Source organism: Ramlibacter agri (assembly GCF_012927085.1).
GTDB classification, from domain to species: Bacteria; Pseudomonadota; Gammaproteobacteria; order Burkholderiales; family Burkholderiaceae_C; genus Ramlibacter; species Ramlibacter agri.
The window spans coordinates 2,881,856-2,937,024 of sequence record NZ_JABBFX010000001.1 but is presented as its reverse complement, the minus strand read 5'-3'; the positions used below and the strand labels follow the sequence as shown (position 1 = coordinate 2,937,024).

The following is a 55,169-nucleotide window of genomic DNA, read 5'->3' as shown; positions in this document are numbered from 1 at the left end:
AACAGCACCAGGCTCACGCCATAGGACAGCAGGCCCAGCACGCCGGCGGCCAGCACGAAGTTCGGCGCGGGCCAGTGCGCGCCCAGCGCCAAGGCCAGCGCGAGATTGGTGACGCCGGCAGCGAGGCCCTTGACCATCGCGATCCAGGACGCATCGGCCAGCGCCACCTTGCGCGTCAGGTTGTTGTCGATCGCCCAGGCCGCGCAGGCGCCGACCACCAGCAGCATCGGGCCCCAGGCCACCGCGCCGGCGCCCTGCGCCGGCCAGGCCAGGGCCAGGCCGCCGGCGACGATGCAGGCCATGCCCAGCGCCACCCGGCGGTCGACGTTCTCGCGGAAGACGAACCAGGCCAGCAGCGCCGTCAGCACGCCTTCGGCATTGAGCAGCAGCGAGGCCTGGGCAGCGGGCAGGTGCGCCAGTCCGAGCATCAGCAGCACCGGCCCGGCGACGCCACCGGCCGCGATGGCGCCGGCCAGCCAGGGCCATTCGCCGGGCGCCAGCCGCACGCGCTCGCCCGCTTGCAGCCGGCGCAGCAGCGCCAGGCCGAGGCCGGATCCGAGGTAAAGCAGGCCGGCCAGCAGCCAGGGACCGATGGTCTGCAGCAGCAGCTTGGCCAGCGGCGCGGCGGCGCCGAACAGCAGGGCGGCCGCCAGGGCCGCGGCCACGCCGGGGGGCGGAGTCGATCGCATGCGGCGATCCTAAACGGGACTGCCGGGCGCGGGCCCGGCAGTTCACGGGGTGCGGGCGGGCCCGCGCGCTTCAGCGGAAGATCTTCGCCAGCACGAAGCCGGCGGCGAAGGCGATGCCCAGCGCAGCCAGCGGGTTGGCGCGCACCTGCTCGCGGGCCATGTCGCCGTATTCCTGCTGCAGGCTCATCATCTTGTCGCTGCTGGTGCCCAGCTTCTGCTCCAGGGTGTCCACGGCTTCGTGCAGGGTCTGGGCCATCTTGCGCACGCGATTGACGTCGCCGTTCAGGCCGGACGCGCCGGAGCTGCTGCCGCCTTGGGTGGTGTCGGCACTGGTGGGAAACGGGTTGCTGGCGGTTTCGGCGTTCATGGGCGTGTCCTCTCTCGAGCTCCGTGGGGGTGATGCCGGCGCGGCCGGCGGAAGCCTCCACTGTAGGAAGCCCAGCCTTGGCGGCGTGTCGGAGAAGGCGCCGCACGGGCTGTAGGAAATGTCCTGCGCCGAAGCCGGCCTTGGCGTAAGCGATTGCAATCGCGCGGGCTCGACAAGGACTCGCGTTCGTAGACTGGCCCTATGCCATCGCACGAGAAATACGAGGAATACCAGGCCTGCGCGGACGAATGCGGCCAGCACGACATGGACCATTGCCAGCAGTGCGCCGAAAGCTTGCCGGCTCTGCGCCAGCGAGTGCCGCGAGATGGTGGCGGCCGCCTAGTTCCAGTACGCTTCCGCCGCGTAGCGCCGCAGCATGCGGTGGCTGTTGAAGTACGAGCCGTTGCGCGCGATCGCCGACTTCATGATGTGCGCCCAGCGGCCGTCCGCCGCATGCCAGGCGGGCAGCACCGCGGTTTCGAGCTTGTCGTAGAGCGAGGCCGCGTGCCGCCCGGCGTCCTGGTCGCCGTCGGCGCCGATCGCCCAGCCCGTGACGCCCTCTTCCCAGCCTTCCAGCCACCAGCCATCGAGCACGCTCAGGCTCGGCACGCCATTGAGGGCCGCCTTCATGCCGCTGGTGCCCGAGGCTTCCAGCGGCGGCAGCGGCGTGTTGAGCCAGACATCGACGCCGGCCACCAGCTGCCGCGCGAGGCTCACGCCGTAATCGGGCAGGAAGACCACCGGTACCTCGCCTTCCAGCTGCCGCGCCCACTCCAGCAACTTTGCGATGTGGCGCTTGCCGGGTTCGTCGTGCGGATGCGCCTTGCCCGCCACCAGCACCTGCAGCGGCCAGCGCCTGGCCAGTGCACGCAGCCTTTCGAGGTCGGAGAACAGCAGGCCGGGACGCTTGTAATCGGTCATGCGGCGCGCGAAACCGAGCGTCATGCGCTGCGGCTGCAAGGCCGCACCCCCGGGGTAGCGCGCCGCGGTGTGCAGCAGCCGCTGGCGCGATTGCGCGTGGGCCGCGACCACCTCCGCATCGGGCACGGACAGCACGCGCACCAGCAGCTCGGGCTCGTGGCACCACTTGGGGATGTGATGGTCGAAAACGAGCTGCATGGGCAGCGACGTCCACGTGAGCGCATGCACGCCATTGGTGACGGCATGCACGTCGTAGCCGGGGAACAGCGCGCGTGAGGTCTCGGCGTGGCGATCGGCCACGCCGTTGACCCAGCCGCACAGGGCCAGCGCCAGCCGCGTCAGGTTGAAGCGTGCGCCGCCGCCTAACTGGCGCAGCAGCGTCGCGACGACCAGGCCCCCGAGCTGTTCTTCCACCAGTTGGTGCTCGTACTGGTCGTGGCCCGCTTCCACCGGCGTGTGCGTGGTGAACACGCACTGCACCCGCACCGCCTCCACCGCGAGCTCCAGGGCCCGGCCGCTGGCCGCGGCGGCGCCGCGTTCGCGCAGCAGCTCCAGCGCCAGCAGCGCGGAGTGGCCTTCGTTCAGGTGGTACTTGTGGACCGGGATGCCCAGCGCGTGCAGCATGCGCACGCCGCCCACGCCCAGCACGATCTCCTGCCGCAAGCGGTAGCTGGCGTCCTGGCCGTACAGGAAGTGCGTGAGCGCGCGGTCCTCCTCGCGGTTCTCCGGCAGGTCGGTATCCAGCAGGATCACGGGCACGCTCGCGGTCTGGCGGCACGAGGTGCTGACCTCGTATTCCCAGCCGCCGACCCACACTTCGCGCGTGCCGATGGTCACCACCACCTTGCAGGCCAGCCGCCGCGCGCGCTGCGCGGGCTCCCAGGAGGCGGGGTGTTCCACCTGGTGGCCGTCGACGATCTCCTGGCGGAAGTAACCGGCGCGGCTGGCGAGCGTGACGCCCACCATGCGCACGCCCAGGTCGGCGGCGCTGCGCATCATGTCGCCGGCCAGCACGCCCAGGCCGCCGCTGTACGTGGGCACGTCGTCCTCGAGGGCGATCTCCATCGAGAAGTAGGCGATGCGTGGCAGCGCCGCGGACGGGTCATCCATCACGCCATCATGGCATGGGCACCTCGCCCAGGGAAGAAGCCCCTTGCGCCGCATCCCATAATGGCGCGCATGGAGTCCAGCATCACCCGCGTGGCCGGCATCGAGGTCGGCCACTTCACCGACACCCGCCGGCCCACCGGCTGCACCGTGGTGCTCGCCCGCGCCGGCGCGGTGGCCGGCGTCGACGTGCGCGGCGCCGCCCCCGGCACACGCGAGACCGACCTGCTGCATCCGTCCAACGTGGTGGAACGCGTGCACGGCATCCTGCTGTCCGGTGGCAGCGCCTGGGGCCTCGACGCCGCTTCGGGCGTGATGCGCTGGCTGGACGAACAGGGCGCGGGCATGACCGTGGGCCCGGCGCGCCTGCCCATCGTCCCCGGCGCCGTGCTGTTCGACCTGCCGCTCGGCGACCAGCGCATCCGGCCCGACGCGGCTGCCGGCTATGCGGCCTGCCAGGCGGCGTCGACGGCAGCTCCGGCCGAAGGCTGCGTGGGCGCCGGCGCCGGCGCCGTGGTCGGCAAGATCTTCGGCTTCCCCCGCGCGATGAAAGGCGGCATCGGCCATGCCGCGATCACCGTCGACGGCGTGACGGTCGGCGCGATCATCGCCTGCAACGCGCTGGGCGACGTGGTGGACCCCGACACCGGCCGCGTGATCGCCGGCGCCCGCACTGCGGACGGCCTGCAGTTGCTCGATTCGCGCCGCGCCCTGCTGCGTGGCGACGCGCCCAAGCCTATCCTGGCGGGCAGCAACACCACCATCGGCGTGATCGCGACCGACGCGGTGCTCACCAAGATCCAGGCCGGCCGCCTGGCGACCGTGGGCCACGACGGCCTGGCCCGCGCGATCAACCCGGTGCATACGCTGTCCGACGGCGACACGCTGTTCGCGCTGGCCACCGGCGCCAGCAACAAGACACTGGGCATGATGACCTTGATCACCATGGCGGCCGAGGCCTGCGCGCTGGCGACGGTGCGTGCCGTGCGGGCCGCGCAAGGCCTGCGCCTGGGCGACCTGCACCTGCCGGCCGCCGGCGACGTCCAATGAAGAAGGCAACGAAGAGAGCCACGCAGGCCGTGCGCAGCACCATCCTGTCCGTGCGCGACTTGCTGGTGTCGGCCGGGCCGATCGCCGTGCTCGCCATCGCGCTGCTGGCCCTGGCGTACTGGTGGCTCGACCCCAACCCGCCCAAGCGGGTGCGGCTGGCCACCGGCCCGGCGCAGAGCGCCTACGAGGAATTCGGCAAGCGCTACCAGAAGGCGCTGGCGAAGTACGGCATCGCGGTGGAGCTGGTGCCCAGCGACGGCTCGCCCGCCAACCTGAAGCTGCTGCGCTCCGGCGCGGTGGACCTGGGCTTCGTGCAGGGCGGCAGCGGCGACCGCGAAGCCAACGAGGACAGCGGCATCGTCTCGCTGGGCAGCCTGTTCCTGGAACCGGTGTGGCTGTTCTACCGCGAGGACGCGGCGAAGAAGGCGCCCGGCGGCACGCTGGCCTCGCTGACGCAGCTGCAGGACCTGCGCGTGAACGTCGGCGGCCGCGGCAGCGGTTCGCCCTTCCTGATGCGGCGGCTGCTCGAGGCGAACAGCCTGGACCCGAAGCAGATGAAGCTGTCGCGCCTGGACCAGACCGCGGCGACGGTGGCTTTCCTCAATGGCGAGATCGACGCGCTGGTGTTCGCGTCGGCGCCGGAATCGCTGATGGTGCAGATGCTGCTGGCCACGCCCGGCGTGAAGCTGATGGACTTCCACCAGAGCGAGGCCTATTCGCGGCGCCTGCCCTTCCTCACGCCCGTGGTGCTGCCGCGCGGCGTGGTGGACCTGGCCAAGGACAACCCGCCGCAGGACGTGCGCCTGGTGGCGACCACCACTTCGCTGCTCGCGCGGGAAGGAACGCACCCGGCGCTCGTGCAGCTGTTCGCGCAGGCCGCGCGCGAGATCCATGGCCGTGCCAGCTGGTTCAACCGGGCGGGCAGCTTCCCCAGCACGGAGCACTCCGAATACCCGGTGTCGCCCGAGGCGGACCGCGCCATCCGCGGCGGCAAGCCTTTCCTGCAACGCTGGCTGCCGTTCTGGGGCGCCAACCTCGTGGAGCGCATGTGGCTGGCGCTGGGCATCATCCTCGCGGTGCTGCTGCCGCTGTCACGCATCGTGCCACCGCTGTACCAGTTCCGCATCCGTTCGCGCGTGTTCCGCTGGTATGCGCAGCTGCGCGAGCTGGAGATCCGGCTGCAGCAGGAGCCGGGAGAAGCGAAGGAAGTGGTCCAGGCGCTGGAAGCGCTGGACGAACGCGTGGGCCGCATCCACGTTCCGCTGTCGTACGCCGACGAGCTCTACGACCTGCGCAACAACATCGACCGCGTGCGCACCAAGGCGCAGCAGCTGGCGCCGGCCTGAAGCGCGCTCAGCGCGCCGCGGTGATGGTGCCGCTGCCCTTCATGCGGGCCTTGAGCTCGGTGAGCTGCTGTTCCAGTTCCGCCGCTTCCTCGGCGCCGTCGCGCGCATTGGCGATGTGGCGGCGCGTCTCGAAGGGCAGCTTGGCCGTGTTGCGGCCGTTCCAGATGCTGCGGCCCTTGGACGACAGGTTGTAGTAGATCGACACGCCCTCGCGCAGCTTGCGCGCGCGCTCGGTGGCGCTGAGCTTCAGGCCCGAGATGCGGTGCGCGCTCCAGATCGCAGCTTCGCGCATGTGCATGGCCGCGGCATGCACCGCCTGCACCGGGTCGGCAGGGTTGGTGAGGCCGACGGCGCGCGCGGTTGCCGGCTCGAACTGCGCGATGCCGAGGTTGGGCGTGCCGTCCTTGCTGGAGCCCAGGCGCGGGATCCAGCTGGTCTCGGCGTTGATGATGCCGTAGACGTCCTTGTAGCTCAGCCCCACGTCCGCGAGGTCGGCGTGCCTGGCGGCCGATTGCGCCAGCAGGATGCGCGACTGCGCATCGGGCGTCTTCAGCATGTCGTCGCCCAGTTTCACGGGCAGCCAGCGCAGCCTGGTGCGCAGCTGGCGGAACGGGTCGAAGCTTTGCGCGGCGGCCTGGGCGACGACCACGGGTGCCGGCGCGGCCTGCTGCGCGACCGCCGTGATGGCGGCCACCGCGGCCTGCGCCGTCTGGGTCCGCACGGGCGCGGCCAGCCCGGCGTGCTCCCGCTGAGCCAGCGTGTCGGAAGTGGTGGGGGTCACGCCCATCGAGCCGGTCAGGCCTGCGCCCAGCAGGCCCGCCAGCGCGAGGAGATGGGCCCTCGTCACTTGCTTGCGCTCTTTCATTCCTGAGTCCCCTCTGTCCGGAAGTTGCGGCAAAGACCTGTTGAGGGACTCGTGTCGGAGAAGGTTCCGGCTCGTTACAAGGCTTTGTCCTACATCGCGGGATCGCTCGCCGTTTTCATGAATATTCACGCAATATCGGGTGCGGACGAAGCGCTGGCGGGGGAACAAAAAGCGCCTGGCGCATACCGAAGACCGCTCGTCGGCAGAGCCTTCCGGCACTTTGTATACGTGTATAAATTGCGCCGGATGCCTGCCTCATCCATTGCCCAGACGCACTCTTCGGCCGTCATCCAGCTGCTGAGGCAGTCGCTCGATCGCGGCCGCTGGCCGCCCGGCGAACCGCTGAGGCAGGAGGAAATCGCCGCGGAACTGGGCGTCAGCCGCGTGCCGGTGCGCGAGGCCTTCTTCCAGCTGCAGGCCGAGGGCCTGGTGCAGGTGGTGCCGAACAAGGGCGTGTACGTGCGCAGCCTCAGCGCCGACAACCTGCAGGAACTGTTCCGCCTGCGCATGCTGCTCGAGTCCGACCTGCTGGAGACCGCGGTGCCTTTGCACGACGCGGCCAGCATCAACCGGCTGGAGACGGTGCAGGCGGCGCTGGACAAGGCAAGCGCGGTGGCTGACTGGGTGGCCGGCGACCGCGAGTTCCACGAGGCGCTCTATGCGCCCGCGAACCGGCCCGAGACGATGGCCATCGTCCGCCGCCTGCGCCTGATCGTCGACCGCTTCTACTTCGCACGCATGAAGCCAAGCACGCGCGCGCAGGGCTGGCACGAGGAACACCACGCACTGATCCGCGCGGTCCGGCGGCGCGATGCCGCGTCGGCGTGCCGCCAGCTCAAGGCCCATCTTGCCGCGACGGAGCGCAGCGCGCTGGCGGCCCTCGCCAAGACCTGAAAGGAGCACGGCATGGCCAACTACGGCTGCACCATCGAATGGTCCCGCGAAGGCGCCGCGTTCACCGACCTCCAATACAAGCGCGCGCACCAATGGCGCTTCGACGGCGGCGCGGTGGTGCCCGGCTCCAGCTCGCCGCACTCGGTGCGCCTGCCCTTCTCCGACCCCGCGGCGGTGGACCCGGAGGAAGCGCTGGTCGCCTCGGTCGCGAGCTGCCACATGCTGTGGTTCCTGTCGCTCGCGGCCGAACAGGGCTTCGTGGTGGACAGCTACACCGATTCCGCCGAAGCGCACATGGGTCCCGTCGGCTTCGGCCGGCAGGCCATCACCGACATCGTGCTGCGGCCGCAGGTGAGCTTCTCGGGTCCGCATCTGCCCGACCAGGCCGCTTACGACGCGCTGCATCACGTCGCCCACGAGCGCTGCTACATCGCCAACTCGCTGCGCAGCGCCGTGCGCGTCGAAGGCAGCTGGCGTGCGGCGTGACCCGCAGCACTACCACGTGTACGTGGTGGAGCTCGACGACCGCGTGTGGAGCAACGCGCGCTTCCGCCGCTGCAACCCCGATTACCGGCTCGGCATGCCCTTCGTGTACGTGGGCATGACGGGGCTGGACCCGGACGTCCGCTTCGACAAGCACAAGGCCGGCATCCAGGCGAACAGCTACGTGCGCGAGTTCGGCCTGCGGCTGCGGCCGGACCTGTACGCGGTCTACAACCCGATGCCTTACCAGGCGGCTTGCGAGATGGAAGTGGAGCTTGGGATCGCCCTGCGCGAGCAGGGCTACGGGGTCTGGCAGGCCTAGCCGCCCCAGACGCTGTTGCGCCACGCCGCGCGCGCCACGGCATCGAGCGCGCCATCGACCACCGCGTGCTGCGACACCACGCGCATGCTGCCGTCGGCCAGCATCTGCTGCACGCGCCGGCGCGTCATCGAACGCGTGGCGCCGCCCGACTGCGTGAACAGGAACAGCAGCCCGTGCGGGCTGGACCAGGTGAGCTGCAGGCGGTCGCCGCCTTCGGCGGGCAGCTCCACCCAGGCACCCGGATGCAGCTCCGGTTGCGGCAGGCTTTCCGGCCCGGCGGTCTCGCTCTCGCGTTCCGCGCGGCCCGGCTCCGGCACGAAGCCCGAATCCTGCATCTCCGGCGGCGCCAGCCAGGTGCCCGGCGTCGCCGGCAGCGGCACCGGCTCGGAGATGTGCGGCTCGGCGCCGGCGGCGGCGTACTGCGCGAGCACGCGCTGCTGGCGCAGCAGGGCCTGCCAGCGCTGCGTCTCGGCCGGCGGGTGCTCGATGCTTTCCAGGCCGGCCTCGATGCGCGCGATGAGGTGCGCGTGCTGGTGCGCGGCGCGCGCGACCAGCGTCGGCTGCACGCTCCACAGCAGCGTTTGCACCAGCGCGCCGTAGCCACCCGGGTCGTCATAGCCGCTGTCGTCGGACAGGCGCGCCTGCGCCATCACCTGGGCCCAGGGGCCGGTCAGGAAGGCCAGGGCTTCGGCGGGCGCGCCCAGCGCGTCGGGCCGGGCGCGGATCTGGTCCGCGATGCGCTCGGCCAGCAGGTTGCGCTGTTCGGCGCGCAGCAGCGCGCGCACCGCGCGCTCGCGGCCGCGGCGGCCGCGCGGCTGCGCCTCGGCCCAGGCATCGCGCAAGGCACCCAGGGCGATCTCGAAAGGCTCGGTGCCGGCAGCGCGCGCTTCCAGCAGCACCTCCACCGCCTGCTGCAGGCCGTCGAGGAATTCGCGGAATCCGGGCGCATCGACGCTGGTCCAGGCCAGGCTGCGCTGCGTCACCTGCTCCAGCATCCGGCGCGCCGGGTGCCCGCGGTCGCTGAAGAAGCGCGGGTCGGCCAGGGCCAGCCGCAGCAGCGCCGGCTCCAGGTCGCGCACGGCGTCCTGCACCGGCGGCAGCAGCCGCGGGTCGTCGGCCAGGTTCTCCACCATCACGTGCACCACTTCCAGGCCCAGCGCCTGGGCCGGCGTGCGCGTCTGGCCATGCAGGGCGCGGCGGAAGTCCTCGCGGCTGCCGGCGGCGCTCTCGGGCATCGCGGCCTGGCGCTGGCGCAGCTGCAGCAGCAGCTGGTCCACCTTGCGCAGGTCCTGCAGGGCCTGGAAAGCCGCCGGAACGGTGTGCGTGAAGTCGGGGGGCGGCGGCTCGGCGACCGTCGGATCGAGCACCGCCAGGGGCGGCGGCTCGCCCGCCAGCAGCTGCTTCAGCTCGCGGATGGTCAGCTGGGTGGCGCGGTCGGCGCTGGGATCGGTAGCCGAGGGAGCGGCAGCGGGCGCCGGCGGCGGCGCCACCACGCCCTGCCCCTCCAGCGTGCCGGCCAGCGCCACGTAGGTGGCGGCCAGTTCCGGCGCCATCGCCAGGGGCAGGTAGCGCAGCCAGCGGCGCCGCACGGTGGCGGCCACCGGGCTCTGGCGGGCGAGCCGGTACAGGGCCCGCACATAGACTTCCGGACGCAGCGGATGGCGCTGCGCGTCGCCGGCGGGCGCCAGCTGCGCCGCGGCCAGCAGCGCCTCGAAGGCCGCCAGTTCGGCCTGCACGGCCTCCTGCAGCGCCTGCGCCGCCCGCACCACGTGCACGTTGTCCTGCACCTGGTCGTCGGCCAGCAGCGGCAGCGATTCGAAGCTGAGGGAGGATGCGCGGTCGCCGGCGATGGCGCTGGCCACCTCGGCGAGCAGCGCCTGCGGGAAGGCTTCGGCCAGCACCTGCTGCTGCTCGCGGGCCACGGCCAGCGCTTCGAGCAGCAGGTTGCGCTCCACGACGTCGCTGATGGCTTCGGCCTGGGCCGGCAACTCCGCCAGCCCACGCCTGAGCGTCGCCTGCATCAGGGCGGCGCCCTGCCCCGCGGCCTGCTTGATGCAGGCGCGGTAGACAGCCTGGTACTGCGGTGGAGTCGCCGCGCCGACCATCAAGCTCCCTTGCCGGCCTGCTCGGCCGTGATTTACTTCAGCGCTTTATAGCGCACCCGGTGCGGACGCGCACCTTCCTCGCCCAGGCGCTTCTTCTTGTCCGCCTCGTACTCCTGGTAGTTGCCGTCGAAGAAGACCCACTTGCCTTCGTCTTCGGCCGCCAGGATGTGCGTGGCGATCCGGTCCAGGAACCAGCGGTCATGGCTGATCACCATGACGCTGCCCGCGTATTCCAGCAGGGCGTCTTCCAGGGCGCGCAGCGTTTCGACGTCCAGGTCGTTCGACGGTTCGTCCAGCAGCAGCACGTTGGCGCCCTGCATCAGCGTCTTGGCCAGGTGCAGGCGGCCGCGTTCACCGCCGGACAGCATGCCGACCTTCTTCTGCTGGTCGCTGCCGTTGAAGTTGAAGCGGCCGCAATAGGCGCGGCTGGCCATCTGGAACTTGCCGACGTTGATCATGTCCAGGCCGCCGGAGACGTCCTCCCACACGGTCTTGTCGTTGCCCAGGGCGTCGCGGCTCTGGTCCACGAAGGCCAGCTTGACGGTCTTGCCGATCTTCACCGTGCCCGCATCCGGCTGCTCGCGGCCGGCGACCATCTTGAACAGCGTCGACTTGCCGGCGCCGTTGGGGCCGATGATGCCGACGATGGCGCCCGCGGGCACCTTGAAGCTCAGGTCGTCGATCAGGACCTTGTCGCCGAAGGCCTTGGACACGCCTTCGAACTCGATCACCTCGTTGCCCAGGCGCTCGGCCACCGGGATGAAGATCTCGTTGGTCTCGTTGCGCTTCTGGTATTCGACGTCGGACAGTTCCTCGAAGCGGGCCAGGCGGGCCTTGCTCTTGGACTGGCGGCCCTTGGCGTTCTTGCGCACCCATTCCAGTTCGCGCTTCATCGCCTTGGCGTGGGCTTCCTCGCCCTTCTGTTCCTGCTCCAGGCGGGCTTCCTTCTGCTCCAGCCAGGTGGAGTAGTTGCCCTTCCAGGGGATGCCGTAGCCGCGGTCCAGTTCCAGGATCCACTCGGCCGCGTTGTCCAGGAAGTAGCGGTCGTGGGTGATGCCCACCACGGTGCCCGGGAAGCGCGCCAGGAACTGCTCCAGCCATTCCACCGACTCGGCGTCCAGGTGGTTGGTGGGTTCGTCCAGCAGCAGCATGTCCGGCTTGGACAGCAGCAGGCGGCACAGGGCCACGCGGCGCTTCTCGCCGCCGGACAGGTTCTTGATGACGGCATCCCAGGGCGGCAGGCGCAGCGCGTCGGCCGCGATTTCCAGCTGGTGGTCGCCGGCGTCGCCCTGCGCCGCGATGACGGCTTCCAGGCGGCCCTGCTCCTCCGACAGCTTGTCGAAGTCGGCGTCCGGCTCGGCGTAGGCGGCGTAGATTTCCTCCAGGCGCGCCTTGGCGTTGATCACCTCGCCCATGCCGCCTTCGACGGCCTCGCGCACGGTCTCCTCGGGGTCCAGCTGCGGCTCCTGCGGCAGGTAGCCGATACGCAGGCCCGCCATCGGCGTGGCCTCGCCCTCGATCTCCTTGTCGATGCCCGCCATGATCTTCAGCAGCGTGGACTTGCCCGAACCGTTGAGCCCCAGCACGCCGATCTTGGCGCCGGGGAAGAAGCTGAGCGAGATGTCCTTCAAGATCTGCCGCTTGGGCGGCACGATCTTGCTGACGCGATTCATTGTGTAGACGTACTGGGCCATTGCGGTGTCCTGCGGGAAACCGCGCATTATCCCGGATGACGAAAAACCGGGAGCCCGGCCGTCTACTTTTGCGATTTCACCAGTTGAAGAATGCCGGTGTCGGTGGCCTGCTTCAGGAAGGTTTCCTGGTCCGACTTCCACTTGGCGCCGAAGGCTTCCGGCCCGGCGTAGGTGATCGCCAGCCCCGCCTTCGTGGCCGAGGCAACGAATTCCGGCTCGGCGGCAATGGCCCGGAAGCCGTCGACCAGGTGCTTGCGGATGGCCGGCGGCAGGCCTTTGGGCGCGGCCACGCCGTTCCAGCTGAGGGAATCGATGGGCCAGCCCTTCTCCGCGAAGGTGGGGATATCGCGGAACAGCGGGGCGTCGAAGCGCTTCTCGTCGAACACGGCCAGCACGCGGATCTTGCCGGCCGCCAGGTGCGAGGAAAATTCCACCGGTGTGGCCACGGTGGCGTCGATCTGGCCACCGAGCAGCGCGCTGAGCACCTGCGAGCCGCTGTTGTAGGGCACCGGCAACCACTTCACGCCGGCCTTCAGCGCCAGCGCCTCCATCGCCACGTGGCTGCTGTTGCCGACGCCGCTGTGGCCGTAGGTGAACTTGCCCGGGTTGTCGCGGGCATAGCGCACCAGGTCGTCGATGGTCTTCCAGGGCGCTTCAGCGCGCACCGCCAGCACCTGCGGAATGGTGCTGACCCAGGCGATCGGCTCCAGCGCCGTGATGTAGTTGAAGCGCGTGTCGCCATACACCGGCCGGATGGCCGCACTGGAGGTCACGGCGCCCAGCGTGTAGCCGTCCGGGGCCGCCGTCACCACATCGTTCCAGCCCAGCGTGGCGCCGGCGCCCGGCTTGTTGAAGACGACGATATCCTGGCCCAGGTGCCTGGTGGCGTACTGGCGCATCAGCCGCGCCAGCAGGTCGGTGCTGCCACCGGGGGCGAAGGGCACGATCAGGTTGATCGGACGGCTGGGGTAGCGGTCCTGCGCGAACACAGGCGCGGCCACGAGCGGCAGCGCGCTGGCGAGCAGCGCCCGGCGGGAAATGCGAGTCATGCCTTGTCTCCTGCTTGTCCTTGCCGCACCAGGTCGCCATGCAGCGCCAGCAGCCGGTCGGGGTCCAGCAGCGTGTAGATGCGGTGGTTGAGGTCCGTCTCCTGCGCATAGGCCCGGAATTCACCGGCCAGCCGCAGCAGGTCTTCCATGCGTTCGCGCAGCACCGCGTCGAACTCGCCTTGCGGCCCGTGGACGCTGCGCCGGCGCGCCAGCAGCACGGCCTGCGCCACCACGCGGAAGGCCTGCACGTAGCGCTCGAAGGCATCGAAGGCCTCGCACAGTTCGCGCCTGGCGTCGGCGGTGAGTCCAGGATGCCCTGCCGCCGCCTGCGCCTGCAGCACCCGCACGCGCGCCAGCGCCTCGTCCTTTTCGGCCAGCAGCTGGCGCAGGTTCGCTTCGCCGGTGTCCAGCGCGTTCGCCTTCTCCGCAATCCAGTCCTTCAGGCTGTTCTTCTTCTCCGCCAGCCAGAAGGCGTGTTCCACGCTCACCGGCAGCTGGCTCGAGTCCGAGAACACGCAATCGTTCACGTAGCAGGTGCGGCGCACCACGTCCCAGGTGGGTTGCAGCAGCGCGTGCACCCAGGCCACTGCGCCGTCCGCGTCGGGGGCCGGCGCGAGCCAGCCGCGGTCCTGCAGCCAGTCGCGCGCCATGCGCTGGCCATCCGCCTGCAGGTCGTTGGCCAGGGCGGAGAAGGCGTACAGGTTGAACGCGTTCAGGGTCTGGAAGGCCGAATGGCCGTCCAGGCTCTCCCAGTCCGTGCGGATGACGACGCCGCTCACGCCGCGCTCCTGCGCATGCGCGAGGCGCCGGCGGTAGTCGTCTTCCATCGCGCTCACGCCTATGCCCCAGCCGTAGTACTGGCCCATGGCGTCGTATTCCACCCATTGCTGGTGGCCGGGCACCGCGCCGATGCGCGGGTTGTCGGGGAAGGTGGGATAGAAGTCGTGCGGCGTGTTCTTCAGCGAGAACGCGATGTCGGCGGGCAGTTGCTCCATCGCCGCGGCGATCTCGGCGTGCGTCTTCGCATCGAACACGAAGTCGCGGATCACCAGCTGGCGGCCGGCCGCGCTGATCGGCTTGTGCATGGCATGCGCCAGGCGCTTGAACCAGTCCTGCTTCGTCGTGCCGCGGCACAGCGCGCAGGTGCAGCGGTTGGAGCTGATCGACACCTTGCTCTCGCCAGTGGCCGGGGCGACGATGATGCCGGCGACCTCCGGGAACTCCTCGAAGAACTCGCGGTACTTCACCTCCGTGAATTCCCACCAGAAGGGCTCGCAGGCGCAGATGTGGCCGTCCTTCACCAGCTCCGGGTGGAACTCCAGCAGGATTTCGGGAAAGTACAGCTCCTTGTTCTCGATCCAGACCTGCACGCCGGCGCGGCTGGCCATTTCCAGCACGCGCTTGAGGTAGGCGCGGCGCTGGTAAGGGCCGCTGCGCCGGGTGGGCGTGTAGCGATAGAGCTGCTGGTAGATGTCCTGGTAGCGCTCGAAGATCGAGGCGTAGTGCTCGCGCTTCGCGCCGAAGTACTGGCCGGGGTAGACCACCAGGTCCACCAGGTCGTTGCGGTGCAGGACCAGCGTGTTCAGGCCGCGCTGCTGCATGAAGCGCAGCGCCCGCGCCACCCACTCGTAATCCCAGGCGTACTGGCTGTGGATCTCCAGCGCCCGTACTGCGAAGGCGCTCACTGGCTCTTCTTGTCCAGGCTGTTCTTCAAGGCGGCCTGCGCGACCTGGTCCAGCGCCTCGTCCACCACCGGACGGTCGGCGACGACGCGCAGGCTGTCGCTGTTGCGCAGCCGGTCCAGCGTGCGGCGCGACATGGAGTGCGCCGTGCCGCCGATCGAGGTGAACATGAAGAGAGTGGCGTGCGGGCTGCACCACGTGAGCTGCGCGCGCACCCACTCGCCCTTGATCCGGATCTCGGCCCAGGTGCCGATGCGCAGTTCCTCGCGCGGGGCGTCGGGCCGGGGGTCCGCGTCGAGGGCACCCGGCTCGCTGTCTTCCGCTTCGGCGACTTCGGCCGCGGCTGCCGCCAGGGCGGCAGCGGCCTGCCGCGCGCGAGCTTCTTCCAGTGCAGCGTGCTCCGCTTCCTGGTGCGCCGCCTCCGGCGAGGCGACGTGCTCCGGGTCCAGGTCGGGACCGGAATCGACATAGCCGGATTCCTGCGCCTCGTTCTGGTCCAGCCACATCTGGATCTCGTCCTGCGCGCTGTCGCTGAACTGCGAAGGCTCGGACCAGGCCTCCTCGGCGGCATGCTGCGCCGCCTCGGCGACGGCGGCATCGCGCCCGTCCTGAACGGCAGCGCGGTGCAGCGTGATCAGGTGGTCGAAGAAGCGCTGCGTCAGCTCCGGCGGATAGCCGATGCGGCCCAGGCCTTCGCGCACGCGCTGCAGCAGCTCCGGAATCATCTGCACCAGGCGGCGCGCGCGCCCCCGCTGGGCAGTGCTCTTCTGCACGCTCCAGATCAGGTCTTCCACCAGCTGGCGGTAGCCGTAGGGGTCGGAGCTGCCGTCTTCGCAACTGAGCTGCGCCTCGGCCACGACCTGGGCCCAGGCGTTCTTGAGGAAATCGCCGATGAAGTCGGCCACTTCCAGGCCTTCCAGCATCTGCGCGAATTCGCTGGCGAGCTTCTGCGCCAGCAGGTTGCGCTGCTCGGCGTGCAGCAGGGCGCGGGCGGCCTCCTCGCGCTTCTGCTTGGCGCCGGCGTCCTGGCCGGTCCATGCCCGTTCCAGCTCGTCGAGCATTTCGCCGAAGATGTCGGCGTCGATGACCTTGCTGGTGAGCCAGTGGCAAGCCTTGTCCAGCTGCGCCTCGAACTTGGCCCAGGCCGGATCCTGCTCGGAGCTGAAGGCCAGGCTGCGCTGCGTGACGCGATCGAGCAGCAGGCGCGCCGGGTGCGTGCGGTCGCTGAAGAAGCGCGAGTCCTGCTCGGTCAGGCGGTGGATCGCGGGCTCGAACTTCTTCAGCTGCTTCTTCAGACCGGGCAGCAGCCGGCGGTCATCCGTGAGGTTGTCGAACATCAGCCGGACGACTTCCTCGCCCAGCTGCTGGCCGATGCGCGGCGTCTCCTTGGGCGGCGCGCCCACGTCCGCCAGCATGTCCACCGGCTCGGCGGGCGCCGGCGAGGGCTTGGGCCGCTTTTCCAGCCGCTTGACCAGTTCGTCGGTCTTCTTCAGGTCCTGCAGCATCGCCATCGAGGCGGGCACGGTATGCAGGAAGTCGGCCTTCTTGGGCTGGTCGAAATCGCCGGTCAGCAGCTTGCGCAGGCGATCCAGCGTCAGCAGCGTCTTGGCCGCGGCGTCGGTGACGGGTGCGCCGCTCGCGCCCGTGCCCTTGTTGATGCGCCCGCCCAGCGGCACCGCCGCCTCGATGCCGGTGGACCGCAGCCAGTCGGTGAGTTCGCGGTACAGGCGCCGGAGGTTGACGCCCAGCAGGCCGGCCGCCGGCACCGTCAGCACCTCGCGCACGCTGGCTTGCGGCACATGCTCGGCCAGTGCCACCTGCATCGCGCGCACGAAGACTTCGGGGCGGATCGGGTTCAGGCCGGGCTGGATGGTGCGCCAGCCGAGCATGGTGCTGACCAGCGCGTCCAGCGGCGGCAACGCATCGTCCACGGTCAGCGCCACTTCCTGCTGGGCGCGCGCGACTTCGATGCTCTGGTCCAGCTGTTCGTCCTCGAACAGCTGCAAGTCCTGGAAACGCAGCGTCTCGACCGGCTTCTCGTCCTTGCCGCCGCCTTCGTAGACGAGGCGCGTGAGTTCCCGGACGAAGCTCTTCGTGACCGGCTCCGGCTTGCCGACCAGGTCCAGGATGGCGCCCTTGACGACCGCGTTCTGGAAAGCGGGAACCCGGCGGGGGCCACTGGCCATGGCGCCCTGCTCCAGGCCCTGCAGCAGTTGCACGAACAAGGGTTCGGCTTGCTGCAGCATCGCCGCCAGGCAGTCGTTCAGCGACGGCTGCAGCGCGGTGGGATCGTCCGAGACGCCCATCCGGAGCTTCATCTTCGAGGTGGCCATGGGTCCTGCGTTTAGGAGGCCATTATGGTTCCGCCCCGCTGGCCCAGCCATTTTTCGCCGCCCTGCGGCTTGCAAGGGCGGGTAAGCGGTGCATCGACGCAACGGGATGACGGATTCCGGCAGGGATCCGCCATCCATGCGACAATAGCGCTTCTCGTGGCACGCCAGTACGGCTGCGAGCTCAGCGTTTCCGCTGGGGACGAAGCGGTCCCTGACCATTCCGGCAGGCCCCCGCTGGCTCCCGCCTTCAGTAAAACCTCATCTGCCTTGACTGGATCCGGCTCCCTTTTGCCCGGAACGGCCGATGCCCCAGCGCCCGGGAAGGCGCTTATTTCCTTGCATGACCTTTGAAGAACTGAATCTCGCCCCGGCCATCCTGAAAGCCGTCCGCGAGCAAGGCTACGAAACCCCCACCCCCATCCAGGCCCAGGCCATCCCGGCCGTCCTCGAGGGACACGACCTCCTCGCCGGTGCGCAGACCGGCACCGGCAAGACCGCCGCCTTCACGCTGCCCCTGCTGCACAAGCTCACCAAGGGCCAGAGCAAGACCAACAAGTTCGGCAAGGACGGCGTTGCCGCCCTGGTGCTCACGCCCACGCGTGAACTCGCCGCGCAGGTGGAAGAGTCCATCCGCGCCTACGGCAAGCACCTGCCGCTGACGTCCACCGTCATTTTCGGCGGCGTCGGCATGAACCCGCAGATCGACCGGATCAAGCGCGGCGTCGACATCCTGGTCGCCACGCCGGGCCGCCTGCTGGACCTGCACCAGCAAGGCAACCTGGACCTGTCGACCGTCGAGATCCTCGTGCTCGACGAAGCCGACCGCATGCTGGACATGGGCTTCATCCACGACGTGAAGAAGGTGCTGGCCCTGGTGCCGAAGCAGAAGCAGAGCCTGCTGTTCTCGGCCACCTTCAGCGACGAGATCGTGGAGTTGGCCAACGGCCTGCTGCGCGATCCGCAGCGCATCCAGGTGACCCCGCGCAACACCACGGTGCAGCGCATCACCCAGGTGGTCCACCCGGTTGGCCGCAACAGGAAGAAAGAGCTGCTGGCGCATGTGATCCAGGAGCACAACTGGTCGCAGGTGCTGGTGTTCACCCGCACCAAGTTCGGCGCCAACCACGTTGCCGAATACCTGAACAAGCACGGCATCACCGCGATGGCCCTGCACGGCAACAAGAGCCAGACCGCGCGCACGCAGGCGCTGGCCGGCTTCAAGAGCGGCGACATCCGCGCGCTGGTGGCGACCGACATCGCCGCCCGCGGCATCGACATCGACGAACTGCCGCACGTGGTGAACTACGAGATCCCCAACGTGCCGGAAGACTACGTGCACCGCATCGGCCGCACCGGCCGCGCGGGCAACAGCGGCGAGGCCGTGAGCCTGGTCTGCCTGGACGAAGAAGGCTTCATGCAGGAGATCGAGCGCTTCACCAAGCAGCAGATCGCCGTGCAGGTGGTCGAGGGCTTCGGCCCCGAGGCCGGCGAACAGGGCGAGCCCATTGCCATGGGCCGCCAGGTGCTGTGGGGCGGCAAGGGCAAGCCGCCGTCGCGCGAAGTCATGAACGCCGCGGCCAAGGCGGCGCGCGGTGAGATGATGCAGCGCATCCGCGAGAACAAGGACAAGCAGGGCGGCAACGGCAATGGCCAGCGCCGCAATGCGTCCGGCGGCAATGGCAACGGCCAGCCGCGCCAGCCGCAGCCGCAAGGCGGCCAGCAGGCGCGCGGACCCAAGCCGGCCAACGGCGGCGCGCGCAACGGCAATGGCAATGGCGCCCGTAACGGCGCCCGCAGCGGCGGCCACAACGGCCAGCAGCCGCAGCCGCAGCAGCGTCCGCCGCGCGAGGACGTCGAGCGCCAGCCGCGCGAAGGCGCGCACCACAACAAGAGCCCCTTCGTCGTGCGCGATGCCGCCGCGCAGCGGCAAAGCGACGGCCAGCCCGACCCGCTGCGCACCAGCGTGGACAGCATGTCCCGCGGCGGCCGCCGCGGTGGTGGTGGCGGCGGCGGCGGTGGCCGCGGCGGCAACCGCAATGCGGGCGGCGGCTACGGCGGCGGCGCGCGCGGCTTCAGCCGCTAAGCGCCTGGAGCCCTGGCTCCGATAGGTAGTGCGGGCGTTTGCAGCGCCCGCATTTTCCCGCTTAGGATGGTTGACCTTGGAGGGGATGCTTGCCAATGAACGGGGGCGACAAGAACAACCGCCGCGTGCTGCTCGCGGGCGCGACCGGACTGGTCGGGCGCGAACTGCTGCACGGGCTGCTGGCTGACGGCACCGTCGCCGGCGTGCAAGCCATCGGGCGCCGGCCGCTGCCGCAGCGCCATGCCAAGCTGTCCTTCCGCCAGGTCGATTTCGGCGCCATCCCGGCGCTGCCGCCACTGGACGAGGTCTACATCGCCCTGGGCACCACCATCAAGACGGCCGGCAGCCAGGAAGCTTTCCGCGCCGTCGATTTCGATGCCAGCCTGGCCGTGGCCCGTGCGGCCCGCGCCGCCGGCGCGCGCCATGCGGGCGTGGTGAGCGCGATGGGCGCCGATGCGCGCTCCGCGCTGTTCTACAACCGCGTGAAAGGCGAGCTGGAAGAAGCGCTGGCCGGCCTCGGCTTCGACGGGCTGGTGATCGCGCGGCCTTCCTTCCTGGCCGGCAACCGCGAACAGCTCGGGCAACCCGAGCGCGGCGGCGAGAAACTGGCGCTGCGCGTGAGCCACTGGCTGCGGCCGCTGATCCCCGCGAACTACCGTTCCATCGAGGCCGCCAAGGTGGCCCGCTCGCTGCTGCGGCACGTGCCGAACACGCGCGGGCGGCTGGTGCTGATGTCGGGAACGATGCAGCGCGGGGCCTGAGCGCCTCTACGAAAGGCGGCGGTCCCGCACCGCGCTCGCCATCGGGCGGTCTTCGCGCAGGCGGCGCATGCCGCGCCGCACCTGGGCCGACACCAGGTTCAGGTGCAGCAGGCGCGCGAGCGGCCGATGCTCCGACTTGTAGGCGTTCGACTGCACGAACTGCAGCGGGTCATGCCAGGCGCCGAGGTCGTCGACCACCATCGGGTCCTGCTCGATCGGCATGCTGCCCACGAACGCGTCCTCGCGGCCGTCCCACAGCATGGCGCCGGCGACGTTGATGTAGTAGCCCCACTGGTTGCCTTCGTCCTTCAGGCGCTGGCGCGCCGCCGCCATGTAGGAGGCGTCGAAGATGTAGGTGTCGGTGCGCACCCAGCGGCCTTGCAGCCACACTTCCAGCAGCGGCCGGATCGGATGGCGCAGCCGCGTGGTGAGCCCGTGCATGATCTCGCCGCGCATGCGCAGGTAGCGGATGCGCGCCGGCAGCCCCGCCGCGCGCAGCATGGCCACCAGCAGCGTGGCCTTGTCCAGCGAGTCGCCGCGCCCGGCGTCCAGCACCTGGCGTGCGCTGCGCAGGCGCAGCTTGAACGGCGTCACCAGGGGCATGCGCTTGACGAATCCGTAGATCACCAATGCCTTCTCCCGCTCGCCCTTGCAAAGTTGCGTGAGCGAGCGCACCCGCAGCCGCAGCTTCGGGTCTTCGAGGTCCAGCAAGGAGGTGCCGCCCAGCCAGTGGGACGGTTCGTCAGCGTGCAGGGGGGATGGGGGCGTGCCGGCAGCGGGCGCCACTTGTTACGTCTTCCTCTTCCAACGACTACTCTGGCGCCTGGGTTCTCCCGGCGCCTTATGGCTCTATTGTAGGGTTGAAGTGTTACCGCGCTGCAGGGAGTCGCCTACGCCCCCTAGGCAAAATCAGTAGGAACGCAACATCCGCACCGGTTCGCTGAGCCTCGGCAGGCGCCGGCGGCTCGTCAGCACCGCTTCGATGTCCGCCCGCGCGCCGTCGATCAGCTGCAGGATGGCCTTCTCGGCCCGGCCGGGGTTGTGCGCGATCACCGCGTCGAGCACGGCGCGGTGCATGGGCAGCGAATTGCGCGGCCCGTCCTTGCGCGTGGTGGAGATCTCGAAGCTGGTGCGCAGCAGGGCGCTGAGCGCCTTGCTCATTTGCACGATCATGCGGTTGCGGCAGGCCTTCAGCAGGCCCTGGTGGAAGCGCAGGTCGTAGGTGACGTAGTCACCGCCCTCCTCCACCGCGCGCCGCATGCCCTCGAAGGCGGCTTCCATTTCGGCGATGTCTTCCGGCGTGGCGCGCTCGGCCGCCATGCGCACGGCGGCCGGCTCCATGATGCGGCGCAGGTCCTGCAGGTCGCGCAGGAACTCCGGGGTCAGGCCGATCTTGGACTGCCACAGGATCACGTCGGGGTCGAACCAGTTCCACTGGTCCGCCGGCTGCACGCGCGTGCCCACCTTGGGCCCGCTGGTGACGAGGCCCTTGGCGATGAGCGACTTGACCGCTTCGCGCACCACGGTGCGGCTCACGCCCAGTTCCTCGCACAGCATGGGCTCGGGCGGGATCGCCTGGCCCGGCGGGTACTTGCCGCCCAGGATGGCCTGGCCGAGGTGGTCGACCGTGTTGCCGTGAACGTTCTTGATCATGGAACGATGCGCTCAGGCGCGCACGAACAGGGTCTGCAGCGGCTGGTCGCCGGCCTGCGCGCTCCAGTGCCCGTGCAGCTGGGGATCGAAGGTGGCGCCCGCGGGCAGCAGGTCGGCCGAATAGAAATGCTGGCCGGGGCCGAAGCTGCGCGTGCTGCCGTCCAGCAGGCCGATCACCATCGTGCCCTGCAGGATGAACACCCACTGCGCGGTCGTCGTGACGTGGACCTGGCTGCGGAAGCCCACCGGGCTCTCGCGCAGCTGCATGCCGCCCGAGGGAGCGAGCCTGGAAAACATGGATTGGGGCGTGCCCTCGTCGAGCGGCACGCTTTCCTCGCGGAAACGGGCGCGCCCGTCGGTATCGGTGAAGAGGACGACCTTGGTGAATTCAGCTGTCATTGGAGCGTGGCGTTGATCTGGTCCAGGCGCTGCCCGCCGGCCGCGTCGAACACGTGCGTCCTCCCGGCATCGACCGTGAGGAACACCGTGTCGTCCGGGCGCGCCGGCGTGCGGCCATGCATGACCACCACCAGGCTGGCGTCGCCCACGCGCACCAGCAGCTCGGTCTCGGCGCCGGTCGGCTCCACCACGATCACCTTCGCGGGGATCCCCTCGCCGCTGGTCGCGACGCGGATGTCGGTGGGCCGCACCCCGTACTGTACCGCCTGGCCGTCGCTGCCCTGGGCCTGCGCCTGCGCGGGCCAGGCCTGGCCCTGCGCTTCCACGAACTGCTTGCCGTCCTGGCTGCGCAAGGTGCCGGCCAGCACGTTCATGGCCGGCGAGCCGATGAACTGGGCGACGAACAGGTTGCCGGGGCGGTCGAACAGCTCCAGCGGCGTGCCGATCTGCTCCACGATGCCGTCGTGCATGACGACGATGCGGTCGGCCATGGTCATGGCCTCGATCTGGTCGTGCGTGACGTACACCGTGGTCGTCTTCAGGCGCTGGTGCAGCGCCTTGATCTCGGCGCGCATCGCCACGCGCAGCTTGGCGTCCAGGTTGGACAGCGGCTCGTCGAACAGGAAGACCTTGGGGTCGCGCACGATCGCGCGGCCCATGGCGACGCGCTGGCGCTGCCCACCGGAGAGCTCGCGCGGGTAGCGATCGAGCAGCTGCGTGAGGTTGAGGATGCGCGCCGCGTCGTCCACGCGCTTGTTCGTCAGCGTGCCGTCGGCCTTGCGCAGCTTGAGGCTGAAGCCCATGTTGTCGCGCACCGTCATGTGCGGATACAGCGCGTAGCTCTGGAACACCATCGCGATGTCGCGGTCCTTCGAGTCGAGGTCGTTCACCACGCGGGAGTCGATGTCGATCTGGCCACCGGTGATCGGCTCCAGGCCGGCCAGCATGCGCAGCAAGGTGGACTTGCCGCAGCCCGAAGGGCCGACCAGCACCACGAACTCGCCGTCGGCGATGTCGAAGCTGATGCCGTGGATGACCTTGAAGCGGCCGAAGGACTTCTCGATGCCGCGGAAGGATACGGAGGCCATGCGGTGCGTTCTCCCTAACTCTTGACGGCGCCGGCGGTGAGGCCCGACACCATGTAGCGCTTGAAGGCGTAGTAGATCGCCGCCGGCGGCAGCGCGTAGATGAGGCCGGTCGCCATCAGCAGTTCCCAGGGCGAGTCGTCGGCCGACAGGAAGCTGCCCAGCGCGACGCCCAAGGTCGTGCTGCGGTCGTCGGACAGCAGCAGGAAGGCATAGAGGTATTCGTTCCACGCCAGCAGCAGCGAATAGGTGCCTACCGCCACCAGCGAGGGCACCATCAGCGGCAGGTAGACCAGGCGGAACAGCTGCAGCGGCGTGGCGCCGTCCATGCGGGCGGCTTCGTCCAGCTCGAAAGGCAGCTTGTCCGACGCCTGCTTCAGCACCCAGATGCAGTAGGGCGAGGCGATGGTCACCATCGCCAGGATCAGCGCCCACTGGTTGTTCAACAGGCCGTAGGCGCCCATGGCCTTGTACATGGGCACGGCGAGGAAGGCCGCGGGGATGAAGTAGGTGAAGAGCGCCAGGTTCATCACCGTGCGGCCGCCCGGCACCTTCAGGCGCGAGATCGCGAAGGCGGCGCAGGTGGCGATGAAGAGCGTCAGCGCGCCGACCGACACCGCGATCAGCACCGAGTTCCACATCTGCAGCCAGAAGTGGTTGAGGTAGTGGTGCTGCTCCATGAAGACGATGCGGAAGTTCTGCAAGGTCGGCTCCTTCGGCCACAGGCGCCCGGACGTGGCCGAGTCCTTGGTGGAGATGGAGAACAGGAACAGGTGGTAGATCGGGATCATGGTCCACAGGAAGACCGGGATCCCGATCAGCAGCAGCTTCGCCTCGGTGGCGATGGCGCGCGGGGTGAGCTTCACTTGGACAGCCTCTTCATCATGAAGTACACCAGGGGCAGCACAAGAGGCAGTGCCACCACGATCGAAGCCATCGCCAGATCCACCTGGTCCAGCCGCAGGTAGCGGATGCCCAGGGTGGCCAGCACGTGCGTGAGGTCGGCCGGGCCGCCGCCGGTGAGCAGGTAGACGCTGTTGAAGTCGCCCAGCGTCCAGATCATCGACAGGATGGTGGACGTGAGGTACAGCGTGCGCATCGACGGCCAGGTGATGTAGCGGAACTTCTGCCAGCTGCTGGCGCCGTCCACCGCCGCGGCCTCGTACTGCTCCGAAGGAATCGCCATCCGGCCCGCGACCAGGATCAGCGTCCAGAAGGGCAAGGACTTCCAGACGTGCATCACCATCGACAGCGACAGCGCCAGGGCCGGCTCGTTGAGCCAGTTGGGCCCGTCACGCGTGGTCAGCTGGAAGATGATCTGGTTGATGACGCCCCACTCCGGGTTCAGCATGAAGCGGACCGAGAGGATGGTCGGGATCGAAGGCACCGCCCAGGGCAGGATGAACAGCACCGACAGCGCCTTGATCCACCAGCGGGCCTGGATGAAGAAGCCCGAGAGCACCAGCGCGATCACCATCTTGATGTTGATGGCGACCACCAGGAAGATCACCGTGTTGATCGCGGTGCGGAAGAAGATGGGGTCGGCGAACAGGTGCTCGTAGCTGGCCGGGTGCCGCGCCAGCCAGAGGCCGTAGCCCACCGGGTACAGCACGAACACCAGGAACACCAGCAGGTAGGGCAGCACCAGCACCCGGCCCCAGGTTTCCCAGGGGCTGGCGCGGCGGCGCACCGCCGGCGCGGCGGCCGCCGGTACTTCCTCCACAGCGACGATGGTGGTCGTATTCATACCGGCGGACTCGCGAAGGGCTTACTGGGGTCCCGGGCCGGCGACCTGCTTGATGCGGGCGATCATCTCGTCGACCGCCTTGTCCACCGGCACCTTCTCGTTGACCACGCGGTTCATCGCCTTGGCCCACACGTTCTCGTTGTTCAGGATCGTGAACTTGTAGTTCTTGGTGAACTCGAACGTCGTCGTGCCGCTCATGAACTGGTTGTAGACGGCCTGGCGGTGCTGGTCACCCTTCCAGAACGGGCTGGCCTGGCCGGCCTTGGTGACCGGGAACCAGCGGCCCAGGGAACCCTCGACGTAAGGCGTGAGGTTCTCGTCCTGCAGCAGGAAGGACACGAACTCCTTGGCGCGCGTCTTGTTCTTGGCGGCGGAGAAGATGACGCCCGTCTTCACGGCGGAGCGGTACTTCATCTTGCTGCCGTCCGGCTTGTTCGGGAAGCCGGCGGTGGCGATCAGCTCGGTGTAGTTCTTCTTCGCCTCGGCGCGCTGCGCTTCGGTCAGCGCCGTGTTGTTGGCGTCATCCAGCCACTTGGCCGCGATCGAGATCGTGGCGTTGTGCGTCATCACCGTCGTCTTGTTGTGGAAGGCGACGTTGTTGTCCGGGTCCTTCCAGCTGGTGGACGAAGGCGGCGTGCAGCCCTTGGTGTACGGCATGGTGTAGTCGGTCAGCGCCTTGATCAGGCCCTGCTTCACCGCGGGGTCGTCCACGAGCAGCTTGCCGGAGTCGTTGACCAGCTGCACGTTGTACGCGTCCATGAAGGTCAGGAACGAGTAGAACGAGTCGCTCGAATCCACGCCCATGGGCTGGCCGATGCCGAAGTTGCGCTTGCCGGACTTCTGGCGGCTGGCGGGCTGCACCTTGTCGCACCAGAAGTTCCAGTAGGCGTTCCACTCCTTGGGGATGTCGCTTTCCTTGAAGCCCGCCTCGGCCAGCATGTCCTTCCAGTACTGGATGTGCATGGTCTGCTGCTTCAGCGGGAAGGCGTAGTAGGCGCGCTTCTTCGACGCGTCGTTGTACAGGAAGGTCGTGGACAGCGCGACCGGCTCGAACTTGTTGACCATCGGGTTGATGACGCTGGAGATGTCCTCCAGCTTGCCGTCGAACGCCCACTTGGCCGTCACCTGGAAGTCGTAGACGTCCGCGTAGGCCACGTCGGGCGGGCTGCCGGAATCGAGCGCCGCCACCGTCTTGGGAATCATGTCCTGGATCGGGTACTGCGACAGCTCGACCTTCACGCCCTTGTGCTTGGCCTCGTACTTTTTGATCGCCTCGAACAGCGCGTCGTCTTCCGCCTTGTAGAAACCCTTGACCCACCAGACGGTGAGCTTCTCCTGCGCCATCGCGGGCGCATTGGCAAGCAGGCCCGCGGCGACCATCGCTGCGGCGAGAACTGTCCTCAGTTTCATTGCCTTGTCTCCAGGTGTCGTTGGTGAATGGGAAATCGTATGACCATTGGCGCGGGCCGCCGTCCCCGGACAAACCCTTGGCGCTAGCGGCACTCGGGCACGGGTGACAGCAGGCGCTCGCCGGCGAAATGGGCACGCAGGTTGGCGAGCGCCAGGTCCGCCATCGCCTGGCGCGTCTCGCGCGTGGCGCTGGCCATGTGCGGAGTGAGCACCACGTTGTCCAGCGCGCGCAGCGCCGGCGGCACTTGCGGCTCGTTCTCGAACACGTCGAGCGCCGCGCCGGCGATCACGCCCTGCTGCAGCGCTTGCACCAGCGCCTGTTCGTCGACGACGCTGCCGCGCGCCACGTTGACCAGGAAGCCCTTGGGGCCCAGCGCCTGCAGCACCGACGCATCGATCAGGTGCCGCGTTCCGGCGCCACCGGGCGTGATGACCACCAGGAAGTCGACGTTCGCGGCGAGCTCGCGCGGCGTCGCGAAATAGGGATGGGCCGCCTCGGGCTGCTGCGAGCGGCCGGTGTAGGCGATGCTCATGCCGAAAGCCGCGGCGCGCTGCGCGATGGCCTTGCCGATGCGGCCGAGGCCCACGATGCCCAGGCGCGCGCCCGACATCTTGCGCGCCAGCGGCATGTTGCCCTGCTCCGCCCACAGGCCTGCCTTCGTATAGCGATCGGCCTGCGGGATGCGGCGCGCGACCGACAGCATGAGGCCCAGCGCGAGGTCGGCCACTTCGTCGTTCAGCACGTCGGGCGTGTGGGTTACCGGAATGCCGCGATCCACCGCAGTGCGCACGTCCACCCTGTCGTAGCCCACGCCCATGATGGAGACGATTTCCAGCGCGGGCAGCTGGTCCATCAGCGCGCGCGGGACGTTCGATTCGCCGCCGCCGGTGATGGCGCGGATGCCAGGCGCGATGCGCGCGAAGGCTTCGGGGTCGGCCTCGTGCAGGCGCTCGTGCACGGTGAAATGCTGCCGCAGCGGCTCCAGGTAGAACGGCGGCAGGTTCACGACCGTGAGCACGGCGGGGCGTGGTGAATTCTGGCTCATGGTTTGTCCCGAGAGGGCGGCGCAATCGTATGACGATAAGATGATTGCAACTCCCGGACTAACCCTATGGACACGAAGAAGAAACCCTCGGAACTGCGCAGCCAGCAGTGGTTCGGACGCCAGGACCGCGACGGCTTCGCGTACCGCAGCTGGTTGAAGGGCAAGGGCATTCCGCACGACCAGTTCGACGGCCGTCCCGTCATCGGCATCTGCAACACCTTCAGCGAACTCACGCCCTGCAACTCGCACTTCCGCACGCTGGCGGAGCAGGTGAAGATCGGCGTCTACGAGGCCGGCGGCTTTCCGCTGGAGTTCCCCGTGATGTCGCTCGGCGAAACCATGCTGCGGCCCACCGCCATGCTGTATCGCAACCTCGCGAGCATGGACGTCGAGGAATCGATCCGCGGCAATCCCATCGACGGCGTCGTGCTCCTCATGGGCTGCGACAAGACCACGCCCTCGCTGCTGATGGGCGCGTCCAGCGTGGACCTGCCCACCATCGGCGTGTCCGGCGGCCCCATGCTCAATGGCAAGTGGCGCGGGCAGGAGCTGGGCTCCGGCACCGGCGTATGGAGCATGAGCGAGCAGGTGCGCGCCGGCACGCTGAAGCTGCAGGACTTCTTCGAGGCCGAGAGCTGCATGCACCGCAGCCACGGCCACTGCATGACCATGGGCACCGCGTCGACGATGGCCAGCATGGTCGAAGCGCTGGGCGTGGGCCTGCCGGGCAACGCGGCCTATCCCGCCGTCGACGGCCGCCGCAACGTGCTGGCGCGCATGGCGGGCCGGCGCATCGTGGAGATGGTGCACAGCGACACCTTGCTGTCGCAGATCCTCACGCGCCATGCCTTCGAGAACGCGATCAAGACGCTGGCCGCCATCGGCGGTTCCACCAACGCGGTCATCCACCTGATCGCCATCGCGCGCCGCATCGGCGTCGAACTGGCGATGGAAGACTTCGACCGCCTGGGCAGCGAACTGCCCTGCCTGGTGAACCTGCAGCCCTCGGGCAAGCACCTGATGGAGGACTTCTGCTACGCCGGCGGCCTGCCGGTGGTGATGAAGGAGATCCGGGCGGAGCTGCACCTGGACGCCCTCACCTCCAGCGGCAAGACCCTGGGCGAGAACATCGCCGACGCGCAGAACTACAACCAGGAAGTGATCCAGCCGCTGGCCACGCCCTTCAAGGAGAAGGCCGGCATCGCGGTGCTGCGCGGCAACCTCGCGCCGCGCGGGGCAGTGATCAAGCCGAGCGCGGCCACGCCGGAACTGATGGTGCATCGCGGCCGCGCCGTGGTGTTCGAGGACATCGAGGACTTCCATGCGCGCATCGACGACGAAAACCTCGACGTCGACGAGACCTGCGTGCTGGTGCTGAAGAACTGCGGGCCCAAGGGCTACCCGGGCATGGCGGAGGTTGGGAACATGCCGCTGCCGCCCAAGATCCTGCGCAAGGGCATCACGGACATGGTGCGCATCAGCGACGCGCGCATGAGCGGCACGGCCTACGGCACCGTGGTGCTGCACACCGCGCCCGAAGCGGCTGCCGGCGGGCCGCTGGCCCTCGTGCAGAACGGCGACATCATCGAGCTCGATGTGCCCCGGCGCCGCCTGCACCTGGAAGTGAGCGACGCGGAGCTCGCCCGCCGCCAGGCCGCCTGGCAGGCGCCGAAACCGCCGCTCTCCTCCGGCTACTGGAAGCTGTACGTCGACCACGTGCTGCAGGCCGACGAAGGCGTCGACCTCGACTTCCTGGTGGGCAAGCGCGGCGCGTTCGTGCCGCGGGACAACCACTGAACCCGCCCGCGGAGGCGCGAGTACCATGGTCGCATGAACACGTCCTCCGCCATCAACTACGGCCTCGCCGGCCGCGTCTGCATCGTCACCGGCGCCGCGCAGGGCATCGGCGAGGCTTGCGCCCGCCGGTTTGCGCGCGAAGGCGCGAAGGTGGTGCTGGCCGACATCGCCGATGAACGCGGCCAGCAGCTGGCGCAGGAGCTGCAGGGCCTCTACGTGCCCTGCGACGTGGGCGACAAGGCGCAGGTCGACACGCTGGTGGCCAAGACGATGCTGACCCACGGCCGCATCGACGTGCTGGTGAACAACGCCGGCATCTTCAAGGCCGCCGATTTCCTGGACGTCAGCGAAGCCGACTTCGACGCGGTGCTGCGCGTCAACCTCAAAGGTTCCTTCCTCGTCGGCCAGGCCGTGGCCCGCGAGATGGCGAAGGTGGGCCGCGGCACGATCGTGAACATGAGTTCGGTCAACGGCATCATGGCCATCCCCAGCATCGCCAGCTACAACGTCAGCAAGGGCGGCATCAACCAGCTCACGCGCGTGATGGCGCTGGCGCTGGCCGAGAAGGGCATCCGCGTGAACGCGGTGGCGCCGGGCACGATCGCCACCGAGCTGGCGGCCAAGGCGGTGCTCACCAGCGAAGAGGCGAAGCAGCGCATCATGATGCGCACGCCGCTGAAGCGCCTGGGCGAGCCGGCGGAAGTGGCGGACGTGGTGGCCTGGCTCGCGAGCGATGCCGCGAGCTACGTCACCGGCGAGATCGTCTACGTGGACGGCGGCCGGATGACCCTGAACTACACGATGCCGGCCTGAACTAGCGCGACCTGCGCGCAGGCGCGGGCGCGGCCTTGCGCGGCGCCGCGCGCTTCGGCGCGGGCGCAGGTGGAGCTTCACGCTCCATGTAGTCGCGGATGAGGCGCCGCACCACTTGCGATGGCGTCATGTCCTGGTCGCGGCACACTTCTTCGAAGGCTTGTTTCTTCCCGGGATCGATCAGGATGGTCAGCCGGGCGGTCTTGAGCTCCATGGGCAAACGGGTTCTCTGATGTTAATCAGAGTGTAATGAGTTTCCGCCTGCCCGGGGGCTCGCTAGGGCGAGGCATCGGGATGATGGGGCCCGTGACCGGCCCCGTGCCGGGCCAGGTATTCCCGGATCAGTTGCCGCACCACCTGCGATGCGGTGATGTCCTGGGATGCGCACAGTGCCTCGAATGCTTTCTTCTTCTCCGCGTCGATGAGGACCGTGAGGCGAGCAGGTTTCTGTTCCATGCGTTCGTCAGAGTTTCCACACAGCCATGACTCTGCCGCGGGACCAGGGACCGGCCGGTAGTACTGCGGCTTGAGACTTCTTGCGACAAACCGCGATGGCAGGCATCGGCGCTTGGCTCAGCGGCTTGTAGGCCGCGGCCAACGCTGAGCCAGACGCGTCCTTCAAGCGGCCGCGGGGCGCCCCAGCGGCGCGACCGGCGCTTCGCGAATGGGCAGGTGGACGAGCGCTGCGCCCACGGCCAGCACGATGTCGATGTACCAGACCCAGTCGTAGCCGCCGGTCCATTCGAACACCTTGCCTCCCAGCCAGGTGCCGGCAAAGGCGCCGACCTGGTGGACCAGCATCACCAGGCCGAACAGCGTGGCCATGTGCGCGGAGCCGAAGAACTTGGCCACCAGGCCGGCGGTCGGCGGCACGGTCGCGAGATAGGTCAGGCCCATGACGGCCGCGAACAGCAGCACCACGGGCCCGGTCTTGGGCGCGAACAGGAAGGCCAGCACGAACACGGCGCGCGCCGCATAGAGCAGCGCCAGCAGCGACTTCATGCGCCAGCGCTGCGTCGCCCAGCCGATGGCCAGGCTGCCCACGATGTTGAACAGCCCCAGCATGGCCAGCGCCCAGCCGCCCCATTGCGGCGGCAGGCCGCAGGCCGCCACCATGCCGGGCAGGTGGATCACCAGCAGCGCCACGTGGAAACCGCAGACGAAGAAGCCGGCGGTGAGCAACAGGTAGCCGGGGTGGCGGCAAGCCGCGGCCACCGCCGCCTTCGTCCCCTGCGGCTTGGCGGCGCTGGCCGCCGCCGGCGCGGACGCGTCGCCGGTCCGGCGCAGCACCCAGGCCGCGGGCAGCGCCAGCAGCACGATCAGGCCGACCGCCTGCATGGCCGTCACCCAGCCGAGGCTGGCGATCCAGAAGCCGGCCAGCGGCGCCACGGCGAACTGCCCGAGCGAGCCGCACGCATTGACGACGCCGGTGGCCATGCCGCGCTGGTTGTCGTCGATCCGGCGCATGGTCGCCGCGACCAGCACCGCGGGCCCGGCCAGGCCGGAGCCGCCGGCGGCCAGCACGCCGATGGCGAAGATCAGCCCCAGCGTGGTCGTCATGTAGGGCGCGATGAAGCTGCCCAGCGCGGCGAGCAAGGTGCCGGCAACGAGCACGCGCCCCGGGCCCCAGCGGTCGGCGATGGCGCCGGCAATCGGCTGCGTGAGGCCCCACCACAACTGGCCGAAGGCGAAGGCCAGGCTGATGGCGGCCACGCCCAGGTGCGTGCTGGTGTTCAGGTACGACAGGAACAGCCCCATGCTCTGGCGCGAACCCATGCTGAGGGCAAAGGTCCCCCCGGCGGCCAGCAGCACCAGCCACATCGCCTGGCGGCGCGGAGCGGCAAGGTCGGTCATCGCAATCTCCTTCCCGTCGCCAGTGTTCACACAAGCGGCGCCGGCTGCAAGCGGCGCGTCGCGCCGGCGCGTCGACTTTCATCACGCATGCGTGTAGCCTCGGCCCGATGACCAACGTGAACCAGCTCGAAGCCTGGCTTGCCCAGGAGCAGGAGATCCATGCCCGCGTGAACGCGGCCGCCGGCGTGGGCGTGGCCCGTCCCGAGCAGGTGGCCGGGCGCAGCGGCCTGGACCTGATGCAGGCCATGCTGCGCGGCGAACTGCCCTACCCGCCGATCGCGCGCACGCTCAGCTTCCAGCTGATGGAGGTGTCCGAAGGCCGCGCCGTGTTCCAGGGCGCGCCCGGCCCCGACCACTTCAACCCGATGGGCGGCATCCATGGCGGCTGGTATGCGACCCTGCTCGATTCGGCCCTGGGCTGCGCGGTGCACACGATGATGCCCGCCGGCCGCGGCTACACCACCGCGGAACTGGGCATCAACCTGGTGAAGGCAATCGGCCCCAAGGTGCAGCGCGTGCGCGCCGAAGGCAAGGTCCTGCATTGCGGCCGCCAGCTGGCGACGGCCGAAGCGCGCCTGGTCGGGCCGGACGGCACCTTGTACGCACACGGCACCACCACCTGCCTCGTGTTCGAGATGAATCGTTAACGGGTCTTCCGCCCGCCGTCGAAGTAGAAGGTGAAGATCAGGTCCAGCCCCGCCCGCTCGCCCGCCTCCGCGCGCACCGTCAGCCGCCGCGAGACGTCGTAGAACAGGTACAGCGTGCCGGTGGCGCTGGACAGGCTGCGCTCGTAAGAGGCATAGAAGTTGTCCGCGAAGCGCTTGCCCACGGCGACGATGTTGCCGCCGCTGCCGCCGGAATCCTGCCGCAGCGAAACCTCGTCCAGCCCGAAGGCGCCGGCCAGGCCGCGCGTGTTGCCGGTGCGGCCGGCCAGCAGCGCCGCCGCGGCGCTTTGCAGCAGCGCCGTCTCCGCGCCGCCGCCGGCGGAAGAGCGTCCCAGCACCAGCCAGGACAGGGTCTCCGCCTCCGTCAGCTGCGGGTTCGAATAGAGCTGCACCCGCGGTGACTGCGCGCGCCCCGTCACCTGCACGCCCGCCTGCTGGCCGCCCGAGAGGTTGGGCCGCAGCGCCAGGACGTCCAGCGCCGGGTTGTCCACCGGCCCGGTGAAGCGGATCTCGCCATGGTCGATGCGCAGGTGCTGGCCATAGGCATCGAAGGTCCCGCCGACCGTGCGGATGGCGCCGTGCAGTTCCGGCTGGCTGGCGCCCTGCGCCGTCACCTGCACTTGGCCGGCCAGCTCCGTGTCGATGCCGCGGCCCTTCACGTGGAAATCCTTGCCCAGGTCGAAGCTGATCGCCAGCGTCAGCGTGCGGCCCGCATCGGTCGGCGCCGGCTGCTCGCGCCGCTCCGCTTCCGTCGCCGCCACGCCCGGCGCATTGCGCACGACGACGTCGTCACCCAGGCGCGGCGGGGATTCGTCGGGGATCTGGATGCGGGCGCGGTCCACCACCAGCTGGCCGCTGACGTTGACGCCCTCGCGGTCCACCCGCGCCGCCACCGGCCCGGACACCGTCAGCTGGCGGTCGCTGCGGATGCTGGCGCGCAGTTGCGCCAGCTGCGCGTTGACGCGCAACTGCACGCCCTGCGGGGTCCATGCGCCTTCGCCGCTGGCCTGCAGCGTGCCGCCACTGGCACCGCTCGCGTCCTGCGCGCCGTGCAGCAGGAACTCGCTCACCACCAGCTTGTCGCCGGCCAGTTCCGAACGCAGACGGCCGTTGGCCAGTTCGATGCCGTCCACCACCGAGCGCAGCGCCAGTTGGTCCGCCGTCAGCGGCCCCGACAGCCTCGGCTGCGTGCGCGTGCCGGCGACCGCGATGTCCGCAGCCAGGGAGCCGCGCAGCCGCCAGCCGGGCGGCGCCAGCACCGACCACACGCCGATGCGTGGCAGTTGCGCCTGCAGGCGCCCGGTCAAGGGCGCGTTCTCCGGCCAGTTCCAGCCGCCGTCGGCGGTGCGCGCAAGCTGGGTGCGGAGCTGGCCTTCGGCATGGCCGGCCCGTTCGCTGTCCCAGCGCAGCGCCAAGGTCACCTGTTCGCCCTGGTTGCTGAGGCTCAGGTGCGCATCGCGCACGCCGGCGTTCACGCGGGTGTTGCCGCCTTCCGGCGTTTCGGCAAGCAGGGTGATGTCGCCGCTCACGCGCGCCAGCGAAGCTTCGACACGCAGGTTGGAGCCGAGCTGCGCGTTCCATTGCGCGTCGAACACCATGTCGCCGGCCAGCACCGAACTCACCAGCTGCGGGCCGCCCACCAGCTCGATCCACGCGAGCGGCAAGCCCTTGATGCGCCCTGCCGTCGTCAGCTGGCCGCCGTGTCGCCGCAGCGGCGACCAGGTCACCAGCGCTTCGGAAGGCGTAGCCCCGCTGCGCGGCGCCGGCGACAGCAGCACGGCCTCGCCGGCGCCCAGCTCGAAGTCCCCCCCGGAATACTTCCAATCCGCCGGCTGGCGCAGCTGCAGCCGCCATGGGCCGGGCGCGAGTGCCGGGTCCTGCAGCTGCAGCGCCAGGCGGGCGAGCTGGCCGTGCCATGCGGGCACCGCGCCCAGCGTGCCACCCAGGCGGCCCGCGGCAGCGAGCTTCACTTCGCGCTGGCCGCTCGCGGCCTGTAGATCCAGCACCAGCGCCGCATCGCGCAGCCGTCCGTCCAGGCGCAGATCACCTTGGGTCAGCACCCAGGGCAGCGGCGTCTCCGCGCGGGCCGGCGGATCGGGCTGCCATTGCAGGCGCGCCACCTGCGCGTGGCCCTGCACGGCCGGATCGCGCCAGCCGCCCTGCCAGGCGACGTTGCCCTGCGCGCTGCCTTGCAGGTGCAGGCCGGCCAGCATCTTGTCCATGCCCGGCCAGCGCTGCAGCCATTGCTGCAGCCGCGCGAGGTCGCCGGCGGCGAGATCGAGCGTGCCCTTGCCCCTGGTTTCCGCGAGCGCACCATTGGCCTGCAGTTCCAGGGCCGGGGCGCGCAGCTGCAGCTTGCCCTGGCCGGCCCAGGCCTGCCAGTCGAGGTCGATCTCGCCGTCCAGCGTCGCATCGCTGGTGCGCAGGTGCAGCGGCGCCAGCGCGATCGTGCTGCCCTGCCAGCGGCCCTTGGCCGCCAGCTCGCGCAGTTCCAGCGCGCCGACGGCCGCCTGCATGCCGCTGGCGTGCCGCGGCGCCGCCGCACCGGCCTGCAAGGCCAGGTCGAAATCGACGGCGCCCTGCTCGCCCTGCAGGCGCACCGGGCCGGTCAGTGGCAGCGCGGCCAGCTGGCCATGCAGCTGCGCCGGATCGACGCCTTCCACCCGGCCCTGGAAGCGCCAGCCGCGGCCTTCCCAGGCGCCCTCGCCTTCCAGCTGGCCGCCACCCAGCTCGGCGCGCAAGCTGCGCACCAGCGCCGTGCCGGCGCGCCATTCGCCGGCGCCGCGCGCGCTGGCCACGGGCAGCCGGCCCGAGTCCCAGGGCCCGGGCAGGCCGTTGCGGACGTCGGCCAGCACGCGCCAGGCGTCGCGCTCGAGCGGCGCCACTTCCAGCTCGCCGGAGAGCAGCGTGCGCGGCGCACCCTGCCAGAAAGGCGCCAGGTCCAATGCGCGGAATTCGGCGTGGCCCTCCGGCAAGGGCATGGGTTCGAAGGGCGTCACACGGGCGGTCACGCGGGCCGAAGGCAGCTCCGCGGCGCGCAGCGCCCCGCGCTCGGCCCGCAGCAGCGCACGCGCCTGCAGGTCCGCCAGCGGCCCCTGCGCCACCGCCTCGAACTGCAGCCGCAGCGGCGGCGCGCCGCCGGGGATGGGCGCCAGCACCCGCCCGCCCAGCGCCACCTGCAGGTCCAGCGGAGCAACGCCCAGCAGCGTCGCCCGGCCGCTGTAGCTGCCGCCGGCAACCTGCAGGCCATCGAGCTGCAGCTGGTGGTGGACGCCGTCGAAGGCATAGCGGCCCATGACGCCGCTCACGCTCACCTGCGCCCGTCCCTGGTAGTCGAACAGGCCGACGCCGAAATCGTCCACCGTCACGCGCCAGGGCAGCTTCAGGCTGGGCGGCGGCCGCATCGGCTCTTCCGAAGGCTTGCGCTTGTCGGTGATGCGCACCTCGCCCGCGCTCACGTGCTCCAGCTGCAAGGTGCGGCTGATCAAGGCGATCGGCTCCCAGTCCAGCCGGACGTTGCGCGCTTCCACCCGCAGGTCGGCGCCTTCCCAGGTGATGTGGTCTATGCGCCAGCCGGCGCGCAACGAGCCGCGCACGCCTTCGGTCCGCAGCGGCCGGCCCGAGGCGAGCCGCTCCAGCGTCCAGGCCAGTGATCCTTCCTGCCCGGCCCACCACCAGGCGCCGGCCACCGCCAGCACCAACAGCAGCAGCACCAGCAGCAGGCTGCGGAAGGTCCACAGCAGGATGCGGCCGGCGCTCAAAACACGAACCCCACGACGAGGTGGAAGCGCAGGCGGTGCACCTGCAGGCCATAGGCGATGGCCGCATCCATCGGCCCCACCGGGCTGCGCCAGCGCACGCCGGTGCCCACGCCCCAGTGCGGCTTGAGCTCGCTCACCTGGTCGGCGACGGCGCCCATGTCCAGGAACAGCAGGTGCTCGAAGGCCGTGGCCTCCTCCTTCCACCGGATCGGCCGCTGCCATTCGACGCTGGTGATGGTCTCCAGGCGGCCCGGGCCGATGACGCCGTCGGCCAGCGGCACGCCGATGTCCAGGTACTTGTAGCCGCGCACTGACTGGTCGCCGCCGGTGCGGAACAACTGCGTCGCCGGGATCTGCGCGCTGCCGCTCGCGAACACCGCGCCCACTTCGCCGCGCAGCTGCAGCCGGCCCACCGGCAGCGGCTTGAACCACAGCGCGCGCGCCACCGTGCGCTGGAACGGCTGGTTGTCGCCGCTCAGGGTGAGGCCGCCGCCCAGCTCGAAACCCAGCCCGTAGCCGCTGGTGGGCGAGGTGCGCGAATTGAAATAGCGCCCGGTCCACACGTAGTTCGCGCTGATGGCGGAGCCGGCGCCGACCTCGGCCGAAGTCAGCGCCAGGTTGTTCGGGTTCGCCACCCGCGCATTCTCGTACTGCAGGTAGACGTTGCGGTCGATGTGGTCGCTGGTCTGGAAGCGGCCGCCGCGGATGCGGTCGCTGTAGGTGATGACGCGCCCGTCGTCCAGGCGCTCGGCGCGCAGCAGGCTGGACCAGCGCCAGCCTTCCTCGTCGGGCAGGCCGGTCCATTCGGTCTGCGCGAACGGGTTCTTCTTCTCGGCCTGCAGCTTGGTGACGGCGCGCCAGCCGATGCCCGGCACGCGGTTGGCCGTGTGCTCGATCGACGCGCGCGGCCCCGAGTCGGTGGTGAAGCCGACGCCCAGCACCACCTTCTGCAGCGGCGCCTCGCGCACGGTCACCTGCACCGGCGCCGCCTCCGGGTCGCCGGACGGATCGACGAAGATGAAGGCGGAGTCGTAGTAGCCGCTGCCGGTCAGGCGCAGCTGCGCCTCGACGATGCGGTCCTGGTCGTAGATCGAGCCCACCGGCAGGCGCGCGAGGCGCGGCACCAGCACCGGGTCGTAGCGCTCGACGCCGGTGACCTGCATGGTGCCCAGGTGGAACACCGGGCCGGAATCCAGCTTCAGGCCCAGCGCGGCTTCGTGGCTGGCCGCGTCGACGTCGGCCAGGCTGTAGCTGATGCGGCCCGCGGGATAGCGCCTGGCCACCAGTTGCCGCAACGCGGCCGACTTGGCGCCGTCCCAGCGCGCCTGCGTGAAAGGCTGGCCGACCGCCAGGCCCCAGCCGCCGACGATGGCGCCGCGCTGCGCCAGCGCGTCGGCGTCGGTGCTGGTGGCGATGTCGCCTTCGAAGCCGATGTTGACGTTGCTGACGGTCGTGGCCGGGCCGGGGTCGACCGCCACCACCAGCCGCAGCCGCGGCTTCGCGTCCTCGCGGGTGATCCGCACCTGCGGCGCGAAGAAGCCCTGGGTGGCCAGCAGCTCGCGCGCGTCCTTTTCGGCCAGCACGATCAGCCGCGTGATCTCGGCATCGTCGAGGTCGCTCACCTCCCGGAAGCGCTGCAGCTCCAGGTGGCGTTCCAGCAGTTGCCGCAAGGGATCCGGAGCCTGCACCACGAGGTCGAAGGCGGGCGAGGCCGGCATCTCCTGGCGTTCGGCCTGCGCCCGCGCGAGCGGCGCCGCCAGGACGCACAGGGCAAGCAGCAGGGCGGCCAGGAAGGGACGGATCATCGAGGCTGAACTATGCAGCAGGTGCATGTGGAAAGGGGTCCGGCGCAATAATGCCGGAATGCGAATCCTCCACACCATGCTGCGCGTCGGCGACCTGCAGCGCGCCATCGATTTCTACACCCAGGTGCTGGGCATGAACCTGCTGCGCACGACGGAGCGGCCGGAGCAGAAATACTCGCTGGCCTTCGTGGGCTACGGCACGAACCCCGAACACGCCGAACTGGAATTGACCTACAACCACGGCGTCGACCAGTATGAACCGGGCACCGCGTTCGGCCACATCGCCATCGGCGTGCCGGACGTCTACGCCGCCTGCGACAAGATCCGCGCCGGCGGCGGCAACATCACGCGCGAGCCCGGCCCGGTGAAGGGCGGCAGCACGGTGATCGCCTTCGTCACCGATCCGGACGGCTACAAGATCGAGCTCATTCAGCGAGGCTAGCCGGCCCGGCGGGCCGGCGGCCGCGCCTCACTGCGGCTGCTTGTTGCCCTTCATGTTGCCGGCCACGCCGCCGGCCACGGCGCCGATGGCCGCACCGGTCCAGCCGCTGCCGCCGGCGATGGCGGCAATGCCGGCGCCGGCCGCGGCGCCGATGGCTGCGCCCGAAACCGTCCCCTGCTGCTGCGCCGTCATCGACGTGCAGGCACTGGTGGCGGCAAGCAGGGCCACGGCCCCGATCCAAGCAAATCGCTTCATGGCGCTTTCCCCTATCTGGACTTCTGCATCCCGGGCACAGCCATCTCGAACCAGAGCGTCTCGATCACGGGACGCTGCAACTGGTCCGGGTGCGACGCGTACCAGCGATCGAGCCCGTCGCGCACGCTGTCAAGCGTGTGGTCCCGCATCCCCATCGACATGCGCGGCAGGACGCTCTGGGAATCGCTGGGCGCGTTGCCCGCGTGGTAGGCACGCTCGACCTGCACGATGTTGGCAATGCCGATCAGGTAGGCCTTCTTCACCTGTTCCGTCGACTGGGTCCATTGCGCGCCGTTCACGAGCGGGACTTCGTCCGCGCGCGCCAGGCCGCTGCCGGCAGCCAACGCCACGCACGCGGCGGCAAGCCACGCGCGGGTCTTCAGTGTCATCGCCATGTCGGGCTCCTCGAAGTCCCAAAATGGTGCTTCGAGTGCTCCGCCGCCGGCATTGGACCTAGGTCCCATCCCTGCCGGCCGCAGGGACTACAGGAGCGCGCCCAGCCAGCGGGCGACCGAGTCCGTGTAGACGCCCGGCAGCCCGAGCTGCTGGTCGACTTCCATGTGCCGCAGCGGCTGCATCCAGATGGTGAGCCGGTGCCCCATGGGCGAAGCCTTGCGCTCGAAGGCATCCGCCTGCGGGCAGGAGTTGCCGCGCAGCCGCGAGCAGACGATCAGCATCGGCGGCACCTTGGCTTCCATCACGTCGTACGGCGACACCGAGGCCCAGAAGGCGGGGTCGCGGCCGAAGGCGCGGTCGTACAGCGGCGCGTGCCGCTCGCCCATCAAGGCCGGCACGTTCAGCGCCGCGCCGTCCAGGTTGATGCTGGCCTTCCAGGGCTTCGCGCCCTGCGCGTAGGCCAGCGAGGGCGCGGAGTCCAGCAGCGCCACCAGGTGGCCGCCGGACGAGTGGCCCATGAGCGCCACCCGCTGCGGGTCGGCGCCCCACGAAGGCGCCTGTTTCTGCACCAGGGCCAGCGCCTTCGCCACGTCCTGCGCCTGCACCATCGGGCTGGCGGCGGGCAACAGGCGGTAATTGACGGAAACCACGACGTAACCGCGCGCGGTCCAGTAGGTCACCTTGGGCCGGATCATGGCCGGCGTGGCCTTGTCGCCGATCGCCCAGGCGCCGCCATGCACCATCACCAGCACCGGGCCGGCGGGATGCAGGGGCACGTAGGCGTCGATGCGCTGGCGCGGGTCGGTGCCGTAGGCCAGGTCGCGCACGACCTGGATGGCCGTGGTGCCGTCCATCAGCTGCGGCGTGGTGGCGGACGCAGCCAGCGGCGCGGCGCAGGCCAGCACCAGCGCGAACCGCGCCAGGAGGTTGCGGGCCCGCTTCATGCGCGCGGCAGGCGCGCGGCTTCCGCGGCGAGCTGTGTGATGCGGTCCCAGTCGCCACGGGCGACGGCGTCGGCGGGTGTCAGCCACGAGCCGCCCACGCAGGCGACGTTGGGCAGCGCCAGGAACTCGCCGGCATTGGCCGTCGACACGCCGCCGGTGGGGCAGAAGAGCACGTCGTTGAAGGGACCGTGCCAGGCCTTCAGCATGGCCGGCCCGCCGGCCTGCAGGGCCGGGAAGAACTTCAGCTGCTGGTAGCCGTCTTCCTGCGCCGCCAGGATCTCGCTGCCGGTGGCGACGCCGGGCAGCAGCGCCAGGCCGAGGTCGTGGCAGGCCTTGCCGATGGCATGGATGTAGCCAGGGCTCACGGCGAAGCGGGCGCCGGCCAGTTGCGCGGCCTGGGCGTCGGCGGCGCTGCGCACGGTGCCGGCGCCGACCACGGCGTCCGGGACCTCCTTGGCGATCTTCTCGATACACGCCAGCGCCACCGGGGTGCGCAAGGTCACCTCCAGCATGCGGATGCCGCCGGCCACCAGCGCACGCGCCAGCGGCACGGCATGGGCGACGTCCTGCAGCACGATCACCGGGATGACCGGCGCGTCCTGCATGACCTCCAGCGCCGTCGGGTTGCTCGTACCTACAGCCATGTACACGCTCCTTCCTCTGCGGGGAGCGCATTGTGGCGCATGCCGGCAAAGAGTTCGCGGCCGACGCCATGGCTGTTGTTCGCAGCCTGCACGTCCGACAGCCTGGCGGGCTCGCGCGTGGCCCATTCGCCGGCGTCCACCTTGGCTTCCAGGGTGCCGGCGGTGGCGTCCAGCCGCACGATGTCGCCGTCGCGCAGTTTCGCCAGCGGGCCGCCCGCGGCCGCCTCCGGCGTGACGTGGATGGCGGCCGGCACCTTGCCCGAGGCGCCGCTCATGCGGCCGTCGGTGACCAGCGCCACGCGGAAGCCCTTGCCTTGCAGCACGGCCAGCGGCGGCGTCAGCTTGTGCAGCTCCGGCATGCCGTTGGCGCGCGGGCCCTGCCAGCGCACCACGCAGACCAGGTCGCGTTCCAGCTCGCCGGCCTTGAAGGCCGCCTGCAGGTCGTCCTGGCTGTCGAAGATACGCGCCGGCGCTTCGATGACGTGGCGGTCGTCCGGCACGGCCGACACCTTGATGACGCTGCGTCCCAGGTTGCCGGTGAGCAGCTTCAGGCCGCCGGTGGGACTGAAGGCCTGCCGGGCGGGACGCACGACCGCTTCATCGCGCGAAGCGCCGATGTCGGACCAGCGCAGCGCGCCGCCCTCGCCTTCCGGCCTGCGCGTGTACTCGCGCAGGCCGCCTTCGCGCACCGTCAGCACGTCTTCATGCATCAGCCCCGCATCGAGCAGTTCGCGGATGACGTAGCCCGGGCCGCCGGCCGCCTGGAACTGGTTCACGTCGGCGGAGCCGTTGGGATAGACGCGCGCCAGCAGCGGCACCACGGAAGACAGGCGATCGAAATCGTCCCAGTCGATGACCATGCCGGCCGAACGCGCCACCGCCACCCAGTGGATCAGGTGGTTGGTGCTGCCGCCGGTGGCCAGCAGCGCCGCCATCGCATTGACGATGCAGCGCTCGTCGACGATTTGCCCGATCGGCGCGTAGCGGCGCGTCTTCAGGATGGACAACGCCGTGCGCACGGACTCGCGCGTGAGCTGCTCGCGCAGCCCCGTCTGCGGCTGGATGAAGGCGGCGCCCGGCACGTGCAGGCCCATGGCCTCCATCAGCATCTGGTTGCTGTTGGCGGTGCCGTAGAAGGTGCAGGTGCCCTGCGTGTGATACGCCTTCTCCTCGGCTTCCAGCAGCTCGGCGCGACCGACCAGGCCTTGCGCGGCCTTTTCCCGCACCTTGGCCTTCTCGTTGTTGGACAGGCCGCTGGGCATGGGCCCGCCCGGCACGAAGACCGTGGGCAGGTGGCCGAAGTGCAGCGCGCCGATCAGCAGGCCGGGCACGATCTTGTCGCAGATGCCCAGCATCAGCGTGGCGTCGAACACGTCGTGGCTCAGGCCGACGGCCGTTGCCAGCGCGATGGTGTCGCGCGAGAACAGGCTCAGCTCCATGCCGGCCGTGCCCTGCGTGACGCCGTCGCACATGGCCGGCACGCCGCCGGCCACCTGGGCGTTGGCGCCATGCTGGCGGGCTTCGTCCTTGATGATGTCCGGGTAGCGCGCATAGGGCGCGTGCGCCGACAGCATGTCGTTGTACGCGTTGATGATGCCGATGTTGGGCGCGTGTTCGGCCACCACCTTGAACTTGTCGCTGGGCGAGATGCCGGCGAAGGCGTGGGCCACGTTGGCGCAGCCCATGCGGTCGGCACCGCGGTCGCGTTGGGCCGCTGCGGTGATGCGGGCCAGGTAGGCGGAGCGCGTGGGCGCGCTGCGTTCTCGGATGCGCTGGGTGACCGCGGCCAGCACGGGATGCAGTTTCATGGAAATCCGGTAACTTTGTTCCATGCATGCTACGCCTGGTACCTGCCCTTCGGGGTTACGAACCGGTTACCAACTACATTCGGGTTTCATGACGGAAGTGCTGAAGCCGCTGCGCGACCCGCAGCAGATGCTCTCGCAGGCGCTGCAGGAATGGGGCGGGGACGAGGACCTGTGGGTCTTCGGCTACGGCTCGCTCATCTGGCGGCCCGAGTTCGATTTCGAAGAGCGGCGGCCGGCCCGCGTGCATGGCTGGCACCGGGCGTTGAAGATGTGGAGCCGCATCAACCGCGGCACGCCCGAACGGCCCGGCCTGGTCTTTGGGCTGCTGAGCGGCGGCTGCTGCCGCGGCATGGTGTTCCGCGTGGCCCGCGAACGCGGCGCCGAGACACTGGCCCAGCTGTGGGGCCGCGAGATGGCGATGGCCGTATACGACCCGCGCTGGCTGCCCGCCGATACCGGCCAAGGCCCGGTCAAGGCGCTGGCCTTCACGCTGTCGCGCCGGAGCCCCAGCCATACCGGCGAGCTCAGCGAAGACGAGTACCGCGCCATCTTTGCAGAAGCCACTGGCAAGTACGGCACCACGCTCGACTACGCGCACCGCACGCTGGAGGAGCTGCGCCGGCACGACATCCGCGACCGCAATCTCGAGCGGCTGCTGCGGCTCATCGAACATTCCTCAGGCGTAAAGTAGAACCATGAACAAGACCCTCCTGTTGCCGGCCGTCCTCGTCGTCGCGCTTGCCGGCTGCGCGTCCTGGTGGGGCGACAAGCAAGGTGCCGTCGCCACGCTGTCGCCCACGCAGGGCAGCACCACCAGCGGCATCGTCAAGTTCGAGCAGCGTGGCAGCAGCGTGCTGGTCGCCGGCGAAGTGCGCGGCCTGCCCGGCAGCGGGGAGAACGGCTTCCACATCCACGAGAAGGGCGACTGCTCCAGCCCCGACGGCAGCAGCGCGGGCGGCCACTGGAATCCGACCAGGCAGCCGCACGGCATGATCGGCTCCAGCCCGCACCACACGGGCGACCTCGCCTCGCTGAAGCCGGACGCCAATGGGGTCGCCCATTTCAGCTTCCTGGTCGAGAACGCCACCATCGGCGGCGGCGGCCCGAACGATATCCTCGGCAAGGGCGTGGTCGTGCACCGCGACCGCGACGACTTCACCTCGCAGCCGGCCGGCAACTCGGGGCCGCGGCTGGCCTGCGGGCCTATCCTCAGGACTTGAGCAGGCGCTGCTCCGCGGCAGCAAGGTCGGCCAGCGTGTCGATGTCGGCGACGATGCCGGCATCGTCGAGGTCGAGGCGCAAGGGCTTGGCCTGGCACACGATGGCCGCTGCACCTTCGGCGCCTTCCAGCTCCGTGAGCGCGTGTACGTGCACGGCGCCGAAGCCGACCGGATGGCCGCGCTGCCCTTCGTGGAAAGGCAGCACCACGGTGGACTGCCGCAGCGCTGCCGCGACAGCGCGCAGCGACTCCGGCGCGATCAGTGGCAAGTCGCCCGGCAGCACCAGCCAACCGGCAGCACCACGCGTGGCGCGCACCGCGGCCGCGATGGAGTCGCCCATGCCCGGATGGCCCGCGTCTTCCACGTGCCAGGGCAGCCCGCTCGCACGTACGGCGGCCAAGGTGCGCTCCAGCACGGTCTGGCCGGCCAGCAGCGCCTGCAGCTTGGAGCCGCGGCCGCCGGAAGCGACGAAGCGTTCGCCGCGGCCGGAGGCGAGCACGAGCACGATGGGGGTCGGGGTTTCCACGCCGCGAGTGTGCACCGATGCGAGAATCCCCGCATGAGCAGCAGCACCTCCCAGCAGATCGCCGACCTGCGCAAGAGCTACGAGCGCGCCGAACTGAGCGAGGAGGCCTCGCAGGCCGACCCCTTGCTGCAGTTCGACCAGTGGCTGGCCGAGGCGATCAAGGCCCAGGTTCCCGAACCGAATGCGATGACCGTGGCCACCGTGGGCGGCGACCTGCGCCCCAGCACGCGCATCGTGCTGATCAAGGGCTACGACCAGCGCGGCATCGTCTGGTACACCAACTACGACAGCCGCAAGGGCCAGGAACTGGCCGGCAACCCGTTTGCCGCGCTGCAGTTCCACTGGGTCGAGTTGGAGCGGGTGGTGCGCATCGAAGGCCGCGTGGAGAAAACCAGCGCGGAAGAAAGCGACGCCTACTTCGCCAGCCGGCCGCTGGACTCGCGCATCGGCGCCTGGGCCAGCCCGCAAAGCCAGGTGATCTCCGGCCGCGGCGTGCTGGTGGCCAACGCCGCGAAGTACAGCGCGCAATTCCTCCTCAGCCCACCGCGGCCGCCGCACTGGGGCGGCTACCGGCTGGTGCCGGACGAATGGCAGTTCTGGCAAGGCCGCAAGAGCCGGCTGCATGACCGGCTGCGGTATACCCAGCGCGATGGCGCCTGGGTCAGGGAGCGGCTGGCTCCGTAGCGAAGGCAGGAAGGCAGGAACTTCCGGACGCAAAAGCCGCAAAGGTTACGCAAAGGTCGCAAAAGGGTTCAAGAACCTTCTTGATTTTTTTTGCGTCCTTCGCGTCCTTTTGCGCCCTTTGCGTCCGGAAGTTCTACACCGCCGCGAAAGGCAGTTCCCGCGGCGTCTTGCCGGTGATGCGTGCGATCGCGTTGGCGAAGGCCGGTGCCAGAGGCGGCACGCCGGGTTCGCCCATGCCGGTGGGCGCGTCGGCGCTCGGGACGATGTGCACCGCGATCTTCGGCATGTCGGTGATGCGGGCCACCGGGTAGTCGCCGAAGTTCGACTGCTGCACCACTCCGTCCTTCAGCGTGATCGCCGCGCCGGGCAGGCACATGCCCAGGCCCATCAGCGCGGCGCCCTGCACCTGCGCTTCCACCGACAGCGGGTTCACCGCCAGGTTGCAATGCACGCCGGCCGTCACGTTGTGCAGCTTCGGCACGCCCTTGTCCGCGGAAGCTTCGACCACGTAGGCCACCACCGAGCTGAAGGACTCGTGCATCGCGACGCCCCAGGCATGGCCCGCTGGCAGCTTGCGCTTGCCGTAGCCGCTGCGCTCCACCGCGAGCTTCAGCGCCGCCTCGTGGCGCGGATGCTTGCCGCCCAGGAGCTTCAGGCGCAGCGCCACCGGGTCCTGCTTCGTCGCGCGCGCCACTTCGTCCAGCAGCGTCTCCATCGCGTAGGCCGTGTGGGTCGAGCCCACGCTGCGCCACCACAGCACCGGCACGTTGACGTCGGTGTGGTGCGCGGTCAACCGCATCGGCAGTTCGTAGGGTTCCTTCATGCCCTCGACCATCGTGGAATCGATGCCGTCCTTGACCATGAATTCCTCGAAGGGCGAGCCCTTGAGGATGGACTGGCCGACGATGACGTGGTCCCAGGCGAGGATGTTGCCCTGCGCGTCGAACGCGATCTCCGCCCGGTGCACGTGCATCGGCCGGTAGTAGCCGCCACGGACGTCGTCCTCGCGGCTCCACAAGGTCCGCACGGGCGCATTGACGCCCGCGGCGCGCGCCGCCTTGGCGACGTTGCAAGCCTCGACCACGTAGTCGCTGGTGGGGATGGCGCGCCGGCCGAAGCCGCCGCCCGCCATCTGCGTGTGCACCTGCACCGCCTGCGGATCCACGCCCAGCGTCCTGGCCGCGGCCATCGCGTCCAGCCCGGGCATCTGCGTTCCCATCCAGAGTTCCGCCTTGCTGCCGTCGAAGGTGACGGTGCAGTTCAGCGGCTCCATCGGCGCGTGGGCGAGATAGGGGAACACGAATTCGGCGCTGATCTTCTGCGGCGCATTGGCCAGCGGCGTCATGTCGGCATCGAACTTCTTCCGCCCCGGCTGGCGCGCCAGCTCCCGGTACTGCGCCAGCAAGGCCGTGGTGTCGGGCTTGCCGACAGCGGCCGTGTCCCAATCGAGCTTGAGCGCCTCGCGGGCCTGCCTGGCCGGCCAGTAGCCGTCAGCGATCACGGCCACGCCTTCGCCGCCGCGGTCGACCGGCACGCGCAGCACCGCCTTCACGCCCTTCACCGCCTTGGCAGCGCTGTCGTCCACCGACCGCAGCCTGGCGCCGAACACGGGCGGACGCGCGACCACCGCCGTCAGCATGCCGGGCAGGCGCACGTCGATGCCATAGGACTGCTGGCCGCTGGACTTGGCGCGCGCGTCGAGCCGGCCGGTGGGCTTGCCGATCAGGCGGAACTGCTTCGGGTCCTTGAGGCCCACCTGCTCCGGCACCGGCTGCTGCATCGCGGCCTCGGCCAGTTCGCCATAGGACAGCTTGCGCCCGCCCGGGCCGACCACGAAGCCACGCTCGGTGCGCAGGCCGGTGGCGTCCGTCTTCCATTGCGCAGCGGCCGCCGCGACCAGCATGGCGCGCGTGCGGGCGCCCAGTTCGCGGTATTGCGTGTAGGAGTTGTGGATGGAGTTCGAGCCGCCGGTTAGGTGCATGCCGAACAGCGGGTCGGCATAGGCCGGATTGGCGTCGCCGTGCGCGCTGCGGACCTTGGACCAGTCGGCATCGAGTTCTTCCGCCAGCACCAGCGGCAGCCCGGTGTGCGTGCCCTGGCCGAACTCCAGCCGGTTGACCGTGACGGTGACGATGCCGTCCGGCGCGATGCGCACGAAGGCGGCCGGCTGCTGGAAGGGCTTGAGCCCGCTGGCGGCAGTCGCCTGCTGCGCGCCCGCGGCGAAGGGGAAGGCGCCGAGGGCGAAGCCGGTCCCGGCAGCGATCTTCAGGAAGCTGCGGCGTTGCACGCCGCTGTCTTGCGGCGCGGGGGCCAGGCGGTCGCGCAGGGCCGGCGGCAGTTGCTGCGAGGTGGGGAAATGCATGGCGTCCTCCTCTTCAGGCCAGCTGGCCGGCGGCGTCGTGGATCGCCGCACGGATGCGGGCATAGGTGCCGCAGCGGCAGATGTTGCCGGCCATGGCGGCGTCGATGTCGGCGTCGGTCGGCTTCTTCTTCATCTGAAGCAATGCCGTAGCGCTCATCACCTGCCCGCTCTGGCAGTAGCCGCACTGGGCGACGTCGTGCTTCACCCAGGCCGCCTCCACGGCGCGGCCCACGCGGTCGTTGCCGACCGCTTCGATGGTGGTGATCTTGCGTCCGGCGACGGCGGAAATCGGCGTGATGCAGCTGCGGGTGGCCGTGCCGTCGATGTGCACGGTGCAGGCGCCGCACAGCGCCTGGCCGCAGCCGAATTTGGTTCCCGTCAGCCCCAGCGTGTCGCGCAGGGCCCAGAGCACGGGCGTGGAAGGGTCGGCATCGACCGGCAGGTCCTTGCCATTGACGTTCAACGTGGGCATCGCGGTTCCTCCTTGAACCGCGGAATGTAGTGCGGGAAGAATTAGGCGGCGATGAGGCGATCGCCTATCCGCCGTGCGTGACCTTCAATCCCACGATCCCCGCCAGGATCAGGCCAATGCAGACCAGCCGGGCGATCGTCGACGGCTCGCCGAACAGCACGATGCCGAGGATCACCGTCCCGAGTGCACCGATCCCGGTCCACACCGCGTAGGCCGTGCCCACCGGCAGCGTGCGCATCGCCCAGCCGAGCAGCAGCACGCTGGCCACCATGGCGGCCACCGTGCCGACGGAAGGCCAGAAGCGCGTGAAGCCTTCCGTGTACTTCAGGCCGATCGCCCAGGTCACCTCGAACAGCCCGGCGACGAACAGCACCACCCAGGCCATCAGGGCTTCTGCAGGGCGGTGAAGGTCTTGCGGAACTTCGCCACCTTGGGCGCCGCGACCGCCATGCAATAGCCCTGGGTCGGATTCCGCTCGAAGAAGTCCTGGTGGTACTCCTCCGCCGGCCAGTAGTTCGCCAGCGGCGCGACCTCGGTGACGATGGCCTTGCCATAGACCTTTTCGTCGGTGAGCTCGCGGATGATGTCCTCGGCCACCTGCTTCTGCTCCGGCGTCGTGTAGAAGATGCCGCTGCGGTACTGCGTGCCGACGTCGTTGCCCTGCCGGTTCAGCTGGGTCGGGTCGTGCACGACGAAGAAGATCTCCAGCAGTTGCCGCGTGCTGACCTGCGCCGGGTCGTAGGCCAGCTTCACGACCTCGGCGTAGCCCGTGTTCCCGCTGCACACCTGTTCGTAGCTCGGGCGCCCGGAGCCGCCGTTGCTGTAGCCGGATTCGACGTCGGTGACGCCGCGCACTTCCTTGTAGACCGCTTCCGTGCACCAGAAGCAGCCGCCGCCCAGGACGATGGATTGGGTGTCGCTCATGCCCACACTTTAAGACGCTTTAGCATCGCGGGCCATGCAACTGGGCGAACTCAAACCCATCCTGGCCGGCCTGGCGCTGCCGCCGACCGGTCCCCTGCTCCTCGCCCTCCTCGGGCTGCTGTGGGCGCGCCGGCGCCGCGGAGCCGGCCTGGCGCTGGCCGCGGCCGGCATCCTCGTGACGCTCGCGCTCTCGATGAACGTGGTCGCCGTGGGCCTCGCCCATACGATCCTGCCGCAGGTGCAACCGGCCCGCCCGGAGGACCTGAAGGGCGTGCAGGCCATCGTGGTGCTGGGCGCCGCGGTCAACATGAACGCGCCCGAATACGGCGGCGGCCCGCAGCTGGAAGCGCCCGCCCACGAACGGCTGCGCTACGCCATCTGGCTGGCCAAGCGCACCGGCAAGCCGCTGGCCTATGCGGGCGGCCAGGGCTGGACGGCCGTGGGCAGCACGCAATTGCCGGAAGCCCAGGTGGCGGACGCCGTGCTGCGCGACGAGACCGGCCAGTCGCTGCGCTGGCGCGACGACCGCTCGCGCGACACGCGCGAGAACGCCAACTACATGATGGAGGCCATGAAGCCGGACGGCATCCGGCGGGTCGCCGTGGTCACCGACTCCTGGCACATGCCGCGGGCCGTCCATTACTTCCAGGCGGCCGGCTTCGAAGTGGTGGCCGCGCCCATGAACTTCCCGCACGCCAAGCCCGGCCCTCAGCGATGGCTGCCCGAACCCGTGGAGCTGCTGCTGTCCCGCCAGGTGCTGCGCGAGTGGCTGGCGTTGCAGGTCGCGCGCCTGTCCTGAGCTTTACGGTCGCGCTGTCTTGACGCGCCGGGCCTGGGGGAACTACATTAATAACCGGTCAGTCAGTAACTCCACCCGTCACGCCCATGTCCAGCAAAGCCCTCGCCGAACGCGCCGAGGATGCCCCACCCCGCCGCGGCCGCCGCAAGGAAGCCCGCCCGGGTGAACTGCTCGATGCCGCCCTCGACCTGTTCGTCGAGAAGGGCTTCGCCGCCACCCGGTCGGAAGAGGTCGCGGCCCGCGCCGGCGTCTCCAAGGGCACGCTGTTCCTCTACTTCCCGAGCAAGGAAGAACTGTTCAAGGCGGTCGTGCGCGAGAACATCTCGGGCCGCTTTGCCGAGTGGAACGAGGAGTTCGAGAGCTTCGAGGGCTCCACCGCTGAAATGGTGCGCTACTGCCTGAACGTCTGGTGGGAGCGCATCGGCGCCACCCGCGCCTCCGGCATCACCAAGCTGATCATCAGCGAGGCGCGCAACTTCCCCGACATCGCGGCCTTCTACCACCAGGAAGTGATCCAGCCCGGCATGCAGCTGGTACGGCGCATCCTGCTGCGTGGCGTGGACCGCGGCGAATTCCGCGCCGTCGACATTGAATACACGATCTTCAGCGTGATCGCGCCGATGATCTTCCTGATCATGAACAAGCATGCGCTGGGTGCCTGCATCCCGCAGGACTACCCGATGGATCCGCAACGTTACGTGAACGCGCAGGTCGAGATCCTGCTGCACGGCCTCTGTGTGCCGGAGAAGAAGGCATGACGCGCAAGGTCCCGTGGAAGTGGGTGGTCGTCGCGCTGGTGGTCCTGGTGCTGGCCGGCGCCCTGATGCGCTCGCTGGGCGCGCGCCGCGCGCAGCAGGCGGCCGCCACGGCAGCCAAGGCGCAGCCGGCCGTGGAACTGGCGCAGACCGACGTGGTGAAGGCGCAGCAGCGCGACCTGCAGCGCGGCCTGCCGATCTCCGGCTCGCTGCGGGCGGTGAATTCCGCCGTCGTCAAGGCGCGCGTACCGGGTGAACTGCAGGGCCTCGTCGTGCGCGAAGGCGACCCGGTGAAGGCCGGCCAGGTCATCGCCCGCGTCGACCGCACCGAGTCCGAGGCGCGGCTGAAGCAGGCGCAGGAACAGGCCGACGCGGCCAAGGCGCAGATCGACATCGCCGAGCGCCAGTGGGCCAACAACAAGGCGCTGGTGGACCAGAACTTCATCTCGAAGACGGCCCTGGACACCTCGTGGAACAACCTCGCCGCGGCGAAGTCCACCTACCAGGCGGCGCTGGCCGCCGTGGACCTCGCGAAGAAGGGCCTGGACGACGCCGTGCTGCGCGCGCCCATTTCCGGCATCGTGTCGCAACGCCTCGCGCAGCCGGGCGAACGCGTGGCCATCGACGGCAAGGTGGTGGAGATCGTCGACCTCTCCAGCCTGGAACTGGAAGCCTCGCTCAGCGCCGCCGATTCGCTGGAGCTGCGCGTCGGCCAGGCGGCGAGCCTGCAGGTGGAAGGCAGCCCGCGGCCGGTCGCGGCCAAGGTGGTGCGCATCAACCCGAGCGCGCAGGCGGGCAGCCGCAGCGTGCTGGCCTACCTGGCCATCAACGATCCCGCCGGCTTGCGCCAGGGCCTCTTCGCGCAGGGCACGGTGGCCACGGGCCAATCCAGCGCGCTGGCCGTGCCGCTGTCGGCGCTGCGCACCGACAAGCCCAACCCCTACGTGCAGGTGGTCGTGAACCAGCAGGTGGCGCATCGCGCGGTCACGCCGGGCGCCCGCGGCGGCGACGGCAAGGACACCTGGGTGGCGGTCGACGGCGTGCAGCCGGGCGCGACCGTGATCCTGGGCCACGTCGGGCCGCTGCGCGAAGGAACCCTGGTGAAGTTCACGGGCGCACCGCGTCCTTGAAGCCATGTGGTTCACCCGCGTCAGCCTGAAGAACCCGGTGTTCGCCACGATGGTCATGGCGGCCATCGTGGTGCTGGGCCTGTTCTCGTACCAGCGCCTCAACATCGACCAGTTCCCCAACATCGATTTCCCGGTGGTGGTGGTCACCGCCGACTACCCCGGCGCCTCGCCCGAGATCGTGGAGAGCGAGGTCAGCAAGAAGATCGAGGAGGCGGTGAACTCCATCGCCGGCATCAACGCCCTCACTTCGCGCAGCTACGAAGGCCAGTCGGTCGTCATCATCGAGTTCCAGCTGTACGTGGATGGCCGCAAGGCCGCCGAGGACGTGCGCGAGAAGATCGCCGCCGTCCGCCCCAACCTGCGTGACGAGGTCAAGGAGCCGCGGGTGCTGCGCTTCGACCCGTCCAGCCGCGCCATCTGGTCGCTGGCGGTGCTGCCCGATTCCAGCAAGGGCCGGCCCATGGGCGCGGTGGAACTCACCAACTGGTCGAACCAGGTGCTGAAGAAGCGGCTGGAAAACGTGCGCGGCGTCGGCTCCGTCACCGTGGTCGGCGGCAGCCAGCGCGAGCTGGACATCTACCTGAACCCCGCCGCGATGGAGGCACTGGGCATCACCGCCGACCAGGTGGTGGCGGCCGTGCGCAACGAGAACCAGGACCTGCCGGTGGGCGCCGTGCGCTCGATCGCGCAGGACCGCACGGTGCAGGTCTCGGCCCGCATGGAGCGGCCGGAGGACTTCGGCAAGATCATCGTGGCGCGGCGCAACGGTTCGCCCGTGCGCGTGGACCAGGTCGCCCGCATCTCCGACGGCGGCCAGGAGCTGGACAACCTCGCCCTCTACAACGGCGAGCGCACGCTGCTGATCACCGTGCAGAAGGCACAGGACGAGAACACCATCGAGGTGATCGACGGCCTGAAGAAGACGCTGGACGAGATGCGCGCGCAGCTGCCCCCCGGCGTCCGGCTCGAAACCGTCACCGACGCCTCGCGGCCGATCCGGGTGTCGGTGGAGAACGTGCGCCGCACGCTGGTGGAAGGCGCGCTGCTGACGGTGCTGATCGTCTTCCTGTTCCTCAATTCCTGGCGCTCCACCGTCATCACCGGGCTCACGCTGCCGATCGCGCTGATCGGCACCTTCCTGTTCATGTACGCCTTCGGCTTCTCCATCAACATGGTGACGTTGATGGCGCTGTCGCTGTGCGTGGGCCTGCTGATCGACGACGCCATCGTGGTGCGCGAGAACATCGTGCGCCACGTGCAGATGGGCAAGAGTGCCTACCAGGCATCCCTGGACGGCACGCAGGAGATCGGCCTGGCGGTCCTGGCCACCACCTTCTCCATCGTCGCCGTGTTCCTGCCCATCGGCTTCATGGGCGGCATCATCGGCAAGTTCTTCCACGAGTTCGGCGTCACCATCGTGGCGGCCGTGATGATCTCGATGTTCGTCAGCTTCACGCTGGACCCGATGCTGTCCTCGGTGTGGCACGACCCCGAGATCCACGCCCACGGCGCAAAGCGCGAACGCAAGACCTTCTACGACCGCACGATCGGCCGCGTCACCGGCTGGTTCGACGACGGCACCGAGAAGCTGGCTTCCGCCTACCAAAGCATCCTGCGCTGGGCGCTGGCGCACCGCGTGGCCACGCTGCTCGCGGCCGCCGCCATCTTCGTGGGCAGCCTGTTCATGGTGCCGCTGCTGGGCACCGAGTTCGTGCCCAAGGCCGACTACTCGGAAACCAGCATCAACTTCTTCACGCCGGTCGGCTCCTCGCTGGAGCTCACCGAGGCCAAGGCCCGCCAGGTCGAACAGATCGTGCGCGAGTTCAAGGAAGTGAAGTACACGGTCGCGACCATCAACACCGGCAACGCCGCCGGCAAGATCTACGCCTCCATCTACGTGCGCATGGTCGACCGCAAGGATCGCAAGCTGAGCGTCGACCAGATGGCCGGCGTGCTGCGCGAGCGGCTGAAGCAGGTGCCCGGCATCACGGTCACGCACGTCGGCCTGCTCGACGCGGTGGGCGGCAACAAGCAGATCGAGTTCTCGGTGCAGGGCCCCGACCTCAAGGAGCTGGAGCGCCTGTCGCGGCTGGTGACGGACAAGATCCGCGACATCCCCGGCCTGGTGGACCTGGACTCCAGCGTGAAGCCGGACAAGCCCACCGTCAGCATCGAGCTGCGGCGCGACGCCGCCTCCGACCTGGGGCTGGGCGTGGCGCAGGTGGCGAGCTCGCTGCGCACGCTGGTGGCCGGCCAGACCGTCGGCAACTGGCGCGCGCCCGACGACGAGACCTACGACGTCAACGTGCGCCTCGCGCCCGACGCCCGCACCGCGCCGGCCGACCTGGAGCGCCTGCCCTTCGCGATGGGCGCCAACGCCGACGGCAGCATGCGCATCGTGCGCCTGAACCAGGTGGCGAAAGTGTCCGAATCGACCGGCCCGAACCAGATCAACCGCCGCGACCTCACGCGTGAAGTGGCCATCAACGCCAACACCGACGGCCGCTCGGCCGGCGAGATCTCCAAGGACATCCAGGCGCGGCTGGACGAAATCGCCTTCCCGCCCGGCTACCGCGCCAGCTTCAGCGGCTCGACCAAGAACATGCGCGAGTCCTTCGGCTACGCCGTCTCGGCGCTGGCCATGGCCATCATCTTCATCTACATGATCCTGGCCAGCCAGTTCAAGAGCTTCCTGCAGCCGCTGGCGCTGATGACGTCCTTGCCCCTGACGCTGATCGGCGTGGTGCTGGCCCTGCTGGCGTTCAATTCGACACTTTCGATCTTCTCGGTGATTGGTATCGTCATGCTGATGGGCCTGGTGACCAAGAACGCCATCCTGCTGGTGGACTTCGCCATCCGCATGCGCGAGCAGGGCATGGCGCGCTCGGAGGCGCTGCTGCACGCGGCCCGGGTGCGGCTGCGCCCGATCCTGATGACGACCCTGGCGATGATCTTCGGCATGGTGCCGCTGGCCTTCGCGCTCAGCGAGGGCTCGGAACAGCGCGCGCCCATGGGCCAGGCCGTCATCGGGGGTGTCATCACCTCGTCACTCCTGACCCTTGTCGTGGTGCCTGTCGTGTACTGCTACCTCGACGACCTGGCCGCCTGGGCGCGGCGCCGGCGCCGGCCCCAAACGGGCGGTTCCGGGGCCCAAGTCCAGCCGGCTTCTAAAATGGACGGTTTGTCCTGAACTGCGCCTGAATTTTGACCATGAATGCCCCGATCGACCTCGAACGCGCCCGCTTCAACATGATCGAGCAGCAGATCCGGCCCTGGGACGTGCTGGACCTGGAAGTGCTCGCCCTGCTCTCGCAACTGAAGCGCGAGCAGTTCGTCCCCCTGGCCCACCGTGCCCTCGCCTTCGTCGACATGCAGATCCCGCTGCTGGGAACCGCCGAGGAAGCCGAGCGCCAGGGCTGGTGCATGCTGGAACCCAAGGTGGAGGCCCGCCTGCTGCAGGACGTGGCCCCCAAGGCCCACGAGAAGGTGCTGGAAGTCGGCGCCGGCTCCGGCTACATGGCCGCCCTGCTGGCCAGCCGCGCCCAGCGCGTGATCTCGCTGGAAATCGAGCCCCGGCTCGCCCAGATGGCCCGCGCCAACCTGCAGCAGGCCGGCATCCGCAACGCCGAAGTGCGCGAAGCCGACGGCTCCCGCGGCCTGGCCGCCGAAGGCCCGTTCGACGTGATCGTGCTCTCCGGCTCGGTCGCCGACATCCCGCAGGCCCTGCTGCAGCAACTGAAGGTGGGCGGCCGGCTGGCCACCATCGTCGGCAACGAGCCGGTGATGCGCGCCACCTTCGTCACCCGCACCGGCGAAGCCGCCTGGGAAACGAAGCAGCCCTGGGACATGCAGGCCCCCCGCCTGCAGAATTTCCCCGAGCCTTCGCGCTTCCACTTCTGACCGGGCCATGATCGACCAGGTCCGACCCGCACAACTCGATGACTGGCTGGCCGCCCACCCGGGCAGCCCGCTGGTGCTGGACGTGCGCGAACCCTGGGAACGCCAGGTATCCAGCGTGCAGC

Annotated in this window: 52 protein-coding genes (2 of these 52 running past the window's edge); 20 read left to right on the top strand and 32 right to left on the bottom strand. The window is 69.6% G+C overall.

The genetic code is table 11. From position 1 onward, the window contains the following. The 3 genes from HHL11_RS14300 to glgP all read right to left on the bottom strand — a co-directional run. On the bottom strand, nt 1-689 hold the 5' portion of the coding sequence (locus HHL11_RS14300; RefSeq protein WP_169419022.1) for a DMT family transporter. 367 nt of this gene lie to the left of the window's left edge; only the first 689 of its 1,056 coding nucleotides appear in the window; it begins with the start codon at nt 687-689; its stop codon lies off the left edge, out of view. Nucleotides 690-759: 70 nt separating this feature from the next. Further along, the gene (locus tag HHL11_RS14295) at nt 760-1,056 is read right to left on the bottom strand and encodes a hypothetical protein (protein ID WP_169419021.1); all 297 of its coding nucleotides are present in this window, start codon (nt 1,054-1,056) and stop codon (nt 760-762) included. 339 nt (nt 1,057-1,395) lie between these two features. Then, nucleotides 1,396-3,087, bottom strand: coding sequence for an alpha-glucan family phosphorylase (gene glgP / locus HHL11_RS14290; protein ID WP_169419020.1), 1,692 nt, complete (start codon nt 3,085-3,087; stop codon nt 1,396-1,398). Nucleotides 3,088-3,147: 60 nt separating this feature from the next. On the opposite strand from glgP, the gene HHL11_RS14285 reads away from it, so the two are divergent. Next, complete coding sequence (locus HHL11_RS14285; protein WP_169419019.1) at nt 3,148-4,134, top strand: P1 family peptidase; 987 nt, start codon at nt 3,148-3,150, stop codon at nt 4,132-4,134. Beyond that, on the top strand, nt 4,131-5,480 hold the full coding sequence (locus tag HHL11_RS14280) for a TAXI family TRAP transporter solute-binding subunit (protein ID WP_169419018.1): 1,350 nt from the start codon (nt 4,131-4,133) through the stop codon (nt 5,478-5,480). Before HHL11_RS14285 ends, HHL11_RS14280 begins: the two co-directional genes overlap by 4 nt. 7 nt (nt 5,481-5,487) lie before the next feature. Here HHL11_RS14280 and HHL11_RS14275 read toward each other — a convergent pair whose 3' ends face one another. Beyond that, a complete protein-coding gene (locus HHL11_RS14275; RefSeq protein WP_169419017.1) occupies nt 5,488-6,345 on the bottom strand; it encodes a lysozyme family protein in 858 nt (285 codons plus the stop codon). Nucleotides 6,346-6,591: 246 nt separating this feature from the next. Here HHL11_RS14275 and HHL11_RS14270 point away from each other — a divergent pair, with 246 nt between their 5' ends. From HHL11_RS14270 to HHL11_RS14260, 3 genes are read left to right on the top strand one after another with little or no spacing between them, the layout of a single operon-like run. Next, nucleotides 6,592-7,239: a GntR family transcriptional regulator gene (locus HHL11_RS14270; protein ID WP_169419016.1), complete on the top strand. Its 648-nt coding sequence runs from the start codon at nt 6,592-6,594 to the stop codon at nt 7,237-7,239. Nucleotides 7,240-7,251: 12 nt separating this feature from the next. Further along, nucleotides 7,252-7,725, top strand: coding sequence for an OsmC family protein (locus tag HHL11_RS14265; protein ID WP_169419015.1), 474 nt, complete (start codon nt 7,252-7,254; stop codon nt 7,723-7,725). After that, nucleotides 7,715-8,044 carry a hypothetical protein gene (locus HHL11_RS14260; protein WP_169419014.1) on the top strand — a complete coding sequence of 110 codons (330 nt, stop codon included), beginning with the start codon at nt 7,715-7,717 and terminating at the stop codon, nt 8,042-8,044. Before HHL11_RS14265 ends, HHL11_RS14260 begins: the two co-directional genes overlap by 11 nt. Here HHL11_RS14260 and HHL11_RS14255 read toward each other — a convergent pair. The 5 genes from HHL11_RS14255 to HHL11_RS14235 all read right to left on the bottom strand — a co-directional run bounded on the left by HHL11_RS14255 (nt 8,041) and on the right by HHL11_RS14235 (nt 16,907). Then, nucleotides 8,041-10,149, bottom strand: coding sequence for a DUF1631 family protein (locus tag HHL11_RS14255; RefSeq protein WP_240980282.1), 2,109 nt, complete (start codon nt 10,147-10,149; stop codon nt 8,041-8,043). The two genes, HHL11_RS14260 and HHL11_RS14255, sit on opposite strands and share 4 nt — an antisense overlap. A 32-nt stretch (nt 10,150-10,181) precedes the next feature. Further along, a complete protein-coding gene (gene ettA, locus HHL11_RS14250) occupies nt 10,182-11,843 on the bottom strand; it encodes an energy-dependent translational throttle protein EttA (RefSeq protein ID WP_169419012.1) in 1,662 nt (553 codons plus the stop codon). A gap of 62 nt (nt 11,844-11,905) precedes the next feature. Continuing rightward, nucleotides 11,906-12,892, bottom strand: a complete 987-nt coding sequence (locus HHL11_RS14245) for a Bug family tripartite tricarboxylate transporter substrate binding protein (protein ID WP_169419011.1) — start codon at nt 12,890-12,892, stop codon at nt 11,906-11,908. Then, nucleotides 12,889-14,577: a hypothetical protein gene (locus tag HHL11_RS14240; RefSeq protein ID WP_169419010.1), complete on the bottom strand. Its 1,689-nt coding sequence runs from the start codon at nt 14,575-14,577 to the stop codon at nt 12,889-12,891. Before HHL11_RS14240 ends, HHL11_RS14245 begins: the two co-directional genes overlap by 4 nt. After that, nucleotides 14,574-16,907 carry a DUF1631 family protein gene (locus tag HHL11_RS14235; protein ID WP_169419009.1) on the bottom strand — a complete coding sequence of 778 codons (2,334 nt, stop codon included), beginning with the start codon at nt 16,905-16,907 and terminating at the stop codon, nt 14,574-14,576. The genes HHL11_RS14240 and HHL11_RS14235 overlap by 4 nt, the downstream gene beginning before the upstream one ends. 340 nt (nt 16,908-17,247) lie before the next feature. Between HHL11_RS14235 and HHL11_RS14230 the strand changes: the two genes are divergently transcribed. Both HHL11_RS14230 and HHL11_RS14225 read left to right on the top strand, forming a co-directional pair. After that, nucleotides 17,248-18,990, top strand: a complete 1,743-nt coding sequence (locus tag HHL11_RS14230) for a DEAD/DEAH box helicase (protein WP_169419008.1) — start codon at nt 17,248-17,250, stop codon at nt 18,988-18,990. Between the two features lie 95 nt (nt 18,991-19,085). After that, a complete protein-coding gene (locus HHL11_RS14225; protein WP_169419007.1) occupies nt 19,086-19,751 on the top strand; it encodes a Rossmann-fold NAD(P)-binding domain-containing protein in 666 nt (221 codons plus the stop codon). A gap of 6 nt (nt 19,752-19,757) precedes the next feature. On the opposite strand, the gene HHL11_RS14220 is transcribed toward HHL11_RS14225, so the two are convergent. The 8 genes from HHL11_RS14220 to HHL11_RS14185 form a co-directional block, all read right to left on the bottom strand. Beyond that, nucleotides 19,758-20,537, bottom strand: coding sequence for a transglutaminase domain-containing protein (locus HHL11_RS14220; RefSeq protein WP_169419006.1), 780 nt, complete (start codon nt 20,535-20,537; stop codon nt 19,758-19,760). A gap of 123 nt (nt 20,538-20,660) precedes the next feature. Further along, nucleotides 20,661-21,404 carry a FadR/GntR family transcriptional regulator gene (locus tag HHL11_RS14215; protein ID WP_169419005.1) on the bottom strand — a complete coding sequence of 248 codons (744 nt, stop codon included), beginning with the start codon at nt 21,402-21,404 and terminating at the stop codon, nt 20,661-20,663. Nucleotides 21,405-21,416: 12 nt separating this feature from the next. Continuing rightward, complete coding sequence (locus HHL11_RS14210; RefSeq protein ID WP_169419004.1) at nt 21,417-21,803, bottom strand: cupin domain-containing protein; 387 nt, start codon at nt 21,801-21,803, stop codon at nt 21,417-21,419. Next, nucleotides 21,800-22,891 (bottom strand): ABC transporter ATP-binding protein, encoded by a 1,092-nt coding sequence (locus HHL11_RS14205; protein ID WP_169419003.1) that lies wholly within the window; start codon nt 22,889-22,891, stop codon nt 21,800-21,802. Before HHL11_RS14205 ends, HHL11_RS14210 begins: the two co-directional genes overlap by 4 nt. A gap of 14 nt (nt 22,892-22,905) precedes the next feature. Beyond that, on the bottom strand, nt 22,906-23,754 hold the full coding sequence (locus HHL11_RS14200; RefSeq protein ID WP_169419002.1) for an ABC transporter permease subunit: 849 nt from the start codon (nt 23,752-23,754) through the stop codon (nt 22,906-22,908). Then, nucleotides 23,751-24,635, bottom strand: coding sequence for a carbohydrate ABC transporter permease (locus HHL11_RS14195; RefSeq protein WP_169419001.1), 885 nt, complete (start codon nt 24,633-24,635; stop codon nt 23,751-23,753). The genes HHL11_RS14200 and HHL11_RS14195 overlap by 4 nt, the downstream gene beginning before the upstream one ends. Before the next feature lie 21 nt (nt 24,636-24,656). After that, nucleotides 24,657-26,045 (bottom strand): ABC transporter substrate-binding protein, encoded by a 1,389-nt coding sequence (locus HHL11_RS14190; protein WP_169419000.1) that lies wholly within the window; start codon nt 26,043-26,045, stop codon nt 24,657-24,659. An 83-nt stretch (nt 26,046-26,128) separates the two neighbouring features. Continuing rightward, nucleotides 26,129-27,091, bottom strand: coding sequence for a 2-hydroxyacid dehydrogenase (locus HHL11_RS14185; RefSeq protein ID WP_169418999.1), 963 nt, complete (start codon nt 27,089-27,091; stop codon nt 26,129-26,131). A gap of 66 nt (nt 27,092-27,157) precedes the next feature. Here HHL11_RS14185 and HHL11_RS14180 point away from each other — a divergent pair, with 66 nt between their 5' ends. Then, nucleotides 27,158-28,888 (top strand): IlvD/Edd family dehydratase, encoded by a 1,731-nt coding sequence (locus HHL11_RS14180; RefSeq protein ID WP_169418998.1) that lies wholly within the window; start codon nt 27,158-27,160, stop codon nt 28,886-28,888. 33 nt (nt 28,889-28,921) lie between these two features. After that, on the top strand, nt 28,922-29,701 hold the full coding sequence (locus tag HHL11_RS14175) for an SDR family NAD(P)-dependent oxidoreductase (RefSeq protein WP_169418997.1): 780 nt from the start codon (nt 28,922-28,924) through the stop codon (nt 29,699-29,701). A gap of 1 nt (nt 29,702) precedes the next feature. Here the strand turns inward: HHL11_RS14175 and HHL11_RS14170 are convergent, their stop codons facing one another. The 3 genes from HHL11_RS14170 to HHL11_RS14160 all read right to left on the bottom strand — a co-directional run bounded on the left by HHL11_RS14170 (nt 29,703) and on the right by HHL11_RS14160 (nt 31,555). Continuing rightward, complete coding sequence (locus HHL11_RS14170) at nt 29,703-29,915, bottom strand: CopG family transcriptional regulator (protein WP_169418996.1); 213 nt, start codon at nt 29,913-29,915, stop codon at nt 29,703-29,705. Nucleotides 29,916-29,977: 62 nt separating this feature from the next. Continuing rightward, a complete protein-coding gene (locus HHL11_RS14165; protein WP_169418995.1) occupies nt 29,978-30,157 on the bottom strand; it encodes a ribbon-helix-helix protein, CopG family in 180 nt (59 codons plus the stop codon). A 162-nt stretch (nt 30,158-30,319) separates the two neighbouring features. After that, complete coding sequence (locus HHL11_RS14160) at nt 30,320-31,555, bottom strand: MFS transporter (RefSeq protein WP_169418994.1); 1,236 nt, start codon at nt 31,553-31,555, stop codon at nt 30,320-30,322. A 107-nt stretch (nt 31,556-31,662) separates the two neighbouring features. On the opposite strand from HHL11_RS14160, the gene HHL11_RS14155 reads away from it, so the two are divergent. Then, nucleotides 31,663-32,202: a PaaI family thioesterase gene (locus HHL11_RS14155; RefSeq protein WP_169418993.1), complete on the top strand. Its 540-nt coding sequence runs from the start codon at nt 31,663-31,665 to the stop codon at nt 32,200-32,202. Here the strand turns inward: HHL11_RS14155 and HHL11_RS14150 are convergent. Both HHL11_RS14150 and HHL11_RS14145 read right to left on the bottom strand, forming a co-directional pair. Continuing rightward, on the bottom strand, nt 32,199-35,981 hold the full coding sequence (locus tag HHL11_RS14150; RefSeq protein ID WP_169418992.1) for a translocation/assembly module TamB domain-containing protein: 3,783 nt from the start codon (nt 35,979-35,981) through the stop codon (nt 32,199-32,201). The two genes, HHL11_RS14155 and HHL11_RS14150, sit on opposite strands and share 4 nt — an antisense overlap. Further along, on the bottom strand, nt 35,978-37,786 hold the full coding sequence (locus HHL11_RS14145) for an autotransporter assembly complex protein TamA (protein WP_169418991.1): 1,809 nt from the start codon (nt 37,784-37,786) through the stop codon (nt 35,978-35,980). The genes HHL11_RS14150 and HHL11_RS14145 overlap by 4 nt, the downstream gene beginning before the upstream one ends. A 58-nt stretch (nt 37,787-37,844) precedes the next feature. Between HHL11_RS14145 and gloA the strand changes: the two genes are divergently transcribed. After that, on the top strand, nt 37,845-38,228 hold the full coding sequence (gene gloA / locus HHL11_RS14140; protein WP_169418990.1) for a lactoylglutathione lyase: 384 nt from the start codon (nt 37,845-37,847) through the stop codon (nt 38,226-38,228). A 27-nt stretch (nt 38,229-38,255) separates the two neighbouring features. Here gloA and HHL11_RS14135 read toward each other — a convergent pair whose 3' ends face one another. The 5 genes from HHL11_RS14135 to edd form a co-directional block, all read right to left on the bottom strand. Beyond that, entirely contained in the window at nt 38,256-38,483 is a 228-nt protein-coding gene (locus HHL11_RS14135; protein ID WP_169418989.1) for a YMGG-like glycine zipper-containing protein, read from the bottom strand. Between the two features lie 11 nt (nt 38,484-38,494). Then, nucleotides 38,495-38,878 carry a hypothetical protein gene (locus tag HHL11_RS14130; RefSeq protein WP_205964277.1) on the bottom strand — a complete coding sequence of 128 codons (384 nt, stop codon included), beginning with the start codon at nt 38,876-38,878 and terminating at the stop codon, nt 38,495-38,497. An 87-nt stretch (nt 38,879-38,965) separates the two neighbouring features. Further along, nucleotides 38,966-39,823, bottom strand: a complete 858-nt coding sequence (locus tag HHL11_RS14125; protein ID WP_169418988.1) for an alpha/beta hydrolase — start codon at nt 39,821-39,823, stop codon at nt 38,966-38,968. Further along, nucleotides 39,820-40,467, bottom strand: coding sequence for a bifunctional 4-hydroxy-2-oxoglutarate aldolase/2-dehydro-3-deoxy-phosphogluconate aldolase (gene eda / locus HHL11_RS14120; RefSeq protein WP_169418987.1), 648 nt, complete (start codon nt 40,465-40,467; stop codon nt 39,820-39,822). Before eda ends, HHL11_RS14125 begins: the two co-directional genes overlap by 4 nt. Beyond that, entirely contained in the window at nt 40,458-42,275 is a 1,818-nt protein-coding gene (edd, locus tag HHL11_RS14115) for a phosphogluconate dehydratase (protein WP_169418986.1), read from the bottom strand. The genes eda and edd overlap by 10 nt, the downstream gene beginning before the upstream one ends. A gap of 88 nt (nt 42,276-42,363) precedes the next feature. Here edd and HHL11_RS14110 point away from each other — a divergent pair, with 88 nt between their 5' ends. Together HHL11_RS14110 and HHL11_RS14105 are read left to right on the top strand one after the other, a co-directional pair. Further along, nucleotides 42,364-42,966, top strand: a complete 603-nt coding sequence (locus tag HHL11_RS14110) for a gamma-glutamylcyclotransferase (RefSeq protein WP_169418985.1) — start codon at nt 42,364-42,366, stop codon at nt 42,964-42,966. Between the two features lie 4 nt (nt 42,967-42,970). After that, nucleotides 42,971-43,495: a superoxide dismutase family protein gene (locus tag HHL11_RS14105; RefSeq protein WP_169418984.1), complete on the top strand. Its 525-nt coding sequence runs from the start codon at nt 42,971-42,973 to the stop codon at nt 43,493-43,495. Here HHL11_RS14105 and HHL11_RS14100 read toward each other — a convergent pair. After that, nucleotides 43,485-44,021, bottom strand: coding sequence for an NTP transferase domain-containing protein (locus HHL11_RS14100; protein WP_169418983.1), 537 nt, complete (start codon nt 44,019-44,021; stop codon nt 43,485-43,487). The two genes, HHL11_RS14105 and HHL11_RS14100, sit on opposite strands and share 11 nt — an antisense overlap. Before the next feature lie 33 nt (nt 44,022-44,054). Here HHL11_RS14100 and pdxH point away from each other — a divergent pair, with 33 nt between their 5' ends. Further along, nucleotides 44,055-44,705 carry a pyridoxamine 5'-phosphate oxidase gene (pdxH, locus tag HHL11_RS14095; RefSeq protein WP_169418982.1) on the top strand — a complete coding sequence of 217 codons (651 nt, stop codon included), beginning with the start codon at nt 44,055-44,057 and terminating at the stop codon, nt 44,703-44,705. A gap of 133 nt (nt 44,706-44,838) precedes the next feature. On the opposite strand, the gene HHL11_RS14090 is transcribed toward pdxH, so the two are convergent. The 4 genes from HHL11_RS14090 to msrA all read right to left on the bottom strand — a co-directional run bounded on the left by HHL11_RS14090 (nt 44,839) and on the right by msrA (nt 48,463). After that, nucleotides 44,839-47,067: a xanthine dehydrogenase family protein molybdopterin-binding subunit gene (locus tag HHL11_RS14090; protein ID WP_169418981.1), complete on the bottom strand. Its 2,229-nt coding sequence runs from the start codon at nt 47,065-47,067 to the stop codon at nt 44,839-44,841. 13 nt (nt 47,068-47,080) lie between these two features. Continuing rightward, nucleotides 47,081-47,539, bottom strand: coding sequence for a (2Fe-2S)-binding protein (locus tag HHL11_RS14085; protein ID WP_169418980.1), 459 nt, complete (start codon nt 47,537-47,539; stop codon nt 47,081-47,083). A gap of 64 nt (nt 47,540-47,603) precedes the next feature. Next, a complete protein-coding gene (gene sugE, locus HHL11_RS14080; protein ID WP_169418979.1) occupies nt 47,604-47,924 on the bottom strand; it encodes a quaternary ammonium compound efflux SMR transporter SugE in 321 nt (106 codons plus the stop codon). Further along, nucleotides 47,924-48,463 carry a peptide-methionine (S)-S-oxide reductase MsrA gene (msrA, locus tag HHL11_RS14075; protein WP_169418978.1) on the bottom strand — a complete coding sequence of 180 codons (540 nt, stop codon included), beginning with the start codon at nt 48,461-48,463 and terminating at the stop codon, nt 47,924-47,926. Before msrA ends, sugE begins: the two co-directional genes overlap by 1 nt. Before the next feature lie 34 nt (nt 48,464-48,497). On the opposite strand from msrA, the gene HHL11_RS14070 reads away from it, so the two are divergent. From HHL11_RS14070 to HHL11_RS14045, 6 genes are all read left to right on the top strand, one after another. Further along, a complete protein-coding gene (locus HHL11_RS14070) occupies nt 48,498-49,262 on the top strand; it encodes a YdcF family protein (RefSeq protein ID WP_169418977.1) in 765 nt (254 codons plus the stop codon). An 86-nt stretch (nt 49,263-49,348) separates the two neighbouring features. Next, nucleotides 49,349-50,020 (top strand): TetR/AcrR family transcriptional regulator, encoded by a 672-nt coding sequence (locus HHL11_RS14065; protein ID WP_169418976.1) that lies wholly within the window; start codon nt 49,349-49,351, stop codon nt 50,018-50,020. Beyond that, a complete protein-coding gene (locus tag HHL11_RS14060) occupies nt 50,017-51,147 on the top strand; it encodes an efflux RND transporter periplasmic adaptor subunit (RefSeq protein WP_169418975.1) in 1,131 nt (376 codons plus the stop codon). Before HHL11_RS14065 ends, HHL11_RS14060 begins: the two co-directional genes overlap by 4 nt. A gap of 4 nt (nt 51,148-51,151) precedes the next feature. Further along, nucleotides 51,152-54,337: an efflux RND transporter permease subunit gene (locus tag HHL11_RS14055; RefSeq protein ID WP_169418974.1), complete on the top strand. Its 3,186-nt coding sequence runs from the start codon at nt 51,152-51,154 to the stop codon at nt 54,335-54,337. A 20-nt stretch (nt 54,338-54,357) separates the two neighbouring features. After that, a complete protein-coding gene (locus HHL11_RS14050) occupies nt 54,358-55,047 on the top strand; it encodes a protein-L-isoaspartate O-methyltransferase family protein (protein WP_169418973.1) in 690 nt (229 codons plus the stop codon). 7 nt (nt 55,048-55,054) lie between these two features. Beyond that, nucleotides 55,055-55,169, top strand: partial view of a rhodanese-like domain-containing protein gene (locus HHL11_RS14045; protein ID WP_169418972.1) — the start only. It continues 221 nt past the right edge of the window; only the first 115 of its 336 coding nucleotides appear in the window; its start codon is at nt 55,055-55,057; its stop codon lies beyond the right edge, outside the window.

Excerpts from the sequence above, each read along its gene's own strand:
- HHL11_RS14070 (WP_169418977.1), top strand. The coding sequence starts at position 48,498 with ATGCAACTGGGCGAACTCAAACCCATCCTGGCCGGCCTGGCGCTGCCG.
- HHL11_RS14205 (WP_169419003.1), bottom strand. The coding sequence starts at position 22,891 with ATGGCCTCCGTATCCTTCCGCGGCATCGAGAAGTCCTTCGGCCGCTTC.
- HHL11_RS14245 (WP_169419011.1), bottom strand. The coding sequence starts at position 12,892 with ATGACTCGCATTTCCCGCCGGGCGCTGCTCGCCAGCGCGCTGCCGCTC.
- HHL11_RS14255 (WP_240980282.1), bottom strand. The coding sequence starts at position 10,149 with ATGGTCGGCGCGGCGACTCCACCGCAGTACCAGGCTGTCTACCGCGCC.
- HHL11_RS14060 (WP_169418975.1), top strand. The coding sequence starts at position 50,017 with ATGACGCGCAAGGTCCCGTGGAAGTGGGTGGTCGTCGCGCTGGTGGTC.
- HHL11_RS14155 (WP_169418993.1), top strand. The coding sequence starts at position 31,663 with ATGACCAACGTGAACCAGCTCGAAGCCTGGCTTGCCCAGGAGCAGGAG.
- HHL11_RS14235 (WP_169419009.1), bottom strand. The coding sequence starts at position 16,907 with ATGGCCACCTCGAAGATGAAGCTCCGGATGGGCGTCTCGGACGATCCC.
- HHL11_RS14165 (WP_169418995.1), bottom strand. The coding sequence starts at position 30,157 with ATGGAACAGAAACCTGCTCGCCTCACGGTCCTCATCGACGCGGAGAAG.
- HHL11_RS14225 (WP_169419007.1), top strand. The coding sequence starts at position 19,086 with ATGAACGGGGGCGACAAGAACAACCGCCGCGTGCTGCTCGCGGGCGCG.
- ettA (WP_169419012.1), bottom strand. The coding sequence starts at position 11,843 with ATGGCCCAGTACGTCTACACAATGAATCGCGTCAGCAAGATCGTGCCG.
- HHL11_RS14055 (WP_169418974.1), top strand. The coding sequence starts at position 51,152 with ATGTGGTTCACCCGCGTCAGCCTGAAGAACCCGGTGTTCGCCACGATG.
- HHL11_RS14065 (WP_169418976.1), top strand. The coding sequence starts at position 49,349 with ATGTCCAGCAAAGCCCTCGCCGAACGCGCCGAGGATGCCCCACCCCGC.
- pdxH (WP_169418982.1), top strand. The coding sequence starts at position 44,055 with ATGAGCAGCAGCACCTCCCAGCAGATCGCCGACCTGCGCAAGAGCTAC.
- HHL11_RS14105 (WP_169418984.1), top strand. The coding sequence starts at position 42,971 with ATGAACAAGACCCTCCTGTTGCCGGCCGTCCTCGTCGTCGCGCTTGCC.
- HHL11_RS14210 (WP_169419004.1), bottom strand. The coding sequence starts at position 21,803 with ATGACAGCTGAATTCACCAAGGTCGTCCTCTTCACCGATACCGACGGG.
- eda (WP_169418987.1), bottom strand. The coding sequence starts at position 40,467 with ATGGCTGTAGGTACGAGCAACCCGACGGCGCTGGAGGTCATGCAGGAC.
- edd (WP_169418986.1), bottom strand. The coding sequence starts at position 42,275 with ATGAAACTGCATCCCGTGCTGGCCGCGGTCACCCAGCGCATCCGAGAA.
- HHL11_RS14130 (WP_205964277.1), bottom strand. The coding sequence starts at position 38,878 with ATGGCGATGACACTGAAGACCCGCGCGTGGCTTGCCGCCGCGTGCGTG.
- HHL11_RS14295 (WP_169419021.1), bottom strand. The coding sequence starts at position 1,056 with ATGAACGCCGAAACCGCCAGCAACCCGTTTCCCACCAGTGCCGACACC.
- HHL11_RS14195 (WP_169419001.1), bottom strand. The coding sequence starts at position 24,635 with ATGAATACGACCACCATCGTCGCTGTGGAGGAAGTACCGGCGGCCGCC.
- HHL11_RS14135 (WP_169418989.1), bottom strand. The coding sequence starts at position 38,483 with ATGAAGCGATTTGCTTGGATCGGGGCCGTGGCCCTGCTTGCCGCCACC.
- HHL11_RS14125 (WP_169418988.1), bottom strand. The coding sequence starts at position 39,823 with ATGAAGCGGGCCCGCAACCTCCTGGCGCGGTTCGCGCTGGTGCTGGCC.
- HHL11_RS14180 (WP_169418998.1), top strand. The coding sequence starts at position 27,158 with ATGGACACGAAGAAGAAACCCTCGGAACTGCGCAGCCAGCAGTGGTTC.
- HHL11_RS14085 (WP_169418980.1), bottom strand. The coding sequence starts at position 47,539 with ATGCCCACGTTGAACGTCAATGGCAAGGACCTGCCGGTCGATGCCGAC.
- HHL11_RS14145 (WP_169418991.1), bottom strand. The coding sequence starts at position 37,786 with ATGATCCGTCCCTTCCTGGCCGCCCTGCTGCTTGCCCTGTGCGTCCTG.
- HHL11_RS14280 (WP_169419018.1), top strand. The coding sequence starts at position 4,131 with ATGAAGAAGGCAACGAAGAGAGCCACGCAGGCCGTGCGCAGCACCATC.
- HHL11_RS14270 (WP_169419016.1), top strand. The coding sequence starts at position 6,592 with ATGCCTGCCTCATCCATTGCCCAGACGCACTCTTCGGCCGTCATCCAG.
- HHL11_RS14265 (WP_169419015.1), top strand. The coding sequence starts at position 7,252 with ATGGCCAACTACGGCTGCACCATCGAATGGTCCCGCGAAGGCGCCGCG.
- HHL11_RS14160 (WP_169418994.1), bottom strand. The coding sequence starts at position 31,555 with ATGACCGACCTTGCCGCTCCGCGCCGCCAGGCGATGTGGCTGGTGCTG.
- glgP (WP_169419020.1), bottom strand. The coding sequence starts at position 3,087 with ATGGATGACCCGTCCGCGGCGCTGCCACGCATCGCCTACTTCTCGATG.
- msrA (WP_169418978.1), bottom strand. The coding sequence starts at position 48,463 with ATGAGCGACACCCAATCCATCGTCCTGGGCGGCGGCTGCTTCTGGTGC.
- HHL11_RS14175 (WP_169418997.1), top strand. The coding sequence starts at position 28,922 with ATGAACACGTCCTCCGCCATCAACTACGGCCTCGCCGGCCGCGTCTGC.
- HHL11_RS14190 (WP_169419000.1), bottom strand. The coding sequence starts at position 26,045 with ATGAAACTGAGGACAGTTCTCGCCGCAGCGATGGTCGCCGCGGGCCTG.
- HHL11_RS14170 (WP_169418996.1), bottom strand. The coding sequence starts at position 29,915 with ATGGAGCTCAAGACCGCCCGGCTGACCATCCTGATCGATCCCGGGAAG.
- HHL11_RS14050 (WP_169418973.1), top strand. The coding sequence starts at position 54,358 with ATGAATGCCCCGATCGACCTCGAACGCGCCCGCTTCAACATGATCGAG.
- HHL11_RS14090 (WP_169418981.1), bottom strand. The coding sequence starts at position 47,067 with ATGCATTTCCCCACCTCGCAGCAACTGCCGCCGGCCCTGCGCGACCGC.
- HHL11_RS14275 (WP_169419017.1), bottom strand. The coding sequence starts at position 6,345 with ATGAAAGAGCGCAAGCAAGTGACGAGGGCCCATCTCCTCGCGCTGGCG.
- HHL11_RS14230 (WP_169419008.1), top strand. The coding sequence starts at position 17,248 with ATGACCTTTGAAGAACTGAATCTCGCCCCGGCCATCCTGAAAGCCGTC.
- gloA (WP_169418990.1), top strand. The coding sequence starts at position 37,845 with ATGCGAATCCTCCACACCATGCTGCGCGTCGGCGACCTGCAGCGCGCC.
- HHL11_RS14215 (WP_169419005.1), bottom strand. The coding sequence starts at position 21,404 with ATGATCAAGAACGTTCACGGCAACACGGTCGACCACCTCGGCCAGGCC.
- HHL11_RS14185 (WP_169418999.1), bottom strand. The coding sequence starts at position 27,091 with ATGAGCCAGAATTCACCACGCCCCGCCGTGCTCACGGTCGTGAACCTG.
- HHL11_RS14285 (WP_169419019.1), top strand. The coding sequence starts at position 3,148 with ATGGCGCGCATGGAGTCCAGCATCACCCGCGTGGCCGGCATCGAGGTC.
- HHL11_RS14110 (WP_169418985.1), top strand. The coding sequence starts at position 42,364 with ATGACGGAAGTGCTGAAGCCGCTGCGCGACCCGCAGCAGATGCTCTCG.
- sugE (WP_169418979.1), bottom strand. The coding sequence starts at position 47,924 with ATGGCCTGGGTGGTGCTGTTCGTCGCCGGGCTGTTCGAGGTGACCTGG.